This is a genomic window from Desulfovibrio litoralis DSM 11393, assembly GCF_900143255.1.
GTDB lineage: Bacteria > Desulfobacterota > Desulfovibrionia > Desulfovibrionales > Desulfovibrionaceae > Frigididesulfovibrio_A > Frigididesulfovibrio_A litoralis.
Genome location: NZ_FRDI01000003.1, coordinates 457,190 through 504,654, shown reverse-complemented (window position 1 = coordinate 504,654; position 47,465 = coordinate 457,190). Strand labels below are relative to the sequence as shown.

Sequence of the window (47,465 nt, the reverse complement as noted above, 5' to 3'; positions counted from 1 at the left end):
CCAAATTCCGGAATTGTCGGGCCGAATATCCCAAACGTTGGGGTTCCAAGGCTCCATGATATGTGCATTGTTCCTGAATCATTACAGACATAAGCGTCTAATAAATTTATACATTCTGTGAGTTCGGTTAACGACAACTTTCCGGCTAAGTTGAGTATATTCTTAGTTAAGTCGTATTTTTTTTCCGCATTTAGCTGAGTTAAGATTAAGCTATTTACTTGATTGGCTATTACTTCTTCGCCCGGTCCGGCAAAAATTACTGTTTTTGACCCTTTATTTAAAGCAAAAATAGCTAACTTTGCAAAGTATTCCGGCAACCATTGTTTGGTTTTCCAAGTTGAGCCGGGGTGAAGCCCCAAAACAGTCTGTTTACTCGTTGATTCAGAAAGAAAAACGTTGTGCCTGTTAAGGCTTTTTGTGCTTGGAATAAAGCCAAAGCCTTCGCTGAATTTTGCTAGGCTTTCCGCATTTGGTGTTGCTAGGTAAAAATTGGGGTTGAGTTCGCTCGGTTCAATATTTAAAGGGCGTAATAAGTTGTTTAAGCGTTCTATTTCGGGTACTTCCGGAAATTGCCTTTCGACATAATCCGTATATGCCAAGTTATGAATAAAATGTGTCTTAGCCTGTTTATATCCGATACGTTTGGGAACTTTTGAAAGCAGGGCGACCAAGCCACTGCGTAAGCTGGTATGAGCAGAAATCCAACAATCATAGTTTTGTTTTTTTATTTCCCTGCTAAGAGGAATAACCGAAAACAGAGCTTTTTGTTTGCCCCTTTTATCAAATTCATAAACCTTGTTAATATATGGGATTTTTGAAAAGAGCGGGCTTAAACCTTTTCTGACCCAAAAATCTATTTTTGCCTCAGGATAGGCTTTGTGTAAGTTTTCTAAAAGAGGTAAAGTTAAAACGGCATCACCTAAAAAGGCAGTATTCCAAACAGCGATTTTTTGCATCTTTAATGAGTTTTCCGGTCAGTTTTTTCTAAAATGTGAGTTTATGGTTTTAATGATGTGTGAAAAAACTTTTTAAGATCCGACTATACTTTTTATTTTTTCGATAATTTGCTGAACTCTGTGTTCATAAGTATGTTCTGCCAAAATACGTTTTCGGGCGGCGAGGGCAATTTTTTTACGTTCGTTTGGTTTGTTTAGGTAATACTTGATAAGTTCTTTTATTTCGCCTTGTTCATTATAACAAATAATTTCTTTTTTAGGTTCAAATAACTTGTCTACCTGTTCTCGCCAATCTGTGATTAAAAAGGCACCTGTAGCAGGCACGTCAAAAACACGTTGGTTGACAGCCCCCTTCATTTGGGCACTTGTACAGTTAAAGTTAATATCAATTAAAGGGTAAAAGAGCGGAAGGTCGGTATAATAGGTCATTTCTGAATGATAACGCCAAGACGGAGCGTCTTTCGGAATTAGCTCAAACCAACCTTTATCTCCCGCAATCAGTGGGTTAAAAGGTAAGATCTCTTTAACGCAAGAAAAGCGGTATTGTTTGGTTGCTTCGTAAGTTAAAAAAACTTCATAGTTTAACAGATTGATTTTTTTATCTTTAATTTTGTCATCAGTGAGACTTTTATAGATCTTGGGGTAATGTTCTTGGATAAATTTTGTAACCGAACGTTCGCTGTGTTTGGCGAAATCTGCGGCGATGGCTTCATAGTTTTCAATAGTTTCCGGCAAGCCTTCCAACCTGTCTTTAACCTTTGTAACTTTAGAAACCATAGAGTTTCCCAAAAAAGCGACTTTTGAACGTAAATTTTTTGTATCCTTAAGATTTTCTTGTAGAGAAAAGCGAAAGACATCAGTCCCAAGAGGCAAGTAATGCACCTCATTAAAGCCATATTTTTTCAGAGAATCTACATTGTCTGAATCCCATGTTAAGATAATTGTTTCGGGAGAAATTACCTTTTCAAAGGCATCTAAGACTAAGTGGGGGTTATCTACAAACCAGGAGCAAAGAGGAAGAGAGAGTTTTTTTAACAAATCAAGCAAAACCCCTTCACGGTCAACTCCCAAATGATTGATTGTAAAAATGAAATCAGGTTTAAATTGGTTTACAACTGACAAAATATCTTTAATAAATTCTTCTTGTAAGACTTCTTCGGGTATTTGAACTAAACGAAAGTCTATATTTAACCGTTCGCAAGCACTAACGATTTCTCCAATCAGAAAATAACGACTGGTTAAGAGTAAGAGTTTTGGTTTGTCTTTAAACTTCGGATATTTTACTTTTTCCCAAATATTTGCTTTTAGACTTATTTGGCAAGCTTGATTAAGATATGCATAATAATCACGGTCAAGACGCTGATAAAAAGGTAGGGCAATAGGATAAAGAGATAAATTATTGTTTTTAGCCTGCCACTTTGTAATTTCGTTTAACGCCTGATCTTTGTCTTCGGTTTCGATCCAAAAAATATTACTTTCTTTTAGTAAGGGGTTGTTTTTTATCTCAGTATATTTTTTTATTTCTTCTTCTTTGTCTATAATGGCGAGGTGAGGTTTTGGTAGGTCGGGCAAACTTTTACAAAGTTCATTCCACTGAGATATAAACTCGTTTATGGTTATTCCAAACCCGGAACCCAAAAAAACAGGAATATGTTTATAAGGATTAAAAGGCGGGGTATTGTTTTGTTCTAAATTTTCTTTGGAACAAACAATTTTTGGCACTATATTCAGTTCTCTAACTATTCCGGCATTGCCGAGCATTTCAATAGTTCTTTCTTCTTTTTTGATATGAAGATCGCTTAATTGATCGTTTTGATAGATAGGAGTAACAGTATATTTTTTTTGCATTATGTTATTTTTTTATTATTGAGTTTAATGGAAGTTAATTTATTTTTGTTTTTAACGGGCTATTGGAATTACTTCTTTTCTTCCTCATCTCTTAAAATACGTCTTAACATTTTTCCCAAATAGTTTTGTGGAAGTTCTGTTCTAAATTCTACTTGGCGAGGAATTTTATAGTTTGCCAAATTTTCTCGGCAATAACTAAGAAGGTCTTCTCTGGTCAACTCTTGTTCGGGTTTTAAGACTACAAAGGCTTTTAAAATTTCGCCTCTGGTGGGGTGAGATATTCCGACACAAATAGCCGAAGCGACTTTAGGGTGGGTCATAATAACTTTATCGACCTCAGCCGGATATACATTATAGCCACCAACAATCACCATATCTTTTTTACGGTCTACTATGGTAAAAAAACCGTCTTCGCTCATAACGGCGATATCTCCGGTATAAAGCCAACCGTTTTTCAAAGCTTCGGAACTCTCTTCGGGTTTTTCCCAATAACCCTTCATGACCTGAGGTCCTTTAATAATAAGTTCACCTTCGGTGTTTGGCGCTAAAGATTCTGTTGAGTCGTTTTCAAGGCTGACTATGCGTGCCTCTGTTCCCAAAATCGGAATTCCGATTGAGCCTGATCTATGGTGTTCAAAGGGGTTTAAGTGTGTTATTGGTGAAGCTTCGCTTAGCCCATAGCCTTCTATAATATCAACCCCAAAGTGTTTTTTAAACTTTTGCATGTTTTCAACAGAGATGGGGGCTGACCCTGAAATACAAAATTTAAGGCTTGAGACATCATGTTTTTTTAAGTCTTTATGTTGCAATAATGCGATATAAAGAGCTGGGGCACCGGGAAATAAGGTAATTTTAAACTTTTCAATGGTGTTTAAAGTTTCGGTTGGGTTAAAACGGGGCATTGGGAAAATTGTTGCCTGAATCAAAGTAGGGATCAATAAACCTAAATTTAGCCCGTAAACATGAAAAAAAGGAATGATACAGAGGCAATTTTGTTTGTTTATATCAATAGAATCCACCATGTTCTTGGTGAGTATTGCGTCTGAGCTCAGGTTAGAGTGGGTCAGCATAACGCCTTTGGGCGATCCGGTTGTTCCGCTTGAATATTGAATTAAGGCAAGTTCATCTTTAGGGTCGTTGATAACAGCAGAGTAGCGTTTTGAACCTTTTAGGAGAACGCTAAACTTAAGAGTTTTATTATTATATTCTACTTTGTTCTTTTTTTCAAAAAAATCTTTAAATATTTGAATATAGTTTAAAGGAAAGCCTAAGGCATCAGAAGCTTGAGTTAAAAAATATTTTTCTATGCTTTTCGCTTGAGGAATCAGAGCTTTGATTTTTTCATAACAGTCAGTAATACTGATAAAAAAGCGAGCCTTAGAGTCTTGGCAAAAATAAAGTATTTCTTGGCTTGTATAAATTGGATTGACAAATACAACAACTCCGCCTGCCTTTATAATTCCCCAAAAGGCAATTAGAGTTTGAGGCAAGTTAGGCAACATTAAAATTACTCGATCGCCTTTTTGTAAACCTTGTTGTTTTAGGTTATTGGCGAAGATTTCTGCTTTTTCTTGAAGTTGTTTATATGTTATTTTATAGTTATGAAATACACACGCCAAAAGCTCCGGGTGGGCTTTTGCGGCATTATCCAAAAGAGCGTATAAGGGGTCGTTAAAGTCTGTGCGAATATTGTTCGAGTTATTGTGATAAAAAGCTTGCCAAGGGTTATTCATTTCTAGCACAGACCTCTTTTATTATAACGATTAGGTTATCAAAACACATTTTCAAAGACAAAAGACTATTTTGCAAAGATATTTTAAGTCTTTTATCTTTTTGGAATATACAAACAATCTTTTGATTTTTTTTACCTGAAATTAGCTAGAAATTCCGGACGTTCACCGTTTCCGTCGAGAAAGTCCATAAGTTCTTTGGCTTCGGTAAGGCTTGAATCTTTGGCGTAAGCTCGTCTGGCGGCTTCAAAAGATTTTTCTTTTTTGTTCATAAAAGCGTATAACTTAGCTAAATTATATAAGGTTCTTTGGTGAGCTCCAAATTGTTTGATAACCTTCATATAAACTACTTCGGCCTTTTCAAACTCACGCATAACGAGATAAGCCGTTACGGCATCGGCATAAGCTTTACTGTCTTTTGGGTGTTTTTCTATTGAAAGCTCTAAAATCTCGGCGGCTTCTTTATACATTTTAGCTTGAAGCAGTCTTTTGCCTATATCGCCATAAACGCCCGGTTCAGAACCGTAAGTTTCGGCATAGCGTCTTAAAACCGCTCTTGCCATTGCGTTATCACCGCTATCGATAAGACTTTGCCCTTTTGTGAGCATGGCTTGACGTTCGTCTTCTTGTTTTTCCAGTCTGTCTCTTTCGTTTTTGGCTTGGCTTTCTGTAAGAAATTTGAGTAATATTCTGAAAATATTTACCAATTCTTTTTCTTTGTTGACTTGATAAACAATACTGGCTTTAGGAGAACGACTTAAAGTTTCTATAAGTTTTTTAACCTGAGGACAACGATTAAACTCGGCGACGGCTTCATGGTAAAAAGAAGCCGCTTCAAAGCGAGCTTTACCCATTACTTGGGCCTCGTTATATTCGGTTAATGATGCAACAATAGCCGTTAAAGCACGCTCAACTTCTTGTCTTTTGATGTATGCTTTAGCCCTGGCTATATTTTCTGTTACTGTTTTGGGTATTGTAATTTGTGCCATTTTTATTTGTCCTGTGTTCAGGCCCGCCAATAATGATAATATCGTAGAGTAACTATTTAAGTTTAATCTTTTATCCCGAGATTAAACTCTTGTAAAGTTAAATTATAGGCTTTATAGTATAAAAAGTAAAACAAAGAAATGCAGTTTTGATTTTTATCTGATTAAGCTTGATTTTTAACCGTTGAGCGACCGGAACAGAACAAAAATATTTTCCTGGATATCTTGTTTCTTTGATAAAATTTGTTTTTTTGTGTAAAACTTTAGGGTCTAGATAATTTTATTGTTAACTTACTCTGTTAAAATATTCAAAGCGTTCGCCGTGTTCTCCTTGACAGCTTAACAAAAGAAAGTCATTTAAAACAGTATTGACTATGAATTAAAATCTTAATTTTTATATATGAGGTTGATCCCTTGAACGATTTTGGTTTGACAGAAACGAATATTAAAATTCCTAAACACCTTGCTGTTATCATGGACGGAAACGGGCGTTGGGCAACTCAAAAAGGGCTTAGTCGCAGTGAAGGACATAGGGGAGGGGCGGTTGCGAGTAAAAAATTGATTACTCAATCCAGAAAGTTGGGAATAGAACACTTAACTCTTTATACTTTTTCCCATGAAAACTGGAATAGATCTGCCGACGAAGTCAGCACTCTCTTTAAGCTTTTGGTTGAGTTTTTAAACACTGAACTTAAAACGCTTGAGGAACAAGATATTAAACTTTCGGTTTTTGGTGAGCTTGAAAAATTGCCACTTGCGGCATCAAAAGCTCTACAGTATACTATTAAACGCACTCAAAATTGTAAAAGTATGTATTTGAACCTTGCTTTAAATTACTCCGGAAGGTATGAGATTGTTCAGGCATGTAAAAAACTGATAAGTGAAGGAATAAAGCCCCAAGAATTAACCGAAAAGTTATTTTCGGAAGCTTTATATTCACAAGGGCAGCCTGATCCTGATTTAATTATTCGTACTAGCGGAGAATATCGTATCAGCAATTTTTTACTTTTTCAAAGTGCTTATAGCGAATATTATTTTACTCCCGTGCTTTGGCCTGATTTTGATGAACAAGAACTTTTCAAAGCTCTAAGCGATTATTCTAAAAGACAACGACGTTTTGGAACAGCAACTTAAAAAAAACTAAAGGATATATTGATGACTCAAGACACTAATAATACTTCAGTAACTGCAAAAATTCCACCAAATCACAAAAAACGAGTAATAACTTCGCTTTTGTTGTTTTCCTTTGTGGGTTCCGCAATGTTTAGCAATGGTGGTTTTGATTTGCCATATCTGCTTGTCGGTTTGTTGATTCTTGTTTCCGCCGTTGCCCTTTGGGAATTTTACGGATTTTTTAAAACAGGTTTGATGCGTATTGTTTTAAGCGGGTTAGGTATTGTTTTAGGCTCAGGTATTATTTATGCGTCAATGGAAAACTCGCCTTGGTGGATCTTGGGTATTTTAAGTTTTGCGTTTTTTATTAGCTCTTTGTCTTTTCTCTTTACTTATGGCTGTAAAGACCAAACGCAAACTCCGCAACTACACTATATTCTTTTGATTGGTATAGTTTATATTCCCGTAACTTTACAAATTGCTTTACACCTGAATTTTTTTGAACAGGCGATCGTTTTATCGGCGACTTTTGTCTCTGATATTGCTGCTTATTATGCGGGTTGTTTATGGGGAGATAAAAAAATATGGGCAACAGTCAGCCCGAAAAAAACTTGGGTCGGAAGTATTGCGGCGTTGCTTTCTACTTTGCTTGTAGTTTTTTTATTGGGTTTAATTTTTAATGCAAGCGGTAGTCTTTCCAAACATATTTCTTATCTGTTGTCGGGTGTTTTTATCGCTGTTGCTTCTCAACTTGGTGATTTTTTTGAATCAGCTTTAAAAAGAGTTTTGAATATAAAAGATTCAAGCAATATCTTACCCGGACACGGCGGCTTGTTAGACCGCATAGACAGCCTATTATTCACATTGCCAATGGCATTTTTTTGTTTCAATGTCTTGCCTTTTGTTGTGGAAAAAGTGCAAAGCTGGTTTGCTTAATATAATCTCAAGCTAGTTGTTGTAACTGTTTGCTTTTAAAGGATAAAAATGCCTGATTATATAACAAAAATGCCTATGCCTTATAGCGAATTAAGCCCTTTAACGCCTCGCAAACTTATTATCTTTGGTTCTACAGGCTCAATTGGTAGGAATACGTTGAATGTTTTACGTCAACTAACGCCGGAAAAACGTTCATGTTTTGAAGTCGTCGGTTTAGTTGGTGGTAAAAATATAGAATTATTAGCCGAACAGGCGGCGGAGTTTCGCCCAAAATATTTGGGTATTCAAGATGTAAGTTTGATTGATCGATTAAAAGCCTTATTGCCGAGTGGTTATAAGCCCGAGTTAGTGAGTGGAAGCCAAGGGTTTAGCGAACTTGCCTCTTTAGCCGAAGTCGATATGCTAATGCTTGCCCAATCTGGTGCGGCGGGAATTAACGCCACTATTGCCGGGGCGAAAGCGGGAAAAGTGCTTGCCTTGGCAAATAAAGAGGCGTTGGTGCTTGCGGGTTCTTTGGTGAAAAAGCTGTGTGCTGAAAGTGGAGCAATTATTTTACCCGTAGATTCGGAACATAATGCAATTTTTCAAGTGAGCCACTCCGAAAACAGCAAAGCCCTTAAAAAAATTTGGCTGACTGCCTCAGGTGGACCTTTTAGGTCTTTTTCTTATGAACAATTGAAAACAGTCAGTCTGGAACAGGCGTTAAAACACCCTAAATGGAACATGGGGGCGAAAATTACTATTGATTCCGCAACTATGATGAATAAAGGCTTGGAAATTATAGAAGCCATTCATTTATTTGGTGCAAAAACTGATGAAATTAAAGTAGTTATTCACCCGGAATCTATAGTACATTCTTTGGTTGAGTTTGTTGATGGTTCTGTTTTGGCTCAATTGGGTTGCCCTGATATGCAAATCCCTATTTCGTATTGTCTTGGATTTAACGAGCGTTTAAACGCTCAACAACCCGCTTTAAATCTGATTGAACAAAAAAGTTTAACCTTTGAAGACCCAAACAATAAGCTTTTTCCCGCTCTTGACCTTGCTCTTTTAGCGTATAACTCGGGGCAATGGTCGCCAATAGTTTTAAATGCGGCAAATGAAGTGGCTGTTGCGGCTTTTTTAAATAAACAAATTTCTTTTTTAGATATCTGCAACCTAGTCGAACGAGCTTTAAACAGTAACTTGGCTCAAGCTTTTAACGCTCAGGCGTTTGATTTTGAAACGATTTTAGCCCTTGATCAAGAAACAAGAAATAAAGTATTGTCTTGGGTGTAACAGAATATTTATATTCTTTTGATCTGTCTTACTTTTATTGATATTTTTATGTCTTGATCTTTTAAAAACATAAAATTTTAATATACATTTAACATTATAATATATAAGGATATTCTTTAAATATGTTAGGAACTTTAGCGGTTGTTTTAGTTTTTGGTGGTCTTATTTTTGTGCATGAACTGGGGCATTTCTTTTTTGCTCGTCTTTTCGGTATGGGAGTCAAGACTTTTTCTTTAGGTTTTGGCCCTGTTTTATTTTCTTTTAAACGTGGTAAAACTGTATATCAGCTTGCCGCCTTACCTTTTGGTGGTTTTTGTAGCCTTGTGGGTGAAGAAAAGGTCGAAGATCTTCCCGAACCTTTTACTTTAGAAGAAAGTTTTTCCCTGCGTCCGGCTTGGCAACGTTTTTTTGTTGTGCTTGGTGGGGCTTTATTTAACCTGATTTTAGCGTGGTTAATTTGTTGGAGTATCGCCTATACTAGCGGTCGCCCCGTGATGTTGCCTGAAGTCGGAAGAACTATGGAAAATAGTGCGGCTCAGGTTGCGGGTTTAAAAAGTGGCGATAAAATCATAAATATTGATGGAATTGTTATAGAACGTTGGGAACAAATTCCCGAACTTATTCAAAACGGTGGTGGAAAAGAAGTTAAAGTTGAAGTAAAACGCCCTGATATGAGCGAATCTTTGTTTTTTCAGCTTACTCCGACTCGTAAAACGGTTAAAGATATTTTTGGCGATGATAAAGAGCTTTGGCTTTTAGGCATAGAACCCAGTCAAAATCGTATTTATATTCCTTTAGGATTTATTGATTCTGCTAAAGAAGGAATTATTCAAGCCTATAAAATGATTGATATTACCATTCAATTTTTACAACGTTTATTTAGCGGGCGTGGTAATGTTGAAGAAGTCGGAAGCGTTGTTTCTATAGCCAGAGTGATTCATGCTCAAACAGAATATGGAATAACCAATGTGTTGTTTATTGCGGCTTTAATTAGCGTTAACCTTGGGGTTATTAACCTCTTGCCTATTCCTGTTTTAGACGGCGGAACTTTAGTCTTTTTAACTATTGAGATGATTTTTAGAAAGCCCTTGCCGGAAAGTTTTCGCTATAGAGCGAGTGTCGTTGGTATGGCGATATTGATTTCGTTGACAATAATATTAATGGTCAAAGATATTTTTGTTTGGGTGCGAGATGTTTGGTTTTAGTCATCAGTAAAAAAGAAGTGTATTAGCTTGGCGTTGGCTACAGGTATTGCTTTGATTTTGTGTATCTAAAGGGAATTATTATGTTTAATATTTATAACGTACAAAAAACTGTTGATATTAAATTTAGTGGTCTTTCTTGGGAAAGTGATACCTTAATAACCACTATTGCCGATCAAGGTGTAGATTTAACTATTGAATTTACCCTTGATGAGACAGGTGAAGTTCCTATAGCTGATGAAACATTAAAAGCAAAATATCTTTTGGCAAAAAACATTATTGATCAGAATTCAAGTATTTTTTTTGATAAAAGAGACGAGGCGTTTTATAAAACTGATGAATTTATGAGTAATAGACATAAATATGCAGCGGTTGTAAACAATTCTCAAAAACTAATTTCTGAAAAAATAGAAGAAGCTCTACCCTTAGTAAAAGCTTTGTATTTACACATGAAAAATGTAAATATCCCTGAAGATATTTTATCTGAAGAAGGCAACTATATTACGTATGTTGAGCTAATGTATGTTTTGTCAGACAGGTTAAAAGGTTATTACGATCAAGCACTTGAGCATGCTCAAATTGCAAAAAATGTTGAATTTTATGATTTGTTAAAAGAGTTTATTAAGTTTTTGGAAAAATATGAAAAAAACTTTAATAACTTAATGCGAGAAAGGAAAAAAGCAAAACAACAAGCGAGTATTTCTAAAGATAAAACAAAAGAACTCACAAATAACCTTAAAGACAAAACCATAATAATTGAAGAAAAAATTAATATCTTGGCTCAGTTATGTGATTCTGCATATATAACAAAAGATACACAAACAAAATATGCCGAAACTTTAATTGAACTAATAAATCAAAAGCAAGCTAAGCTTTTTGTTGATGAAGCAAACAGGATTCTTCAAGATATTGATAAAAACAGTTATACTACTTTTATCAATCAAGTAGGAGATGGCTTTTATGGTGGTCTTAGTGAATGGCGTTCTGATGATTTACCGCCCATTACAAAAGAACAATTTATTAAAAATCTCTCTCTTTATGAGATCCAAATGTCTATTTCCAGTTCCAATAATAGGTTTGAACATCTTTTATTTTTATATGTGAAAGAAAAAGACGATTCTTTTGCCGGGCATTTTATGTGTGCAAGAGTTGAAGACGCTAAAATCACTGAACTTAGTTTAATGGGTTGATATATTAGCCTAAACCTGTGTAGTAAAAGAATAGTTTAAAATTTTTTAACCTTTTAACCTTAAATAAAAACAATGCTAAACTTATCTTTAAAACCCCAAGGGTTAAAAAAATCACTTCGCTTGATGGCAGTTATTGTGTCAATTCTTATGCTCTCCGCTTGTGGCTCAAAAAACATGAGCGGTGATGCGAACTACAAGAAAAAACAAGCGAGCATTAATTTGTTTACGCCTGTTACTACTGAAAGTGCTGTGGCATTATCTGAAACTGAGGCAAAGGCTTTAATTAAAAAGTATATGGCTTATTCGGGCGGCGAATATCTAAAAAAACTAGATTTTGCTTTGTCCCAGAGTGCGGCTTATGCGGCTAAACGTCCTAGCGACGAAATGGCGTTTATGCGTGGTAATTTAAGGGTGAAATGGTCTGATTTAAAGCGTACTAATCAGGTTTTACGAGATAATATGTCTGCCATTCAAAAATCGCCTGAATTATTGGCGAAAAAATTTACTTGGTGGCGTTTAGGTCCTGATGCGTCTTTTACGGGTTATTATGAGCCGACTTTAAATGCGAGCCGTACAAAAACAAAAAAATATTATTATCCTATCTATAAAATGCCGTCTGATGTCAGAAAAGGACAAGGCTATCACGATAGAAACGCTATTGACCGCAAGGGCGTTTTAAAAAATCGTGGGCTTGAAATAGCGTATGTGGATAGTGAAGTTGACGCTTTCTTTTTACAGGTACAAGGTTCGGGGCGTTTGCTTTTCCCTGATGGTTCTTATGTGCATGCTCTTTATGCGGGTAAAAACAACCGTAAGTATGTTTCGCTGGGGCGTATTATGAAAGAGCGTGGTTTGATTCCGCCTGATCAGGTTAATATGAAGACTATTAAGGCTTATCTCGCCAAACACCCTGATGAAGTCGCTGAATTGTTAGATACTAACCCAAGTTATGTGTTTTTTAGAGAGGCAAGTTCCGGCCCTGTTGGGGCGATTGGCAGGCCTTTAACTCCAATGATGAGCCTAGCGAGCAGTAAAGATAAGTATCCGTATGGTTCAGTGTTTTTTAGCATTGTGGCTTTGCCTGATGCGGACGGTAACCCGACTAAACCTTTTTATAATATCACTTTGCCCCAAGATGCTGGCGGTGCGATTAAAGGCTATCGACTTGATTTATTTTGCGGTGCCGGAGATAATGCCGCTCATAACGCAGGACATATCGACTGGACAGGAGCGACTTATTTATTGTTAGCGAAGTAGCGTGGTATTTATTGTTTAATCTATTTTTTATTAAACTTTCTAAGTAATAGTGTTAGTTTTTCCCCGACGCCACAAAACACACACTTTGGGTTCTCTGGTTGGTTCTCTAGTTCTGCGAGTATAGGGATAAGTTTAGAATCTTTGCCCAGTGCTATAGTGAGTGGCAGCTTTTTATTGGGTACTGCTGGATGCTCATAAAAAGGAGTAAAGTTTATTTCTTCACGAGCATAAGCGATTAGATCTGCCCGTGCGGTATCGACCACACCTCGTATAAGGTTTGCTTCCCGTATGCTTTGTGATAATTTTATATCGTTGACACTGCTATCATCTTCTAGATGCCTGATTCGGGATGCTGATCGTGCAATTTGAAAATATATATTATAGTGTTTTTGAAAATTAGCTCGCATTGCTTTTTTCATTTCACGTTTTTGTATAACCTTAATACTCGCTAAAATTAGTGAAAATAAAGTCAGCAATGAGGAAAATACATTTATATTTTGTGAGTACGTAAGAAAATCAATGAATTGATCCATATTCTATCCTTATGCATGTACAATTGTTTTTTACTTCAGTAACAATATTTTAACATTTTTTATTATTATGTAAAGTGATCTACACCAAATAGTGGAATTGATATTTCTCGAGAAGAATTTATCCGTTTAGCAGGCTAATTCCCCCCCCCTTACCCCTTCGCAATATAATCTTCTTTTAAAGACTTAATTAAACCCGCATTGCGAATTATATCAGAATTTTTCTCCATAAGTTCAGGGTGGTTGATCAGAAAATTACGAATATCTTCAAAGCTAAACGGAGTTGCGTCTTTTTTATACAAGGCTTTAATAATCGCTTCGACCAACTCAAAATCCGCTTGTTCATCAACGGTAATTCTAATTTTTCCATCATCACGAGTTTGATCATATTTAGCTAAGTTAAATAATTCCGGGTGATTGCGAATAAATAAAGTTACATGCTCACGCTCGGAGGCGAGTTTTGCCTCTGTCCAAGCTTTAATTAAGGCTTGTTTGGTAAATACTTCACAGTCTAGCCCTTCGGCAAAGCGTTCGGAGCTAATGCAATAATCGGCTTTTTGCTTTTGAACTTCTTGAATAACAGCATCGCAAATTGTCGGATCAATTAAAGGACAATCGCCGGTAATCCGCATGATATATTGGATATTTTGGTCTTTTAATAAAGACAAAGCCGAATAATAACGGTCTAAGACATCATTAATACTACCACGGAAAATAGGCAGTTTATTTTCTTGTGCAAAGGCGACCAAAGGCTCATCGCTAGGGTCATTAGTCGTTGCAAGTATAAGCTCGCTTACAAGTTTACAATAGCGTAAACGCTCGACAGTATAAGCGAGTAAAGGTTTGTCTAAAACAGTTTTTAAAACCTTTCCGGGTAGTCTGGTTGACCCCATGCGTGCTTGTAAAATAATTGCCGCTTTATACATTTTGCTTCCTGATTTATTAGCTGTTTTTTATAACACTTTTTTATTGTTTAATAAAATCGGGTTGTAAATTTTATAATATATTGTTAAGCTTAATTTTGCAATATACTTGCATAAATCTTAACTTGTATATAAAATAACGTATAATATTTCATGTCTTATGTGTTGAGCGGCGAAACTGTTTTATAAAATCGCTGTGCAGCTGTCAAAATAACTTACAGTAACGAAATTATCGTGTTGATTCAGGAGAAACTCATGAAACGTATAGTTGTATTGCCTTCAGGTATGGCAGGAATCAGAACCGCTACCAGATTAAAAAAGCAAGCCCCTTCAAGTGAGATAAACGTTATTTTACCCGGAAGTTTTAAAAATTATCCGGTTAAAGGGGTGTTTACAAATTATTTTTCCAAAAGAGTAACCGATAATTTAATTGAAAAATTAGAGGGTCGTGGACTGGGCGTTGTGAGCGTTGATGAGCTTGGGCTAGATATGTCGGGCAGAGAATTGACGATAAAATCGAAACGAGGCGAATTACCCGTGCGTTTTAGCGATTTGGTGATGGAACTTGAATCGTTGCCACGTATTCCACGCAATTTAAGGGCTGCAACAAATATTTTTCCTTGGCCTTGTCCTTATTTTTATTTTGATTTTGAAAAGCTTGATACTGCCGTACATGGCAAAAATATAGAAAACATAGCTGTGATCGGTGGGGGGCTTGATACCTTGGAAGCTCTCGGCTTGGCGTTGGAAGCTACTGTTAATACGGATAAAAAAGTTTATTGGATACGCACACAAAACAGCGGGCCGTCTCCTTATAACCCTTTTTCACCTGATATTTGGTTTTATTTGTTAAATCAACTTAACGAATTCAAACAATTGACAATAGTTGATTGGAGCGACATTTTACCGGAAAAAATCTTGTTTGAGCTTGACGGAGATAAAATAACCAAACTTATTCACCCAAGCGGTGCATCGGGTAGCGTTCAAGCCTCAAGCTTTATTTGGGCAGAATCTTTGTATGTTCAACACCCTCTAATCGGACGAGCCGGACTTAAAATTAACGAACAAGGTTTGGTAATTGCCAGTCCACACGGTGAAATTGAAAACGAAAACATCTTTTTACTCGGTTCGGGGGTTGATTGGCGACGTCTTGCCCTGCCTTTATCGAGCGTTAGAGGCGGCGGAAAGGGGGTTAGTTGCCCGATATTTACGGAAGATTCCTCTTCTGAGGTTCAGGGACGTTATCTTTGTGATTGTATTGTATCAAGCCAAAACTCAAGCCATCTGCCTTATTGGAAGAGTGCGGGGGTAAAAAGCGTTGAAATTTCTTCAAATCTACATGTTGGGCGTATTGGTTTGGGCGAAGAAGAAATGAAAGCCGCCAATATCGAATATGAATATGCTGTGGCGTTAATTCCCGTTGCTTCTTCTTATAGTTTCCAAAAGCGAGTTGAGAATGGAGAGTTGCAACATAAAATTCCTCGTGGTTTAATGATCCGTTTATTCTGTTTGAAACATAGCGGAGAAATTTTAGGAGCCCAATTTGTTAGTCATAACGTCGGGCTTGAATCTGAAGCCGTTTTAGCACTTTTATTGCCTATGATTCATAGCGGCGGAACGGTAAAAACTTTGATGAATTTAGAAGTTCCGGGGCGTGCCGGGGGGGCTTTGCGTTCTGTTGCCAGTATGCTTGACAACAAACTTCAAGGACATTTTTACAGTATTTCTCCCGATGAGTTTATTGCCTCTAAAGAATCAGGGGCAGAGTTTTTTACTATTGACCTTAGAACTCAGCACCAGTGGCAACAAAAAAATATCCCCGAAGCCGTGAATATCCCTTTGTCTGATTTAAAAAAACGTTTAATGACCGATGTGCCTCGCATGATGCCTATTGTTTTGATTTGTGAACATTCCAATGACGCTTATGCAACTTCTTGTATGTTGCATGATCTTGGTGCAAGCGATTTATATGTTTTAGACGGCGGAATGGCGTTATGGCCTTATGATGATAAACCAGAAAAGAAATAAGTTTAGAAAAGAAATAAGTTTAGAAAAGAAATAAGTTTAGAAAAGAAATAAATTAAGCCTGTTAAAATAAAAATAAGTTTAAAAGAGAAAAATTCATGTCAGAGAACAATAAAGAACAAAAGGCGGTTCAAAAAATACTGCCTGATGAATGTATCATTTTTATTGGCATGGCCGCCTCAGGGAAAAGCACTATCGGACGAGAGTTTGCCAATCTTTTGGGTTGGCCTCATGTGGATACCGATTATATTATAGAATCGGTCTATGCCGCCCCCCTACAAGCTATCGCCGACAGTGTTGATAAAGAGAGCTTTTTGGATATTGAAGCGGGGGTTTTATCAAGGCTTAATCTTAAAAAGGTTGTTATTTCAACGGGTGGAAGTGCCGTTTATCGTGAATATGCTATGGAACACTTAAAAACAATAGGTAAAATTATTCATATTGATGTACCGCTTCCGATTATTTTAGAGCGTATAGCGAGAAAGCCTGAGCGAGGTTTAGCGATTAACCCGGGGCAAACGATTGAAGATTTATATAACGAACGCAGGGCGTTATATGAAAAACATAGTCATTATACCGTTCAAGGCGGTGAAGATTCGGCTTTGAATTATGCTCAAAAAATTGTTGATTTGTTGCAGATAAAATCATGACTCAATTTAAAAACAACAATGCTGATTTGTTTGAACAATTAAGTTCAGTTCAGGCAAAAAAACAGGGTAACAGCTTGAAACAAAATAATAAAGTTAAGGGAGCGTCAAAAGAAAAAATAGGTTTGTTCCAACGCTTGGCTTTACTTTATGACAATATGCAAACAGCTTATAACCTTGTAGCAAAAGAAGCGGGCTTAGATTGCCGTGGTTGTAAAGATAATTGTTGTTACAGCTATTTTCGGCATCATACTTTTGTTGAGTGGGCTTATTTGTGGCGTGGTTTACAAGCTTTACCAAAAGATGTTTACCAAAAAATTTATGAACGTGCCAAAAAATATGTAATTGAAACTCACTTAGCCGAAAGCAACAATACCATTCCACGCTTGGCTTGTCCGCTTTTGGACGAAACAAGCGGGCGTTGTGAGTTATATGAATATCGTTTGATGATTTGTCGCTTACACGGCACAAAAAATATTATGCACCTTGAAAATAGTCAAAAATCTGAAAGCGAGATTTTAACCGAGAGCTCGTCGAAAATTCAAACTTTTCCGGGTTGTGTGCGTTATGTTGAACTTATGCATAATTTTGAAAACCCGCCAAGCTTGGATAGAACAGAATTTTATCAGGAACTGGCAAAGCTGGAGTTTGAGTTTCGAGTGAAAAAAAATATGTTAAATAGTCGTATTGATTTAACTATTGCGGAAATGATCGTTAGCGGAATTCCTAAAAATAAATAGAAAATTTAGTGTGTTAATAAGCTTGAGCTTTGTTAGAGAGCTTGTTTGTTGTAAAATTTAAAATAAATACTTTACTTTTATTGCAAAATACGCTAATAATAATTATTACTATGTAAAAATGACGAAATTATGAATCTCTCTTTTTTATAATATAACATTTAACTTTAATATAAGGAGTTTGTTATGGAACGTTCAGGTCTTATTACTTTTCAAGGAAATCCCCTTACTCTCGTTGGAAACAGCGTTAAACTCGGCGAAAAAGCCCCTGATTTTACTGTGCTTGCTAACGATCTTAGCCCTCGCACTTTAGATAGCTATAAAGGTAAGGTTTTAATTATTAGTTCTGTACCGTCTTTGGATACATCTGTTTGTGATACCGCCACACGTCAGTTTAATAAAGATGCCGCTTGTTTAAGCGATGATATTAAAATTCTTACGATTAGTGTTGATTTACCTTTTGCCCAAGCTCGTTGGTGTGGTGCGGCGGGAATAGATAAGGTTGTTACTCTTTCTGACCACAAAGATTTATCTTTTGGAACAAATTATGGTATGGCTATTAAAGAATTACGCTTGCTTGCACGTGGCGTCTTTGTTGTTGATCGCAATCAAAAGCTTGTTTATACCGAACTTGTTAACGAAGTAACCGATCAGGTTAACTTTAATGCCGCTCTTGAGGCTGCTAAAAAAGCTTTAGCTTAACTCGTCTTTGAATAAGAAAAAAAGCTCTATTGTATATAAATATTTTTTTATACAATAGGGCTTTTGTCATTTTGATTTGTATCTTGATAAAGACCATTGCAAAACTCCGTTTTGCGTGCTTTTATCATCGTTCTATGCTCTGTATGAACATGGCATAAAATGTCTTAAGTGACCAAAACAACTCATTTTACAGGAAAATTAAAATTTCCTTATTCGTAGTTTTTGGAGTGTCTTTCTAACAAAAGCCACTTAGAGGCTATTGTGTAATAGTCTCAATTAAGTATATTTCGGTTCTTCTTCTCGAATAATTTGTATAGCTTTGTTGCCTTTTACCGTTCCGGAGATTGCCTGATATTTTAAGACATTGGCAACAGTAACGTCAAAAAGAGAATCTGTGTCTGTGTCCAATAAAATGACATCGCCAACTTTAAGACGCATAAGTTGATTTCCGGTAATTTGGGTTTTTCCAAAATTTACTTTAAGCTCAACGCTTGTTTCCATAATACGTTCTCTTAAGCGAGAAACCCAAGTATGGTCAACTTCTAAGCGTTCGGTTTGGAAGCTGGCGTGGAGTTTTGAACGAATAGGTTCTATTGTTGCGTAAGGAAGGCAGATAATCAGAGAGCCGATAGCTGTTTCAAGTTCGACCTCAAAGGTAATAACAACAACAACATCACTCGGTGGAACAATCGCCGCAAACTGTGGGTTAATCTCAGAACGTACAAGTTCAAGATTGACATCATGCACAGGGCGCCAAGATTCTTCCATATTGTCCAAAGCGATTTTAACGACTTTATCAACTATGGCTTGTTCTATACGGGTAAATTCTCGTCCTTCTATTTTAGGTTGACTACCTTGACCGCCAAAAAAGTTTTCAACAAGGGCAAAGACGAGTCTGGCATCAACAACTATAATTGCGTTTCCACGAAGCGGTTCCATTTTAAAGATGTTAATACTGGTCGGAACAGGAAGGGAGCGCATAAATTCGCCAAATTTTGTCATATCGATAGAGATCGGGTTTAACTCGACTCTTTTTCTAACCGAGTTTGATAGGGCAGTAGTACAAAGGCGAGCGAAACGATCGTTGACAATTTCAAGAACGGGCATGCGTCCGCGGATTATTCGGTCTTGGTTGGCAAGGTCAAAAGAGACATAGCCCATATCGTCTGCCATTGCGGGATCGCCGTTTGTCTCGACCTCACCGCCGGAAAGCCCCCTTAAAAGAGCGTCTACTTCATCTTGTGCCAAAATCTTATTCATTGTTGCTTCCTGTGATTCATATAAGTCATATATTTAAGGGCATTATTTTCTTATAATATACTTTATCAGAATGCCATTATTTTGTCGCTTTTTTTATGCTTTTGTGTTTGATGCAATAAACAGACCAACTATCAAGAGCTTTGTTGTCGTTTTAGTAAAAATAAAGATAAAAGTAAATATTTTAATTGCTCTCATTCAAAAAAAATAAAAACTTGGCAAAATTTTAATAATAGTGTATACTTTTTATTTAAACCTGTTGCTGAAAAATTGCAATTCTAAGTGTTTTTAGTTTGTGTAAAAAAAGCTTGACAAAAGTCTTGGCTTTAGTTTATTTGTAATCCCCATTTTACTTATTATTATAAGTCGACAGGAATAATGTTTTATTGTTATGTCGGCTTTATAAATGGCTTTTGTACAAAGTATCTACTTAAAAATTAAGGAGTTTTATTATTCCTTTAGGTTTTTTTGTTTGTGCAAATTAATAATTCCTTAATCAACTCTTAATTCCTTAGGGTCATGGTTGAAAGGTTTATATTTATCTTAATAACATATATTTTGTGTTGTATATGTATAAATATTAACTGTTTAAGCGTTTTAGCTTAAATATTCGCCAAGTTCTCTCTAAGAGGTAGTAAAAAATGCCTACAATTAATCAGCTTATTCGTATTGAGCGCAAGAAAATTGAAAAGCGTAAGAAAACCCCTGCTCTTCAAGCTTGTCCTCAGCGTCGTGGAGTATGTACCCGTGTATATACAACTACTCCAAAAAAGCCTAACTCCGCTTTGCGTAAGGTTGCTCGTGTGCGCCTTAGTAACGGACTTGAAGTAACCGCTTATATTCCGGGCGAAGGTCATAACTTACAAGAACACTCCGTGGTTATTATCCGCGGTGGTCGTGTAAAAGACTTACCGGGTGTACGTTACCACATAGTACGCGGAACTTTAGATGCTTCTGGTGTTGCTGACCGTCGTAAGAGCCGTTCAAAATACGGTGCTAAACGTCCTAAGTCTTAATGCCTAAGTTTTGCCTAAGTTTTGTATGTTACGTTTTTCTTTTGCCTTAATTTCAAGGTAAAAGAAAGGTAGGTTATTGTTGTAACCTACCTTTTTGCGGTTAGTGTCTGGTTTATCTTAGATTAAAAATACTAAGTTTTAAACGGGCTCTATAAAATACAAATTTTTGAATGTATGTGTTCTTTAAGTTTTAGCTAAAAACTATTTTGTTCACATAAATTTATAACCCTAATAACTCACTCGGAGACCCTATTATGCCTCGTAAAGGATCTGTTCCCCGGCGGGAGGTGCTGCCTGATCCGGTCTATAACAGCCGTTTGGTAGCACGCTTTATTAACCGCCTTATGTATAATGGTAAGAAAGGTGTGGCTGAAAAAATTATGTACAGCGCACTCAAACAACTTGCTGAAAAAACAAATGAAGATGCAATCAAAGCTTTTGAAAAGGCTATGGATAACGTTAAGCCTCATTTAGAAGTAAAAGCACGTCGTGTTGGTGGTGCTACTTATCAAGTTCCTATGGAAGTTCGCCCTGATCGTCAGGGTGCTTTGTCTATTCGTTGGCTTATTAATTACGCTAGAGCCAGAGGCGAAAAAGGCATGATGAATAAATTGTCTGCTGAACTTTTGGATGCATTTAATAGTCGTGGCGGTGCTGTAAAAAAACGCGAAGACACTCATCGTATGGCTGAAGCTAACAAGGCTTTTGCTCATTACCGCTGGTAACAGGAGGAAAAACCGTGTCTAGAGAAATTCCTGTTTCCAAAATGCGTAACTTCGGTATTATGGCTCACATTGATGCCGGAAAAACTACGACAACTGAACGAATTTTATTTTTTACCGGTGTTTCACACAAAATTGGTGAAACACATGATGGCGAATCCACAATGGACTGGATGGAGCAAGAAAAAGAGCGTGGAATTACCATCACCTCTGCTGCAACCACCTGTTTTTGGAGAGAACATCAGCTAAATATTATTGATACACCGGGCCACGTTGACTTTACTATGGAAGTTGAACGTTCCCTTCGTGTTCTTGATGGTGCGATTGCTGTTTTTGATGCCGTTGCCGGTGTTGAACCTCAATCTGAAACCGTATGGCGTCAGGCTAACCGTTATAAAGTTCCTCGTATCTGTTTTATCAATAAAATGGACCGTATGGGTGCTAACTTTGAGCGTTGCGTTGATATGATTCGTGATCGCTTAAAGGCTACTCCCGTTGCTCTTCAAATTCCTATTGGTGCAGAAGATAAATTAGAAGGCGTTATCGACCTTATTAACAGTAAGGCGTTGGTTTTTGATAAAGCCAGCCACGGTAGCGAAATTGCCGTTACTGAAGTGCCTGATAACTTAAAAGACGAATACGAAATCAAGCGTGCTGAAATGATTGATGCTGTCGCTGAATATGACGAAGCAGTCATGGAAAAATATCTTTCTGGCGAAGAACTTAGTGTAGAAGAGATTGAACTTTGTATTCGTAAAGCAACTATAGCTCAAGATATAGTGCCAGTAATGTGTGGTTCTGCATTCCGTAACATGGGTGTTCAACCTTTACTTGATGCTGTTGTAAACTATTTGCCATCACCTCTTGAGATTGACCAAATGGTTGGTATTCATGTTGATACAAAAGCAGAAGTAATTTGTGAGAGTGATGACAAAGCCCCTATGGCTGGTCTGATCTTTAAATTATTTTCTGATCCATATATCGGACACTTGTCTTTTGTAAGAATTTATTCTGGCTTCTTAGAATCCGGAATGACTGTTCTTAACTCTGCTAGTGGCAAAAAAGAACGTGTTGGTCGTATTTTAAAGATGCACGCCAATAAAAGAGAAGAAATTAAGTGGGCTGGAGCTGGCGATATCGTAGCTATCGTTGGTTTAAAAATAGCTGGAACTGGTGATACTCTTTGTGATATAGATACTCCTATTGCTCTTGAATCTCTTGATGTTCCTGAGCCAGTTATTGAAGTAGCTATTGAGCCAAAAACTAAAGCGGACAGAGATGCTCTTTCTGCTGCTTTAAATAAGCTTGCTAAAGAAGACCCTTCTTTCCGTGTAAAAGGCGACGAAGAAACAGGTCAGACCCTTATCGCCGGTATGGGTGAATTACACTTAGAAATTATTGTTGACCGTTTAACTCGTGAGTTTAGCGTTAATGCTAACGTTGGTAAACCACAAGTTGCTTATCGTGAAACTATTTCTAAACCTGCCAAAGAAGATTGCAAGTATGCAAAACAATCTGGTGGTCGTGGTCAATATGGTCACGTTGTAATCGAAATCGAACCTAACCACGAAAAAGGTTATGAGTTTGTTAACTCTATTGTTGGTGGTGTTATTCCTAAAGAATACATTCCTGCGGTTGATAAAGGTATCAAAGACGCCCTTAAGAGCGGTGTTTTAGCAGGATTCCCAACTGTTGACATTAAAGTTAACTTGATTTTTGGTTCTTATCACGATGTTGACTCCTCTGAACAAGCGTTTTATATCGCTGGTTCTATGGCTGTTAAAGATGCGATCAGAAAAGCCGGTCCTATGATTCTTGAACCTATCATGGACGTTGAAGTTGTTACCCCAGAAGATTACGTTGGTGATGTTATGGGTGATTTAACTCGTCGTCGTGGTCGTGTTCAAAGTTCTGAAGTGCGTATTGGCTCTCAAGCTATTCGTGCTCAAGTTCCTCTTTCTGAAATGTTTGGTTATGCGACTGACTTGCGTTCACGCACTCAAGGTCGTGCTAACTTTACTATGCAGTTCCATCACTATGAAAAGGTTCCAAATAACATTTCTGAAGAAATTGCAAAGAAAAAAGCTTAAGCTTATTTTATTAAGTTTTAGCATTAAAAAAATCAAAAGCCTGAGTTTATCGCTCAGGCTTTTTTTGTTTGTATTTTTTTACGAAATTCATTTATATAAAAAGAAACCAAATACATAATGAGTAGGGATAGATGTTAAAACACTTAATAATATTTATACTAGTTTTATTTTTTCCTATGGCGGTGCGTGCCGAGTGGCAAAACGCCGTGCAAAACCCACAAATGCAAATTGTTCCACAAGATGCTTTTAAAATATTAGACGCTAACATTTCTATTTCTAATGATAAGTTGAGTGTAGCATATACAATGCAATCGTGGCTGAATGGTGATGTGTTGGTGCAATTTGACTTATTGCCTTACGCCTGGTTTGGAGATGTCGTAATATATCTTGATAGAAGTTTTTCTGAGTTAGATGTAAGCCTAAACGAAAAAAAGATTGAATATAACAAGCGATATAATGCACTTATTGGAAATAAAGATATTACAGATGACTTAGAAAAAAGTGGTATATCCCCAACTATTCTCAACGATTATTCAAAATGGATTCAAGATAGTGCTGACAATAGAAAGCAGTACGCTGATATGCTTGCTAAGAATTATATGATTAATGTGCCTGATCATCAATATATACCAAGGTGGTGGGTACACCCTTATTACTGGTTTTCGTTTTCTGGAAAGAGTGATGTTCCCTTTAAATTAGAATATCAACACACCATACTTTGGGGAGCAGATTCTTTCAAAGTGTCTGAGATGAAAAAAAATGAAAAATCAATTTTTGCCTCATTGTTGCAAATAAAGCCAGATGAATTTCAAAAGATTTTTTCAAAGCTTGGGCTGAAAGATGATGCATATTGCAAGCTAACCCAAACTCGTATCCCATGGGTAAATATTGCAAAATTATACCCGATAAAAAATATTTCCATTCAGCTTGTGAATGATTCTAAAAAACCACAAATAATTTTTTTGCGTATAAGCGACAAGTATATTTATTCTACGGAAAAAACCTTGTCTATAAATTTGACTGATATTGCACCCCAAGAAGATTTATGGGTAGTAATTTTTTCGCAATAAGTTTGTAAACAGAAAATTTAATCTTTACTTTTTTATTACCAAATTATTTTTCCTTCTAGTTCTTTGCGTAAAATCCAGCCGTTAGCAATGCTTTGAGTTACGCCAAGGTGGAGCCATTCGCCTTCTGCGTTTGTTTGGCTTTCGTCTATGTAAAAGTGATCCATCTGACAGGAAAATTCGGGTTGTGCTAGAGACGAAAGAACATTTTTTATTGTAACTGTAATTGGTTCTGAGTTAAGAAGGATATTTGAACAAGGAATCCAGCCACTTTGTTTTATGTTTTGTGTTGATTTTTGGTTTTTGTCTATATTATTTTTTTTGTTTGGCTCATTTGCTTGAGCTATGGGAAAAGATACTTTGCACCACATGCCTGATATGAGAGTATTATTTGTTTCGTTTTGCTCTTCGTCTTTTTCTTCAATCCAAGCGACATCTTCAAGCTGTACCCAAGTATTTGCCGGTATTGTACCGAGTTTTCCACCAAGGCTAAAAGGCACGTTGAGCAGGTCTTCATACTCTTTTACCCCATCGGGATAGACAGATATATCACCATTACGCAAGGCTATGCATTCTGGGTTGTTCCAGAGTGTGGCGTTGTTTTGTCCAAAATAATTAGTATTGCGTAAAAGCAACATGGGAGGAGCTTTTTCGTCTCCGGGAGTTGTAGCAGAGCGTTTGATAGCCTTGCCTTCTGTGTTTACTGTGTAGTCAACCGCAAGGGTCATGGTGTTGTCTTTTCCGCTTACCGCTCTACCTGCCGAAGAGAGAAAATATTTTCCGTCTTTAAATGTAAATTCACGATGGGTAAATGAATTAATTCCACCAGAGCCAAGGCGGATAACTCTTTTTTCTTTGTCAAAACTTAGACCGTCAAAAATCATATTCTGCTTGCTTATAAAAAAATCAAAATAATTAACTTCTTCTAAATATGGGGCAAAGAGGCGTTTAAGAGGAGCATCGCTTCCATTAGCATCAACAAGCCCATAAAACTCGCCGGCAGTACCAAAGCCAAGCATTAAGAAAAATTCAGGTTCACCGTCAAAATCTATGTCTGCCACAATTACCCGAGAAACCGACTCTCTGTTATTAAAAGTTGCCGGCCCTAGGCGTTTTGCTACCCCGTTGCGTACAATATAGATAGATTTTCCCCGCTTTGCCACGAAGATTTCACCTTTTGGGTCAAACCTTGGTGGCAGAGGGCAAAATGACATGCTAGGATCTAGTGCATATTCCCAAGTGTCGGCAGTCCAGCCGCCTTCTTCATCTTCGCAGTTCCATTTAGGGTCAGTCTCTAGCGTAAAATTGAGGCTTTCATAACCCAAGGCACTCGCCAAGCGTGAATATAGCCCTGGGTGTTTTTTTTGTTTTTCCGGCTCGCCGTTATAATATTCCAAAATAACGGCCTCAGAAAGTGCATCATAATCAATAAGCTCATCAACAACAGCATAAAAAACATCTTTATTAGCGACAACAGAAGAGTCGAGTGGGGTAGAGTTGATCAAAGAAAAAAGAGACAAAAAAATGAAAAAGCTTTGCATCTATAACCTGCGATTTTTTTTATTGTTTACTAAGACTTGTTGTAAAATATAGGCTGAAAAATAAAAAGTAATTGGGTACTTTGCGAAAACCGTTTAAAATCAGTCAACGTTTTCTTATTTTATGCCACAGCCAAGGCACTAAGACGAACCACTGAATATATCCGACAATAAAAAGAGCTAACCAAAAGCTCGATAAACCCACATAATTTGAATCAGTAAGGAACTGTATTCCGGTTTGTTCTTCAATCAAAATCAAACCAACCAATAGTCCTGCTACAAGAAAATTGCTTGGAAAAGTCAAAACGCCCATACCATACCAAAGGAAAATGAAAATATCGTTTGGTGTGTTTGGCGAGGCGTAAAAAAGAGTAACAGCAAGCACGATAAGAGAACAAAGAATCCAAATAACTTTCAAACTTTTGGCGAATAACTTCATTGATTTTGCTCCGTTTGACATTTTTTGCTTCATTTTACAAGGCTGTTATCAAGCTTTTATTACAGAAGCAAGGGGTATTCTTGAATTTTTATTGTTTGATTTTATCGGCACATCAAGATAGTTCTTAGATTATTGTAAGAGGTTAATCATGACACAATATCTACGCCTTATATTTTACTTTTTTATTATGATACTTTTTTCTTTGTCTTCTGCTTGTTCTGTTAAAAAAACTTTGTCTGAATCTGATAGGTTGAAATATAGTCAACATGAATTGGCTCTTAATGAAGTCTTGCAAAATGGCGACTGGCTTGTTGTAAGAGGAACTCATTTAAGCGATAATCTTGTGGCAAGTCTTACTGATATGCCTTTGTCTCATGCCGGAATTTATGATGCAGACAAGAAAGAAGTGATAGAGTCAACGGGGGTTGATGGCGTTAAGGCTGTTTCTTTAGAAAGTTTTATCAATAAAAGCACCAGAGTTATGGTTATTCGTCCAATGTTTGCGAGCGACCCGCAAAAAGCCCGAAAAGCCGTTGAAAAAGCTCAAAGTCTAATAGGAAAAAGTTATGATTTTAGTGGGTTAGCTGGTTTAGGTAGTTCTGAACGCTATTATTGTACCGAGCTTGTAATAAAGGTTTATCAGCCCTTTGAAATAAAAATGCAAAATCCGATTCCTCCTATTATAAAACCCGGACAAATGTATCATTGGGGACGTATTGTCTTTGATTCAGGTGCGTTGTAATTTTTTGCCTTAAAAACTGTGGCTTAAATATTATAAAAAAATCCGTATCCTGAAAACAAGATACGGATAATATTTTACGTTTAATGAATTTACGCTGTTTTGCCGGTTTTTTTAATCATTATATCCAAAATTACCTTATTATTGTACCGAGCTTGTAATAAAGGCTTATCAGCCCTTTGAAATAAAAATGCAAAACCCGATTCCTCCTATTATAAAACCCGGACAAATGTATCATTGGGGACGTATTGTCTTTGATTCAGGTGCGTTGTAATTTTTTGTCTTAAAAACTGTGGCTTAAATATTATAAAAAAATCCGTATCCTGAAAACAAGATACGGATAATAATTTACGTTTAATGAATTTACGCTGTTTTGCCGGTTTTTTTAATCATTATATCCAAAATTACCTTATCGGTTTCTGCCATACCTTCTTTGGTTAAACGTCCAAGGTTGCGGATAGATTCTTCCACATCGTCATTAACAATGCCTTCTTTACCGGTAACACCAAGCCCCGACATGGCAAGCATGGCAGCATAAATGGCGGCACCAACCGAAGAATTTGCTTTTAACGCACAGCTATTTTTGGCACCATCACAAATAATGCCTGTAACGTTTCCGATCATGCTGTTTACGGCACGAGCCATTTCTTGTTCTTTTCCGCCCATAAGTAAAACAATTCCGCAACAAGCACCAATGGCGGCAACAGTCGTTCCGCAAAGGGCAGAAAGACGCCCGATAAATTGTTTAACGTGTATGGCGGCAAGATTGCCCATAACCAAGGCTCTGGCGAGTTGTTCTCGATCGGCTTTTAAACGCTCGGCGAAAGCAACTATTGGCAAGGTACAAGTTAAACCCTGATCTCCACTGCCCGAATTACTCATAACAGGTAACATAGCCCCGTCCATGCGTGCATCAATCGCACCGGCAGTAAGCATTAAAGCATAATTGCAAGTATCGTCTGCTAAAAGTCCTTTACTGATATTTGTTTGTAAAGTTCTGCCGAGTTGCAGACCATAGGGTTTGCTTAACCCTTCTTTAGCAATCGCCATATTCAGGCGTTCTCCTTCAAGGATAAACTCAATATCTTTAAAAGGAACTGCTGTTGCAAAGGCGTAAATACTTTTAAGATTTAAAAAAGACTTATCTTGGGCGGAAGCTGTTGTACTCACTTCAGGTTTTTCCCAGACGACTTTATCGTCTTTAAGTACCTTTACCAAATTAGTATGAGAACCTTGAATAATCGCTGTTGCCGTGTGGTTTTTGCTTTTTACGCTAACTGCCACAAAAAGAGGGTCTTTATATTGACTGAGTTCTACTCTTATTTTTCCGTCTGTGAGCATTTTTTTTGCTTCTTCTACTTGAGACGGTGTAATATCTCTTAAGGCTTCAAGTCCAAGGTCGGGGTTACCGCCTATTGCACCAATGGCGGCGGCAATATCAAGACCTGTCATGCCTGTTCCGGGAACTCCGACGCTCATTCCGTTTTTAAGTACGTTTCCACTAAGCTCGACTTTAACTGATTCCGGCGTTCCACCTGCTTCTTTTGCGGCTCTGGCTGCGGCAAGGGCAACGGTAATTGGTTCGGTACAACCAAGGGCAGGTACGACTTCTTTTTGCAACAAGTTAAGCATTTGTTGCATGGTTTCGGCGTTCATATATATTTCTCCGATTAATTGTTGGTTAAATAATAATTGTTAAATGTTTTTAGATAGATATATGGTATTTCCATGGGGAAAATTTAAGTTTAGCAGGCGTGTTTAAAGTCTTTGCTCCACTTTCGCAGAGCAAAAAGGCTAAAATACTTTATTCTATATTTAAAATATAATGCTTTTTGTCGCTTTGTCCAAACTTAAGACTTAAAGCCAAGACCTCATCAGCCTGATGTGCCACAGTGCAACAAGTTAAGCATTTGTTGCATGTTTTTGGCATTCATATATATTTCTCCGATTAATTGTTGGTTAAATAATAATTGTTAAATGTTTTTAGATAGATATATAATATTTCTATAAGTAAAATTTAAGTTTAGCAGGCGTATTTAAAGTCTTTGCACCGCTGGTAAGCAGAGCAAAAACAATAAAAAAGTTTTATTTTATTTTTAACTTAATGCTTCATTATCAGTTTTTCCAAGCTTAAGACTTAAAGCCAAGACCTCATCAGCCTGATGTGCCACAGTGCAACAAGTTAAGCATTTGTTGCATGGTTTCGGCGTTCATATATATTTCTCCGATTAATTGTTGGTAAAATAATGGTTTTCAAGGTACCCTTTATCTTTTCAGCAAGAGCGATAAGATTTTGCGGGCGTGTTTAAAGTCTTTGCTCCACAGATAAGCAGAGCAAAAACAATAAAAAAGTTTTATTTTATTTTTAACTTAATGCTTCATTATCAGTTTTTCCAAGTTTAAGACTTAAAGCCAAGACCTCATCAACTTGATGTCCCGCTGTGCCGATATATTTTTTATAATCACAAAGTTCATCAAGTTCTTTGGGAGTAAAGCATGGACCCAATACAGGCGAGCTTAAGACCGCCTCTTTGTAGCTAATACCTTTTTCTCTTGAAACTGCGGCGGCTTCCATTGCGGCTTTGTGAGCCGTTTGTTTACCGATTTTTGCCCCTGCTTTAAGAAGAACGGCTTCGGCAAAAACCTGACCACCCAGTATATTTAAGTTGGCTTTTATATTGTCTTCGTAAACTTGTAAGCCGTCTAAAAGGCTGTTGATTGCACCTAAGGCTTTAGCCGTTAACATACTGCTTTCGGGTATTCCGTGCCAATCAAGTCGCCAAGAACGGGCATCACGTTCATGTTCGCTCATCATGCCTTGAAATCCTAATTGTGCATTGTTTATGACTATGCGACAAAGTGCCACGACAAACTCTGAAACCTCGGCATTGCGTTTATGTGGCATGGTAGAAGAACCAATATAGTTATCACCGAGAGGTTCGTGCAATTCCAATATTTCCGTACGAGAAAGTTGATAAAGCTCGTTACCCATGCGAGAAATAGTTCCACAGATAAAAGCTAAAAGAGCTTGATATTCAGCTATAATATCTCGTGAATTTGTCCAACTGGTAACAGGAACGGCAAGCCCAAGTTCTTTAGCAAATTCCTTTGCAACCTCCGTGGCTTTTTCACCAAGTCCAGCCTGAGTTCCCACACCGCCAAAACACATACAAACAAACATGCGTTTACGGGCTTCTTTCATGCGTTCGATATTGCGTCGCATTTCTGCCATGACTCCGGCAAGTTTAAGCCCGAGTGTTGTTGGTAGAGCGTGCTGATTATGCGTCCGACCCATCATTACGGTATCACGATATTTTTTTACAAGCACTGCCAGTAATTTTTCCATTTTCAGACATTCAGAAAAAATAATCTTGTAAGCTTCACGCATTTCAAGAATAAGGCCTGTATCTTCAATATCTTGAGTAGCAACGCCATAATGAATATATTCGCCGTGTTGATCGGCACAATTTTTTTGCATTGCTCTAATTAACGGAACAAGGGTGTGTCCTGTTTGATTAAGTTCAGCGGCGAGGGCTTCTAAATCTATTTTTGAAATATCAGCGGCTTCGCTGATAGCTTTTGCACTTTGTTCGGGAATAATACCGAGTTTTGCCTGAGCTTTTGCCAAGGCGGCTTCTATTTTAAGCCAACGCTCAAAGCGAGCTTCGGCGTTAAAAATAGTACGCATTTCCTCTGTACTCCAAGAATTTTGATAAAAATCCGAGTCCATAATATGTGCGGACATGATGTTCTCCTATATATGTAACGGCGTACTTATGCCGACAGTTCCTTGTCTGTTGTGGAAAGAGCCTTAGCAACATTTATAACATCTGTTACCTGGCGAACTGAAGTTCCGATATGTCTTGAATATTCCATAATGTGGTCTAGTTCGTCCGCTGTAACATGCCCTGAGATTTTCGGGTCTTGTAACAAGGCTTCTTTAAAATGTAGCCCTTCTTTTTGAGCACGCATGGCAGCACCATGCACCGCTTCATGAGCTGTTAGTTTACCAAGTTTTTCGGCAAGATAAAACATTACGGCTTCTGAAAAGAGTAGACCACGCAATTTTTCTAAATTAGCCACAATGGCGTTTTCGTTAATATCAAGCCCTGATACGATATTATTTAAGGTTTCAAGAGCTCTGGCGGTCATAACGCTTGATTCGGCAAGACTGTGCCAATCGATACGCCAAGCTCTGGTATCTCTTTCATGTTCGCTCATCATGCTTTGCATGCCTAAAGACGCGTTGTTGATGACAATGCGACAGACCGCCACGTTCATAGCACATTTTTCTGCATTACGCTTATGTGCCATTGTGGAACTTCCGACATATTCCGTTCCCAGAGGTTCGTGAAGCTCGTTTATTTCCGTGCGTGAAAGTTGATAAATTTCATTGCTGATACGGCTGACCGTTCCGCAAATTACTCCGAGTACGTTTTGATATTCGGCAAAGGAATCTCTTGAACTACCCCAACCAGTGGCGGGCATCTTGAGTTTAAGGGCGGCCGCCAAGGCTTCGACGGTTTCGTATGACTTATCGCCAAGTCCTGCCATTGTGCCTGTTCCGCCGTGTAACATAATTACGAAGAGACGCTTGCTCATATCTTTTAAGCGTTCAATATCTCTGCGTATTTCTGCTGCCCAACCCGCAAATTTAAGCCCCAAGGTAATCGGCAAACCGTGTTGGTTGTGTGTGCGTCCGACCATAGGAAAACTTGCGTATTTTTCTGCTAGAGGTAAGAGTAACTTTTCGGTTTCAATAAGCCCTTTGGCTATAATGTTGGTAGCGTCTCTAAGTTCGAGTACGGCGCTAGTATCTTGAATATCTTGAGTGGTTGGTCCGTAATGAATATATTCGCCAAGCCCCTTATCGCAAACCTTTTGCACAGCCTTTAAAAGAGGCATGAGTGAATGCCCTGTAAGAGCGAGTTGTTTTCTGATAAAGTCTTCGTCAAGTAGTTCAAGCTTGGCTTTTTTATTTATTTCCTCGGCCGCCTCACGGGGAATGATTCCCAAATCTGCTTGAACTTTGGCAAGGGTAGATTCAATATCAAGCCAACGTTGATAACGTCTGCGGCTATCGAAAACCTGACTCATTTCTTTTGAACCATAAATATGTTCATAATATGGCGAGTCAATTATATGAATAGTATTTTTACGCATAATTTCTCCTTGAAAATAAACTTTTTATAATTAGCACGTTAACTTGGTTAGAGAATAAAGAGCATCGAGATCTTTTTTTGTTATAAATGGTAAAGTTCGAGAGACTTGTATTATTTTTTCCGCAACAGGTGGGCTAAGAACAACTTGAGTCAAGTCTCGAAACTTGGCGGCTACTTGTTCAAAAGACATGGGACTTTCGGGGTCTCCCTTACGATAAAGATTACGACATGAAAGTAAGCGTTCGTCGTTACAAGTTATTTCCACAACACAAGGACGAGCAGCAGGGAAACCGGCACTCATTTCAGGGTCAACCACAATGGAAATCTTTTTCATTACGGCACGCACTTCGGCATCAGACACAGAATGTTCATCAAGCCCGCTAAAAGGTATAGCTCCGTGTACAAGCCTATAAGCCATACAAAAAGGAATACTGAATTTTGCTTCTTCTAAGCTTTTAGGGTCAAGGTTACCCGCAACTTGCATAGCCCTTTCGTATACCCTAGCCGAAATACTTTTTACTGATTTTGGGGTTAATTGATGCTCAAGGCATAAGCGGTCTAAAGCGTCGATCATGGAATGGGTTTGTCCGCAAGTCGGATATGCCTTAAAGTTGGCTTCCATGATCTTAAACCCTTCACCCAGCTTGGCTGTAAGGTATTCAGGAAGAGGCGGAGAGGCAAGGGCAGAGAGTAAACCTTTTTTACCTTCAAAAATCCGCCATGCCCCACTAAGCCCGTTTTTTGCGGCTATTGCTGACATATATCCGTCAAAACAGGCTTTTGCGGGGTGAAATGGTTTAGCATTTAAACAACCATCGTCCAAAAATTGCCAAAGACCGGCGGCTTGTGTGCCTGCTATCCCAAGAGCCGAAACCACTTGTTCTTTTGAAAGCTCAAGCATTTTTGCGGCTGTGGCTGCGGCTCCGAATACTCCCGCAGTGGCAGTGGTGTGCCACTTGGCGTAATGTCCCGGCCCAAGAGCCTCGCCCACGCGAATAGCCACTTCATAGCCGGCGATAACCCCTTCCATTAACGCTTTTCCTGGGTTTTTAGCCAAATGAGCCAAGCCAAGAGCAACAGGAACAACCACGGAACCGGGGTGCATAATTGAGGCTCTGTGGCCGTCGTCTGTTTCGCTGATATGACCAAAAGCTCCATTGACAAAGATACTCATAGGCAAAGAACAGGTTTCTTCTTTTCCGATAATGGCTTCTTTTCCCAATCCGCCCATATCTTTTGCCAAGTTTATATAAAGCTGTGCCGTTGGGTGAATGCTTCCTGAATAAGCCGAACCAAGCCAATCTAAAATACATGAGCGAGTTTTTTCCTCTACTTGTTCGGAAACATCGTCAAGCTTAAGATTACAGACCCATTCAGCCAAAGAAACGGCGGCACTGTGTTGAGTTTCCATTTTACTTGTCCAATTTGTTACGCATTTTTGCTATAATCGGTGTATAAAGCGGGGCTAACATAAACAGAGCGGCTATGCCGAGCATGGCAAGACTGATGGAACTTTGGAAAAAGATCATCATACTGCCCTTAGATTTGACAAGGCTTTGTTCAAAGCCGATTTCCATAACAGGTCCGAGTACCATTGCTAAAACAAGCGGAGCTTGAGGTAGATGGGTTTTATCCATAATATATCCCAAAGCACCAAAGATAACGGCAACCCAAATATAAGAAGGGTCAAGACCAACGGCGTATGCTCCGGTGATACAAAGAAGGATAATTGTTCCGCTTAACAAAACATGAGATATTTTAAAGATAATTTTGGCAATTATACGCCCAAACGCCAGACCCATAGGGAGCATAAGCAAGTTGGCGATAAGAAAAGCCACAACTATAAAATAAGCAACGTCAGGGTGTTCGGTAAATAGAGCAGGGCCGGGTCTAAGACCTTGAATCATTAACGCCCCGAGGAATAAAGCAGAGGTCGAGTTTCCGGGAATACCAAGAGCCAAAAGCGGAACCATAGAACCCGCAACCACGGCGTTATTGGCAGACTCGGGAGCAGCAACCCCGTGAGGTTCGCCTTTTCCAAATTCAAGTTTTGAATAACGTATTCTGGTAAGGTCATAAGCGAGATATATCGCCATCAGCATTCCTGCTCCGGGAATAATTCCGATAATTGTACCGATAGCACTTCCGAGCAGAATAGTCGGGGTTAAAGCCAATAACATTTTTAAACTAGGTAGGGTTTTTCCAATAGTGATAGGTAATACATGCTTGGCTTCCGTTGCCTCAGCACTCATTCTTTCGACCATGTGTAGTACGGAAGAGATCCCGAAAAGTCCTATTAACATCGGAACTAAAGGTATTCCGTCATAAAGCAACAGAAAATCCATGGTAAAACGGGGGAAGCCGGTTTGAGGACTCATTCCTATTGTTGAAATCAAAAGCCCGATAACACAAACAATCAGGTTTTTTAAAAGGTGTTTTCCCGACATACCGGCAACAGTAGAAAGACCTAAAACAGCTAAGGCGAAATATTCCGGAGGTCCAAAATGCAAGGCGTATTTTGCCAAAGTCGGAGCAAAAAAGACCAAAACAATAGCACTGATTACACCGCCGGCAACAGAGCTTATTGTCGAAATTCCAAGGGCAAGACCGGCCTCGCCTTTATTTGCCATGGCGTAACCGTCAATTGTTGTAACTACCGATGAGGCAGTTCCGGGAATTTTTAAAAGAATAGCCGGAATCGAACCTCCGTAACAGGCGGCGCAATATACTCCGACTAAAAGAGCAAAGGCATAAAGAGGGTTCATGCTAAAAGTAACGGGGACAAGAACGGCAAGAGTGATGGTATCGTTTAATCCCGGGATAGCTCCTACAATCAGTCCTAATAAGACACCGAGAGAAAGAACTAAGAGTACGTCGGGAGAAAATATAGAGCCAAGAGCCAAAAAAATTTGTTCCATAACGTTTTTCCTTATATACTTGGATACAGAAAAGAAATTTTATATTTATTCTGTTTCCCAAAGACTGCCGATAGGCAGGGACACTTCCAAGGCAATATGAAATATAGCGTATACAATTGCAGTAATTACAATCGCTAAGATTATTCCAAGGATCTTATTTTTAAATCCCATTCCGATATAAAAAGTTGCCAATAATAAACAGCCACTGGCAAGAAAGCCAATATAGTCCATTACGCCAATATAGGCGGCCATAAGGGCAACGACAAAAGCCGGGGCTTTATATTTGTGCCATTCAATTTTGCTTGAGCTTACGTCTTCTTTGCTTCGGCGTATGGCTGAAATTCCAAGAATTACCGATAAAATACACAAAGAAACTGTGAGGTAAGAAGGAAACAAGAACGGGGTTGCGGGGTATGCACTGCCTGTTATATAAAAAGCGAGTCCAATGGCGAAAAGAGATACGGCTAAAAGCAGGTCGTATTTCCAGTTTATCATAAAAACTCCTGGTGTTGGAACTCTGTAGCCGAGTAAATTCGGCTCGTTGTTGCATGTTAGTCTGTATTTAAGACAAAATGTTATAAGAGGTGTCTTAACAGTTTGAATAAGTTGAGAAGATATTTTTTGTTAACGATTCCACAGAGTTTTTTAAGATAACACGATGGAATCGTTAACTATTAATTTAATTATATATTATTTTGTTGTTAAGAGTTCTTTGTATACTTTAGCGACTTCTTCAAGATACGTTGAGAATTCTTTGCTGTTATATACTTGAATAGGGAAGCCTGATTCTTTCATTCTTTCAACAAAAACAGGGTCTTTTGCCATTTTTTCAAAGGCGTCGGAAAGAATTGTTACAGTAGCCGCAGGAGTCTTTTTAGGAACAGCCAAGCCACGGAAAGCACCCCACTCAAGGTCAAAACCAACACTTGAAAAACGAGGGATATTTTCAGCCCCAATAAATTGAGCATCGCTCATAAGACCAAGAATTCTTACTGAACCGTCTTTTACATAACTGGTTACTTCGCCATAAGCCATCATCGCACTTTCGACATGACCGCCCAAAAGTTGGGTAACTTGTTTAGAGGCTGAGTCGCTGTGGATATAACCAAACTTGCTGCCAAATTTCTTTTCAAGCAAAATGGCTGCTAGATGGTGAGAAGTTGAATGTCCCGGAGTTGCCATAGTGATTTCTTGTTTGGCGGAAGCGTCAATAAACTCTTTAAGAGTTTTGAAAGGGGAAGCAGCGGGAACAACCAAAACTTCAGGGTCAAAGCAATACATGTTTACAGGAGTAAAATCTTCGTGTGTATAGCTGGTTTGTTTTTGAAGCGGGTTTGAAACAACAGAAGAAGTGTAAGCGAGAACGGTATAGCCGTCAGGTTTGGCTTTAGCTCCGGCTGTTTGTCCGATAACCGCACCGCCACCGGGCATATTTTCTACGATAAGTTTTTTCCCGTTAAGGTATTTAGGGGCGACCTCTCCCAAAAATCTTACGGTAACGTCTACGCCGCCACCCGGTGCAAAAGGTACGATGACCTTAACATCTTTGTCGGGGTAAGCGAGAGCAGTGCTGGCAAAGCATAGTCCTGCAAGTAAAAGAGTTCCGAGAATCTTTTTCATAAAAGCCTCCAATCAAGGTTAAACGTTGAGTTATATTGCCTTAAAGGCACGCAAAATACTTTAGCCTTTTATAGTACGCGGGAGGAATATCGAAAAGCATTATTTTTTGGCAAAAAAGTTTCAAACAATTCTTTTCTTGAAAAAAAAGTATCAAAATGTGTTGAGTGGGTCAACTATTTTTTAAGTATTTCTTTTGAAAATGATTTATTTATTGTGGTATAAAGTTTTTTGCTTGCTTGGAATTTAAAAAAAATGTAGATTTTAAGAATGATAAAAAACATACAATCCAGTCTGTTATTGCAGAGAATATCACAACAACACAGTTTTACCGCCGGTGAAAAAAAACTGGTAGATTTTTTTGAACAAAGCTATTCTGATCTTGCTTTTTCTAATATAGAAGAAATAAGCTTAAAGGCGAATGTTGGAAAATCAACTGTTACAAGATTTGTGCGTAAGCTTGGCTATTCAAATTTTGCTGATTTTCTGAAAAATGTGCGAGCCGATGCACGTTTGGCTTTAAACTCTCCGCTTGGTTACGCTATTGCTAAAGAGAAGCAAGCCGATCAACCCGCTCATAATATTTATAATCATATGGAACAGGTGGGGCGTAATGTTAGACAGGCAATTAAAGATAACCAAATCGAACAGCTAAACCTTGCCGCTCAAATTCTTGGGAATAAAAAAACTCATCTTTATATCGTGGGTTGTGCGACTTCTTATGCCTTGGCATATACGGCGTTTTTGTTGTTGCGTTATATCAGGAGCAACGTTACCCTTTTAGACGGTGATATTAGCACCTTGCCACACCGCTTGGCAGGTATTGAAAAAAATTCGGCACTCTTTGCGATTTCTTTTTATCGCTTTTCTTCCGTAACACAAAAAGCGGTCTCGCTTTTTCATAAAACTAACAAACCCGTTGTGTTATTGACTGATAAGTTTAGCAACACAGAGCTATCTATGTCTTCGGCTCATATAATAGCACCCTCGGAAGGCGAACACACGGTTTTTTCAAGTAGGGCAGCCGGCATGGCGTTAATTGAGGGTATGATCGCCTCTATTGCTCCGGCGAGTGATAAACATATGCAAAGCAGACTTGAAGATATTGAAAACTTGTTTGATTTATTTGGTTCATTTTAGCGAGATAAGGTTCTGTTTTAGCTAGAATTTTTCTTTATAATGCTTTTTGAGCCGCAATTATTTTTTCATACAAGATGTTCATTTCTTCTTCTTGAGTATTCGAAATATATACTTCTTCGGAATTTTTGTCTTTATCAATATCAGTATTAACAGACAAAGTTATTGTCAATAGCATACATTGAGAGGATTGGTTGTAGTTGTCGTAATCAGCTCCCGCTCCGATTGCTGGAGAACAAGCTTCAAATAGCAAGAAGGTATAAAGCGCCAAAGGATAAATATCTTCTTTTCCATCTTTGTATCTTACCTGAAGCTCATCAGAAGTAAGATTTAACCGCGTAACTCTATGCAACGCTTGTTTAATAGTCGTATATGATGTAAAAATTGCCATCCCATAAAACAACAGTAAACCAGCCAAAAGCATATAAAATTCACGACCGCTTATATTTTGGGTTAATATTCCATAGGAAAACATTAATGACATTACCCATAAAGAGCCACACGCTATTGCACTAACTACATGATCATAGATACTGACTTCAAGTGTATATAATCTTTTTGACATTGTTTTCACCTCTTAGCAGGATAAATTTTTAGCTAGAATTATTTCGCTATAATAGTTGAAAATACTTGATGCAACTTTAGGCATTGCCGGGAGAGAAAAAAAGCATAGATAGGGCATGTTTTAGTTTAGTAATGTATTTCCGGGTTATTCGGATCTCGCCCTTCAATGAATGGTGCCAGCGTGCAGGGCCATATGGGCGTGATGTTTTCCTCTGTTTCGGCAAGTTTTTTTGCCATGGCACTAATTTCTTCTGGTGTCTTATCCCGCCAGTAACGTTCTGGTCGATTAGTTGTCTTATCATGTTCCACCGTGGTGGGGTCAAGGTGGCGAAATGATTCCAGATAAGGGATATCAGGCAGAGGCTGGCTAACATCCATAAAGCGTTGAAGAAATTGCCAGTGAAGGTATACAATGCCGGTATTCGCTGCCGGGCAGATAAAAGAAATAGTTAGAGATGGAGTTATATAACGACTTACGCAACCGCCATTGTAAAAAGAATGTTGTCTCGTTGGTTTTTTAAATAGAGCGTCAGTGTATATAAATATCGTGGTTTTGTCGGGTAGGAATGCTCTTTTAACTGTAATTGTACCATTTAATCGATTAAATATTACTCTGGAGGGGAATGATAAATACTTGTGCAAAACGTAGAAGACTAAACCCAAAAAACCGATGGTTAAAATTAGAGCTACGAATCCATTAGCAGTGAATGGAGACATACCCAGCCAGAAGATATAAATTATTGCCCCAATAGTTTGCAAAGAAAAAGCATAAAAAGCAAGCAACAAGGGATTCGGTAGCTTATAGTACAGTATCTCATTGTCAATATGCCACATGTGTACGGAAAAGCTTAGCTTATTGAGGCAAGAAAAAGGTTGCTCAAGGGGGCGGTACTCCAGCATTGAGGCAGGCTCCCGGTTCAGGTAGTGCCCCCATGGAAGAAAATTATGATCCTTAGTTGCCTCTTTGTAAGTATAAAACTTGTTTGTTGCACAAGGCATAGAATTTACATTGCCTGGATGATATGCAGTGGATGCATAGCAAACCGAATTTTTCTCAGAACTCATTTTTACTCCTAAGCATAGTAGATAGCATATAAAGCTCTCGACCGCTTATATTTTGGGTTAATATTACATAGGAAAACATTAATGACATTACCCATAAAGAGCCACACGCTATTGCCATAACTAAATAATTAACGAGGCTTACTTTAAGTGTATACAATCTTTTTGGCATTGTTTAGTTTTCTTGGTTTATTGTCTGTTATTATAAGCTTTTACGTTGCACATATTTTTTATGTTGCAAGATAGATGTTCGCCTACATAAAAAATATCTAGCTGTCTTTATTCTGTTTTTTATTGATATGTTTGTCTAATTGTAATTACGCATATAATGCTCAGTATTAATTTTTTATAATGATTTTTTTTTTATCATTGTATTTCATTTCATAAAAATGTGTTCCCTTTCCCAAAATGCTGTAGCCAGATAACAAAGTAAAAAATAACTAATCCTCTACCAATTCCCCCTTATACTTATCTGATATTTCATTTGGGTATCCATTGTGGGGCAAAATATCCACACCACACCATGTCCTGTAATCTAGCTTTTTGAAATTAGGGCAAGTATTTTCTCTTGAAATGGCAGCATAGTTCCCAAGTCCATAGTAGTAATAATAGTTCTTTTTGTCTTCGCCATATATCCACCAATCTCCAGAACCGGGATTCATAATTGTTACACGAAAACTTATAAAAGAGGATTCTTTTGGGACTATATACTCAGGATCCATTATGTAAAATGCAAAATTATTAATGAGATTGGTAAATCCTAATATATACAAAATAGCAACTATGAGTCCCCATTTTAAAATTCTTCTTTTATTCCATCTTTTCATAAACAGGGTACTCCCTTGACCAGAGCTAGCTGCATCACATTTATTTAAAACTCTTTCAGTATATATATCTAGCTGTCTTTATTCTTTTTTTTGTTTTTGTGTTTTTCTAACTGCTCACCAACAAGTCCGCCTACCCCTTGTGCAAACGATAGAACATTTTCTTTTTGTTCAGACTTTGTTCCTCCCAGTAGGTAGACCAGATAGTAACGCCAGTTTTTTTCAGTTGGTAATTCTCCCGAATACAGCACCAGTAATTCGCATAAACCGAGCATAAGCAAAAAGCTTATTAAAATAGGTACTGCGAACAAGGGGATAGTCATTACAAAAAGCCCTAAGCTGATAGCGGAAACTATAACAGGCAGAATAAGGCGTTTTGCATCGCCATTGAGCGTTAAGTTTTTGCATACTCGGTAATTACAATAGAAAGATGGGCAAAAAAGGATAGTCAGCAAGATCATAGCGAGAAAGACATCAAAATCCTCTTTTTGAATAACCGCAATCACCGCAAGCACCCACAAAGGCAACATAATAATACCTAACAGGAAAATCTGAGAAAAACAGATTACTTTTCTGCTTTTTTCAATGTTCGGCCAGCGGGGTATGCGAAAAAAAAGAACGATATTTAATAGAAAATAACTGGCAATAACAAAGTGGCTTGCGTTCAAGCCCATTTCGTCTTTTTGCATAAAAAACAGAATATAAAAGATAGCGAGCAAGTTAATTACAACACCCACCCAGCGTGTCCAACGCAAAAACCTGATACCACAGGCAATCGCACACAGTAAAGTGCCTAAAAATACCATACTGAACGGCAATATTACGGTAACAATAATAAACCCACTAAGTAAGAGTTGAATAAGCATAAATATAGGCACGGCCATAGCTGCTGGTCCTCCCGCTCCGCCTCCGCCTGCGAAAAAACCGCTTACTCCCTGTGTTAGTGTTATGAATATAATATAGGCAAGGCAAAGAGATATTACTTGAAGCATGATGAGTAATAGACGCATAGAAGTTCCTTTATTGATTAATTAAAATATTGGTCAATTATACAATTATTTAACTACACGGTGTTAGTTTAGTTTGTCGGCAGGAACGGAAATTCCGTAACTGACGGTAATTCCATCACCCCATAGGATAGGGAACATCGCATTCCCTCCATCCAAGTCGCTGGTGTACACGTACCGCTCCTGCTCATTGTTGTAAACCTTGATGAAAAATGCGTCTCGGTAAGCAAAGAATGCGTAAGGGCAATAGTGCGGTGTATAATATTCCACCCGGTACTTGCCTGACGGGCTGGTATTCACGTATTCTTTGGTAGGTATCCCATAATGGGCCAACGGAGAAAAAGCATAGACGGCGAGTAAAGCACACAAAAAGAGCCATGCGATACGCCTGTGTTGTATGCTGAGGTTACAATAAAAAAAGGTACAACAACCTATTATCAGCAAGCTTATAGCGAAAAAAATATATGAAAGAACCGCATTCGAACATAAGATCAAGATCATTAGTACATTGCCAATCATATATGCAATACAAATACCTATTACTTGAAGCATGATGAGTAATAGACGCACAAGCATCTCCTTTATTAATGGAGCCGAAGATGGGAGTTGAACCCACGACTTACTGATTACGAATCAGTTACTCTACCAACTGAGTTACTTCGGCAATTATTTCAAGTCATTATTTTTTATCAAATAAAACTATAAACGACTTTGGTTTTAGCGATCTGTGCTTGTCTTGTTTTATGTTTGAGAAAGTGTCTTATTAATTTCTTATTAGGCGACAAATATATTTTATGTTCGCAGGCTAATTATTTTCTTTATTTTTGTCAATAACTTTGCGTTATTACTTTAACTAACGCCCCTACCATGCCCTTGGCGGGTAAAAAAATGGCTGGCGGCTTTCTACTGTTTTGTTTGGAACTTGTATATTTAAAGTAAAAGACTCTGAATTTTTATAAACTCTTAGCTCTCCAAGATCCATAATTTCAGTCATCTTCCTATTCAAAGGACTAGGTGGCTGACAGTCCCAGCTAAGCGCTCCGAGTAACTCTATAGGTTGGCAAGACAAGGTTTCGCTAATGTTATTAGGGTCTTCTGAATCAAGTATGTCTGCGGCTTTAATACCTTTGGGGCTCCAATTGGCATATTTGTACAAACCCTCTTCAGGAAAACTTAAATAGAGCCTTGTGTATGAGTAATTTTTGCTTGCGATCAAAGGAAAAATATTTTTTTCTCGTAAAAACTCAACACGCAGTGAATATTTTCCGTTAGAATCGGGATAGGCTGAGCCAACCACTCTTTCTTCCTTGTCTGCACCTAAGCTGTCGCCTCTCGACGGAGAGATTACAGTAACAAAAGTGGTTTCTACTTCTATAAGCATGCCCGGCGGGGCAGTTCCTTCAATCGTTAAGTATTGACTTTTTTGTGGGAATCCAAAGAATAAAGCAATATATACAAGTACTATTGCTAAACCTATGAAAAATTTTTTATTAATATTTGGCATTTTAACGAAGCCCTAATTCTTCCATTTGTCTTAAAAGATATTGCTTACGTTCCTCAACTGTACGCTCTTTAATTTGTATGTCTAAGGTAAAAGGCTTAGACTTTGGATAGACCTCTATTTTGCCAATACGGGGCTCAATTTTTCCGTAAGCTTTGATTTTGAACCATTCTGTTTGAAACGGCTGACATTCCCATGCAGGATTTCCATCTTTATAGGAAGATGCACACGTTAAGACTCCGCTGACTTTATTATCATTTAATATAGGCATGATAATGGCTGCTTTACTCCCCCTGATTTTATCATCATTTTCGGCAGTGCATAAACCATTTTGAGGAAGACTTAAATAAAGTGTTGTCTCTGAGCTTCTTTTACTTTTGTTTATCCAGTAAGAAGAAAGCCATTGTTCTCGTAAAAACTCAATACGAAGTGAGTATTTTCCATTAGAGTCAACACAGGTGGAGGAAACAACCTTGTCTGTATTGTGTGAAGGCACAGAAGATCTTCCGGAACGATATGAATCTCTAAAAACAGTTTCTACTTCAATAAGCATTCCCGGTGGGGCGGTTCCTTCAATCGTTAAATATGTACTATGGGGTTGCATAAGGAAAAAAAGAATAATGCCAAATGCGACTGTTAGACCTATGAAAATAGAGTTTTTATTAATATTGGGCATTTTATTAAAGTTTGTCGGTTGTAACGTAATAATTGTTTTTGATCAGATTGTTTAAGGCCTCAGGCTCTTTTCTTAAACGCAACTCATAATAAACACAGGTGATGACAATTGGCGTTAGAAAAAAGCTTAGATAGCTTAGAATCTCGCCAATAAAATTGAAGATTATACCGATTGAGACAATAGTGGAAGTCGATAAATATAGCAAACCCAAATCTGTAAGCAGTACAGGAAATAAGCCAATAGCACTGCCAAGAAGGTCAATCAGCCCAAAAATAACAAGGATACCAAAAATATGTAAACGATATCCCTCGGTTAACTGTCTGCTACGACCAAAGGTATCCATAATTCTTTCATTGTCCAAGATGCAAACAGGAAAAGTAACGTACCACATAAGGTAAAGAATTAACATGGGAATAGCTAGGACTATTGCGAATAGATATAATAAATTTTCGTCCATTGCAAAATTAAACAATACGGCTGTAACAAGTGCCGGTATGGCTATAATAATAAAAAAAGCGAGTCCTGTCATAAGACCAAGCCCCAAAAAACTCCAGATATAACTGAGAGCATGCGAAAATGCCTCTCCAATATTCACTTTTTGGTCTAGTAATGTCAAAAATGAAGCATAAATAAACGCACCAAAAGACAGAAACACGAAAGAGAAAAAGACTATGATGAAGATAATAAATAATATAAGAAGAATAATGTTCATTCTGGACTCAGTCATGCTTTTTATTGCGTCCATAGCAATGCTCATTGCTGCAACACCAAGAGTAACTACTATAAAAAACATAAGCTTTTTTGATAAAACCGTTTTTACATTACTTAATACACTCAGAATAAAATTACGTGAATTGTTAGCCTGAACCCCTGTCATGCGTTTCTCCTGTGCTAAATAAATTTAAGCGGATCAATTTAAGTGGAAAATTCAAAATGTTTTTTAGTAACAACCCAGTTTAATGACTTAAAGCGATACTTACATAATCGCTGTTTTTTAATATAAAATCAAAGATAATGCAATTACTTGTAATAATAATTGCTTTTAATCAGAGCGTTAAGTTCGGCAGGCTCTTTTCTTAAACGCAATTCATAATAAACACAGGTGATGACAATTGGTGTTAGAAAAAAACTTAGATAGCTTAGCATGGTTACAATTGGGTCAAATATATTGTAGTAGAAGAATCTTATGTCGAATTCATCGAACGACATAAAATAATATTCAATCCACCAGTGCAAGGAACCAAGCAGCGTGATATGAATAAGAATCAAAATGACAATTATACCAAAAATATGTAAGCGATAATCTTTTGTTAGCTGCTTGCTGCGTTCAAGTGTATAAACACTGTCTATGTTTTCCACTATACAAGCAGGAAGCGTTACAAACTGTATACAACAAATACTCATTATCGGGATAAGAATTATAACAAACACGAACAAATTACTATCACCATAATCATAAGGGGTTGCTATATAGCGAACAGATAAAAATAAGAAAAACAAAAAAAAGTAAGCAAAACCAAAGGCGGGACTTCTCCATATGGTTCCCAATAAACTTCCTATATGGCTACGAGAATGATAAAATATATCTCTAAAATTAATTTTTTTGTTTATTAATGCCAAAAATGACGCATAAATAATGGCACCCCAAATAAGTATAGCACCAAGCACATATACTATAAGTCTGATAATATTTATTAAAGTGTTTACGTAAGACATAAACATTGGAAACATCATTTCCATTACAACTATTATAAATGCAATGCTAATGAGCGAAAAAAACATAGCTTTGTTTAATAAAACCGTTTTTATATGGCTAAATACACTAAGAATAAAATTACGTGAATTGTCTGTTTGAACACCTGTCATGCGTTTTTCCTGTGCTAGATCAATTTAAAATGACTTTAAATTATATTAAATAATCGCTGTTTTTTTAATATAAAATTAACGATAATGCAATTACTTGTAATAATAATTGTTTTTAATCAGAGCGTTAAGTTCCTCAGGTTCTTTTCTTAAACGCAATTCATAATAAACACAGGTGGTTATAAGAAGAATCAAGAAATAGCCTAGATTCCCTAAAATATTTACTAATAAAAATGACAAGTTTGAACTAATCTGGATATGCTGTAGAGCCATCACGACAATTGTCTGGATTATAAATAGAATCAAGATAATAGCAAAAATATATAAACGATACCCTTTGGTTAGCTGCCTGCTACGACCAAAGGTATCTATAGTTTTTTTATTTTCCAAGATGCAAACAGGAAAAATCACAAACCATCTACAGTAAATAATTATGATCGGGATAACCCATATAGCAATCCATATGAGTGTATTATTCATAATATGACTCGTCATCTTTAGTATGCCTTTAATAATAACAACAACAGGACGGAAAGAAAAACCTTGCATTTCCCTATAGTTAAACAATATGGATCCAATAATAACACAAGCAATACCAATTATTATAGCAAGCTTCAAAAGACTTCCTATATGACTAAGAGAGTGCGAAAATGCCTCACCCAAACTTGTGTTTTGGTCTATTAATGTCAAAAATGAAGCATAAATAATGGCACTTAAAGGGAGTAGTGCACCTATGAAAACCAGTATAGAGAATGTTATAAGCCTAGTAAGTTCATTGAATGGAATAATTGAGTGTTCAGATGTAAGTATTTGTAACATTATTCCTATAGCTGTAAAGACAATCGCCATGCCAAGAATGATTGCTATAAAAAACATAGCTTTGTTTAATAAAACCGTTTTTATATGGCTAAATACACTAAGAATAAAATTACGTGAATTGTCTGTTTGAACACCTGTCATGCGTTTTTCCTGTGGTGGCTACATTTAAGCGAATAAATAAAATCAGCAAAAAGGAACATACTGTCAGATCATGTCGGAACTACTATACACTCTTGTGAATTAGAGACTAATTCAAATCATTCACGCAAGGCATACTGATGATGCTTAATCACAATCATGAGGAAAAAATTTGTTTGAGTTAATCTCTTCTATAAGTACTCCAATCATAACCTCTTTTACTCCCATAGAGCGTTTATCTTCAATGCCCTTTGTTTCTTTGCCATTTTTGTCAATGAATATAGTCTCTGCATTAAACGTAACCCTAACAGGAAGATGTGAGCCGTATTTTTGTTTTGCACATACATAATATGGAGCAACACGCATTCCTGCAAATTTCTCGCTCAGATTAGACATAATCCGAAGTCCGATAACACATTGAGAAAATTCTAAAGTTTCCTCTAATGATTCAAACATGATATTATTATCAGGAAATTTTTCACGTAGTTCAGTGTAGCTAAGTGAACCTTCAGCCAATACACTGGATGAGAAAAATACCACACACAAAATACTGATTAACACACTAGTGCATATTTTCATATTTCTTCCTTTGCTAATTATTCTGTACGAGTCTAAATATAATGCAATTATATTCTATTTTGTATTCTCTACCCCAAGGCAACATCAAGCATCATCATAACGCTAAAACCGGCGATAAGGCTTAAAGTAGCGGCGTCTGCGTTATCGCCTGATTGTGATTCGGGAATAAGCTGTTCAACCACCACAAAAACCATTGCACCAGCGGCAAACGCCAAAGCATAAGGCAATAAAGGGTGCATCATAGAAACAGCATAAGCTCCGATAACGGCGGCGATAGGTTCGACAATCGCTGAAAGTTGCCCGGACATAAAAGCAGAAAAGCGAGATTTGCCTTCCATTCTTAAAGGTAATGAAACCGCCGCACCTTCCGGAAAGTTTTGTAGACCTATCCCTAAAGCTAAAGCAATCGCTCCGCTTAAAGTGGCGGAGGGAAGCCCTGCGTCCAACGCTCCGAAAGCTACGCCAATTGCGAGACCTTCGGGGATATTATGTAAGGTAATAGCTAATATTAATAAAGTGTTACGCTTCCAAGTTGTGGGAATTCCCTCAGCATCTTCTATCTCTTTACCAAAATGTAAGTGGGGTAAAATATAGTCTATTCCTCTTAAAAACAAAGCCCCTAAAATAAATCCAAGCATGGCGGGAAAAAAAGCAAAACGCCCTAAATCAG

Annotated in this window: 44 protein-coding genes and 1 tRNA gene (1 of these 45 cut by a window edge); 16 read left to right on the top strand and 29 right to left on the bottom strand. The window is 37.6% G+C overall.

Translation table 11 applies throughout. From position 1 onward, the window contains the following. The 4 genes from BT999_RS04865 to BT999_RS04850 form a co-directional block, all read right to left on the bottom strand. The coding region (locus tag BT999_RS04865; RefSeq protein WP_072696630.1) for a glycosyltransferase family 9 protein at positions 1–956 on the bottom strand (956 nt) is incomplete at its 3' end. A gap of 72 nt (positions 957–1,028) precedes the next feature. Further along, entirely contained in the window at positions 1,029–2,804 is a 1,776-nt protein-coding gene (locus BT999_RS04860; protein ID WP_072696629.1) for a CgeB family protein, read from the bottom strand. Between the two features lie 68 nt (positions 2,805–2,872). Then, a complete protein-coding gene (locus tag BT999_RS04855) occupies positions 2,873–4,537 on the bottom strand; it encodes a long-chain-fatty-acid--CoA ligase (protein ID WP_072696628.1) in 1,665 nt (554 codons plus the stop codon). A 131-nt stretch (positions 4,538–4,668) separates the two neighbouring features. After that, positions 4,669–5,523, bottom strand: coding sequence for a tetratricopeptide repeat protein (locus tag BT999_RS04850; RefSeq protein ID WP_072696627.1), 855 nt, complete (start codon positions 5,521–5,523; stop codon positions 4,669–4,671). 411 nt (positions 5,524–5,934) lie between these two features. Here BT999_RS04850 and uppS point away from each other — a divergent pair, with 411 nt between their 5' ends. From uppS to BT999_RS04820, 6 genes are all read left to right on the top strand, one after another. After that, positions 5,935–6,654, top strand: a complete 720-nt coding sequence (uppS, locus tag BT999_RS04845; RefSeq protein WP_072696626.1) for a polyprenyl diphosphate synthase — start codon at positions 5,935–5,937, stop codon at positions 6,652–6,654. A gap of 21 nt (positions 6,655–6,675) precedes the next feature. Then, a complete protein-coding gene (locus BT999_RS04840; protein WP_072696625.1) occupies positions 6,676–7,569 on the top strand; it encodes a phosphatidate cytidylyltransferase in 894 nt (297 codons plus the stop codon). A gap of 48 nt (positions 7,570–7,617) precedes the next feature. Then, positions 7,618–8,847: a 1-deoxy-D-xylulose-5-phosphate reductoisomerase gene (gene dxr, locus BT999_RS04835; RefSeq protein ID WP_072696624.1), complete on the top strand. Its 1,230-nt coding sequence runs from the start codon at positions 7,618–7,620 to the stop codon at positions 8,845–8,847. A gap of 122 nt (positions 8,848–8,969) precedes the next feature. Beyond that, positions 8,970–10,052: an RIP metalloprotease RseP gene (rseP, locus tag BT999_RS04830; protein ID WP_072696623.1), complete on the top strand. Its 1,083-nt coding sequence runs from the start codon at positions 8,970–8,972 to the stop codon at positions 10,050–10,052. Between the two features lie 80 nt (positions 10,053–10,132). Further along, positions 10,133–11,239 (top strand): hypothetical protein, encoded by a 1,107-nt coding sequence (locus BT999_RS04825; RefSeq protein ID WP_072696622.1) that lies wholly within the window; start codon positions 10,133–10,135, stop codon positions 11,237–11,239. Positions 11,240–11,311: 72 nt separating this feature from the next. Beyond that, entirely contained in the window at positions 11,312–12,496 is a 1,185-nt protein-coding gene (locus BT999_RS04820; RefSeq protein ID WP_084650590.1) for an MltA domain-containing protein, read from the top strand. Positions 12,497–12,516: 20 nt separating this feature from the next. Here the strand turns inward: BT999_RS04820 and BT999_RS04815 are convergent, their stop codons facing one another. Both BT999_RS04815 and BT999_RS04810 read right to left on the bottom strand, forming a co-directional pair. Then, positions 12,517–13,029 carry a hypothetical protein gene (locus BT999_RS04815; protein ID WP_072696621.1) on the bottom strand — a complete coding sequence of 171 codons (513 nt, stop codon included), beginning with the start codon at positions 13,027–13,029 and terminating at the stop codon, positions 12,517–12,519. Between the two features lie 149 nt (positions 13,030–13,178). After that, entirely contained in the window at positions 13,179–13,952 is a 774-nt protein-coding gene (locus BT999_RS04810; RefSeq protein WP_072696620.1) for a cytidylyltransferase domain-containing protein, read from the bottom strand. Positions 13,953–14,204: 252 nt separating this feature from the next. Here BT999_RS04810 and BT999_RS04805 point away from each other — a divergent pair, with 252 nt between their 5' ends. From BT999_RS04805 to tpx, 4 genes are all read left to right on the top strand, one after another. Then, a complete protein-coding gene (locus tag BT999_RS04805; RefSeq protein ID WP_072696619.1) occupies positions 14,205–15,977 on the top strand; it encodes a rhodanese-like domain-containing protein in 1,773 nt (590 codons plus the stop codon). 95 nt (positions 15,978–16,072) lie between these two features. Further along, positions 16,073–16,624: a homoserine kinase gene (thrB, locus tag BT999_RS04800; protein WP_245790981.1), complete on the top strand. Its 552-nt coding sequence runs from the start codon at positions 16,073–16,075 to the stop codon at positions 16,622–16,624. Further along, positions 16,621–17,361, top strand: a complete 741-nt coding sequence (locus BT999_RS04795; protein ID WP_084650589.1) for a YkgJ family cysteine cluster protein — start codon at positions 16,621–16,623, stop codon at positions 17,359–17,361. Before thrB ends, BT999_RS04795 begins: the two co-directional genes overlap by 4 nt. A gap of 183 nt (positions 17,362–17,544) precedes the next feature. Next, positions 17,545–18,060 (top strand): thiol peroxidase, encoded by a 516-nt coding sequence (gene tpx / locus BT999_RS04790; RefSeq protein WP_072696618.1) that lies wholly within the window; start codon positions 17,545–17,547, stop codon positions 18,058–18,060. Positions 18,061–18,336: 276 nt separating this feature from the next. Here the strand turns inward: tpx and fliM are convergent, their stop codons facing one another. Then, positions 18,337–19,320, bottom strand: a complete 984-nt coding sequence (fliM, locus tag BT999_RS04785; protein WP_072696617.1) for a flagellar motor switch protein FliM — start codon at positions 19,318–19,320, stop codon at positions 18,337–18,339. 638 nt (positions 19,321–19,958) lie between these two features. Between fliM and rpsL the strand changes: the two genes are divergently transcribed. The 4 genes from rpsL to BT999_RS04765 all read left to right on the top strand — a co-directional run bounded on the left by rpsL (position 19,959) and on the right by BT999_RS04765 (position 24,215). After that, positions 19,959–20,333, top strand: a complete 375-nt coding sequence (rpsL, locus tag BT999_RS04780; RefSeq protein ID WP_072696616.1) for a 30S ribosomal protein S12 — start codon at positions 19,959–19,961, stop codon at positions 20,331–20,333. Between the two features lie 254 nt (positions 20,334–20,587). Then, positions 20,588–21,058 (top strand): 30S ribosomal protein S7, encoded by a 471-nt coding sequence (rpsG, locus tag BT999_RS04775; protein WP_072696615.1) that lies wholly within the window; start codon positions 20,588–20,590, stop codon positions 21,056–21,058. A 14-nt stretch (positions 21,059–21,072) separates the two neighbouring features. Then, positions 21,073–23,145: an elongation factor G gene (fusA, locus tag BT999_RS04770; protein ID WP_072696614.1), complete on the top strand. Its 2,073-nt coding sequence runs from the start codon at positions 21,073–21,075 to the stop codon at positions 23,143–23,145. Positions 23,146–23,276: 131 nt separating this feature from the next. After that, entirely contained in the window at positions 23,277–24,215 is a 939-nt protein-coding gene (locus tag BT999_RS04765) for a DUF4424 family protein (protein WP_072696613.1), read from the top strand. A gap of 35 nt (positions 24,216–24,250) precedes the next feature. Here the strand turns inward: BT999_RS04765 and BT999_RS04760 are convergent, their stop codons facing one another. Together BT999_RS04760 and BT999_RS04755 are read right to left on the bottom strand one after the other, a co-directional pair. Then, positions 24,251–25,753 (bottom strand): hypothetical protein, encoded by a 1,503-nt coding sequence (locus BT999_RS04760; protein ID WP_072696612.1) that lies wholly within the window; start codon positions 25,751–25,753, stop codon positions 24,251–24,253. 103 nt (positions 25,754–25,856) lie between these two features. Next, positions 25,857–26,189, bottom strand: a complete 333-nt coding sequence (locus tag BT999_RS04755) for a hypothetical protein (protein ID WP_072696611.1) — start codon at positions 26,187–26,189, stop codon at positions 25,857–25,859. Between the two features lie 148 nt (positions 26,190–26,337). On the opposite strand from BT999_RS04755, the gene BT999_RS04750 reads away from it, so the two are divergent. Beyond that, positions 26,338–26,931, top strand: a complete 594-nt coding sequence (locus tag BT999_RS04750) for a YiiX/YebB-like N1pC/P60 family cysteine hydrolase (protein WP_072696610.1) — start codon at positions 26,338–26,340, stop codon at positions 26,929–26,931. 360 nt (positions 26,932–27,291) lie between these two features. Here the strand turns inward: BT999_RS04750 and BT999_RS04745 are convergent, their stop codons facing one another. From BT999_RS04745 to BT999_RS04715, 8 genes are all read right to left on the bottom strand, one after another. Next, positions 27,292–28,584 carry an L-cysteine desulfidase family protein gene (locus tag BT999_RS04745; RefSeq protein WP_072696609.1) on the bottom strand — a complete coding sequence of 431 codons (1,293 nt, stop codon included), beginning with the start codon at positions 28,582–28,584 and terminating at the stop codon, positions 27,292–27,294. Between the two features lie 148 nt (positions 28,585–28,732). Further along, positions 28,733–28,858: a hypothetical protein gene (locus tag BT999_RS12700; RefSeq protein WP_281246532.1), complete on the bottom strand. Its 126-nt coding sequence runs from the start codon at positions 28,856–28,858 to the stop codon at positions 28,733–28,735. Positions 28,859–29,293: 435 nt separating this feature from the next. Further along, complete coding sequence (locus BT999_RS04740) at positions 29,294–30,673, bottom strand: class-II fumarase/aspartase family protein (RefSeq protein WP_072696608.1); 1,380 nt, start codon at positions 30,671–30,673, stop codon at positions 29,294–29,296. Between the two features lie 29 nt (positions 30,674–30,702). Continuing rightward, positions 30,703–32,091: a class-II fumarase/aspartase family protein gene (locus BT999_RS04735; protein WP_072696607.1), complete on the bottom strand. Its 1,389-nt coding sequence runs from the start codon at positions 32,089–32,091 to the stop codon at positions 30,703–30,705. A gap of 30 nt (positions 32,092–32,121) precedes the next feature. Then, entirely contained in the window at positions 32,122–33,501 is a 1,380-nt protein-coding gene (locus BT999_RS04730; RefSeq protein ID WP_072696606.1) for an MmgE/PrpD family protein, read from the bottom strand. Position 33,502: 1 nt separating this feature from the next. Beyond that, entirely contained in the window at positions 33,503–35,008 is a 1,506-nt protein-coding gene (locus BT999_RS04725; protein WP_072696605.1) for a tripartite tricarboxylate transporter permease, read from the bottom strand. Between the two features lie 45 nt (positions 35,009–35,053). Continuing rightward, positions 35,054–35,503, bottom strand: a complete 450-nt coding sequence (locus BT999_RS04720) for a tripartite tricarboxylate transporter TctB family protein (RefSeq protein WP_072696604.1) — start codon at positions 35,501–35,503, stop codon at positions 35,054–35,056. Between the two features lie 195 nt (positions 35,504–35,698). Continuing rightward, entirely contained in the window at positions 35,699–36,628 is a 930-nt protein-coding gene (locus tag BT999_RS04715; protein WP_072696603.1) for a tripartite tricarboxylate transporter substrate binding protein, read from the bottom strand. 267 nt (positions 36,629–36,895) lie between these two features. Between BT999_RS04715 and BT999_RS04710 the strand changes: the two genes are divergently transcribed. Further along, the gene (locus BT999_RS04710) at positions 36,896–37,765 is read left to right on the top strand and encodes a MurR/RpiR family transcriptional regulator (RefSeq protein ID WP_072696602.1); all 870 of its coding nucleotides are present in this window, start codon (positions 36,896–36,898) and stop codon (positions 37,763–37,765) included. Positions 37,766–37,799: 34 nt separating this feature from the next. On the opposite strand, the gene BT999_RS04705 is transcribed toward BT999_RS04710, so the two are convergent. The 12 genes from BT999_RS04705 to BT999_RS04645 form a co-directional block, all read right to left on the bottom strand. Next, positions 37,800–38,327 carry a hypothetical protein gene (locus BT999_RS04705; protein ID WP_072696601.1) on the bottom strand — a complete coding sequence of 176 codons (528 nt, stop codon included), beginning with the start codon at positions 38,325–38,327 and terminating at the stop codon, positions 37,800–37,802. A gap of 125 nt (positions 38,328–38,452) precedes the next feature. Next, on the bottom strand, positions 38,453–39,391 hold the full coding sequence (locus tag BT999_RS04700) for a hypothetical protein (protein WP_072696600.1): 939 nt from the start codon (positions 39,389–39,391) through the stop codon (positions 38,453–38,455). A 437-nt stretch (positions 39,392–39,828) separates the two neighbouring features. Next, positions 39,829–40,215 (bottom strand): hypothetical protein, encoded by a 387-nt coding sequence (locus BT999_RS04695; protein ID WP_072696599.1) that lies wholly within the window; start codon positions 40,213–40,215, stop codon positions 39,829–39,831. A 68-nt stretch (positions 40,216–40,283) separates the two neighbouring features. Then, on the bottom strand, positions 40,284–41,222 hold the full coding sequence (locus BT999_RS04690; RefSeq protein WP_072696598.1) for a hypothetical protein: 939 nt from the start codon (positions 41,220–41,222) through the stop codon (positions 40,284–40,286). A 585-nt stretch (positions 41,223–41,807) separates the two neighbouring features. Beyond that, positions 41,808–41,883: transfer RNA gene (locus BT999_RS04680), tRNA-Thr, on the bottom strand. Positions 41,884–42,081: 198 nt separating this feature from the next. Beyond that, entirely contained in the window at positions 42,082–42,723 is a 642-nt protein-coding gene (locus tag BT999_RS04675; protein WP_072696596.1) for a hypothetical protein, read from the bottom strand. A 1-nt stretch (position 42,724) separates the two neighbouring features. Next, complete coding sequence (locus BT999_RS04670) at positions 42,725–43,324, bottom strand: hypothetical protein (protein WP_143145493.1); 600 nt, start codon at positions 43,322–43,324, stop codon at positions 42,725–42,727. Between the two features lie 76 nt (positions 43,325–43,400). Then, the gene (locus tag BT999_RS04665) at positions 43,401–44,273 is read right to left on the bottom strand and encodes a hypothetical protein (RefSeq protein WP_072696594.1); all 873 of its coding nucleotides are present in this window, start codon (positions 44,271–44,273) and stop codon (positions 43,401–43,403) included. Between the two features lie 143 nt (positions 44,274–44,416). Continuing rightward, positions 44,417–45,262: a hypothetical protein gene (locus BT999_RS04660; RefSeq protein ID WP_072696593.1), complete on the bottom strand. Its 846-nt coding sequence runs from the start codon at positions 45,260–45,262 to the stop codon at positions 44,417–44,419. 90 nt (positions 45,263–45,352) lie between these two features. Next, positions 45,353–46,219 carry a hypothetical protein gene (locus BT999_RS04655; protein WP_072696592.1) on the bottom strand — a complete coding sequence of 289 codons (867 nt, stop codon included), beginning with the start codon at positions 46,217–46,219 and terminating at the stop codon, positions 45,353–45,355. Between the two features lie 144 nt (positions 46,220–46,363). Further along, positions 46,364–46,795, bottom strand: a complete 432-nt coding sequence (locus tag BT999_RS04650) for a hypothetical protein (RefSeq protein ID WP_072696591.1) — start codon at positions 46,793–46,795, stop codon at positions 46,364–46,366. A gap of 68 nt (positions 46,796–46,863) precedes the next feature. Then, positions 46,864–47,465, bottom strand: the 3' portion of a protein-coding gene (locus BT999_RS04645; RefSeq protein ID WP_072696590.1) for a ZIP family metal transporter. 196 nt of this gene lie beyond the right edge of the window; 602 of the gene's 798 nt are visible here — the last part of the coding sequence; its start codon lies off the right edge, out of view; its stop codon occupies positions 46,864–46,866.

Excerpts from the sequence above, each read along its gene's own strand:
- fliM (WP_072696617.1), bottom strand. The coding sequence starts at position 19,320 with ATGAATAAGATTTTGGCACAAGATGAAGTAGACGCTCTTTTAAGGGGG.
- BT999_RS04855 (WP_072696628.1), bottom strand. The coding sequence starts at position 4,537 with ATGAATAACCCTTGGCAAGCTTTTTATCACAATAACTCGAACAATATT.
- BT999_RS04725 (WP_072696605.1), bottom strand. The coding sequence starts at position 35,008 with ATGGAACAAATTTTTTTGGCTCTTGGCTCTATATTTTCTCCCGACGTA.
- BT999_RS04670 (WP_143145493.1), bottom strand. The coding sequence starts at position 43,324 with ATGCAACCCCATAGTACATATTTAACGATTGAAGGAACCGCCCCACCG.
- BT999_RS04740 (WP_072696608.1), bottom strand. The coding sequence starts at position 30,673 with ATGTCCGCACATATTATGGACTCGGATTTTTATCAAAATTCTTGGAGT.
- BT999_RS04715 (WP_072696603.1), bottom strand. The coding sequence starts at position 36,628 with ATGAAAAAGATTCTCGGAACTCTTTTACTTGCAGGACTATGCTTTGCC.
- BT999_RS04650 (WP_072696591.1), bottom strand. The coding sequence starts at position 46,795 with ATGAAAATATGCACTAGTGTGTTAATCAGTATTTTGTGTGTGGTATTT.
- BT999_RS04675 (WP_072696596.1), bottom strand. The coding sequence starts at position 42,723 with ATGCCAAATATTAATAAAAAATTTTTCATAGGTTTAGCAATAGTACTT.
- BT999_RS04735 (WP_072696607.1), bottom strand. The coding sequence starts at position 32,091 with ATGCGTAAAAATACTATTCATATAATTGACTCGCCATATTATGAACAT.
- BT999_RS04795 (WP_084650589.1), top strand. The coding sequence starts at position 16,621 with ATGACTCAATTTAAAAACAACAATGCTGATTTGTTTGAACAATTAAGT.
- BT999_RS04660 (WP_072696593.1), bottom strand. The coding sequence starts at position 45,262 with ATGACAGGTGTTCAAACAGACAATTCACGTAATTTTATTCTTAGTGTA.
- BT999_RS04820 (WP_084650590.1), top strand. The coding sequence starts at position 11,312 with ATGCTAAACTTATCTTTAAAACCCCAAGGGTTAAAAAAATCACTTCGC.
- BT999_RS04750 (WP_072696610.1), top strand. The coding sequence starts at position 26,338 with ATGACACAATATCTACGCCTTATATTTTACTTTTTTATTATGATACTT.
- tpx (WP_072696618.1), top strand. The coding sequence starts at position 17,545 with ATGGAACGTTCAGGTCTTATTACTTTTCAAGGAAATCCCCTTACTCTC.
- thrB (WP_245790981.1), top strand. The coding sequence starts at position 16,073 with ATGTCAGAGAACAATAAAGAACAAAAGGCGGTTCAAAAAATACTGCCT.
- rseP (WP_072696623.1), top strand. The coding sequence starts at position 8,970 with ATGTTAGGAACTTTAGCGGTTGTTTTAGTTTTTGGTGGTCTTATTTTT.
- BT999_RS04665 (WP_072696594.1), bottom strand. The coding sequence starts at position 44,273 with ATGACAGGGGTTCAGGCTAACAATTCACGTAATTTTATTCTGAGTGTA.
- BT999_RS04765 (WP_072696613.1), top strand. The coding sequence starts at position 23,277 with ATGTTAAAACACTTAATAATATTTATACTAGTTTTATTTTTTCCTATG.
- BT999_RS04840 (WP_072696625.1), top strand. The coding sequence starts at position 6,676 with ATGACTCAAGACACTAATAATACTTCAGTAACTGCAAAAATTCCACCA.
- dxr (WP_072696624.1), top strand. The coding sequence starts at position 7,618 with ATGCCTGATTATATAACAAAAATGCCTATGCCTTATAGCGAATTAAGC.
- BT999_RS04860 (WP_072696629.1), bottom strand. The coding sequence starts at position 2,804 with ATGCAAAAAAAATATACTGTTACTCCTATCTATCAAAACGATCAATTA.
- rpsG (WP_072696615.1), top strand. The coding sequence starts at position 20,588 with ATGCCTCGTAAAGGATCTGTTCCCCGGCGGGAGGTGCTGCCTGATCCG.
- BT999_RS04760 (WP_072696612.1), bottom strand. The coding sequence starts at position 25,753 with ATGCAAAGCTTTTTCATTTTTTTGTCTCTTTTTTCTTTGATCAACTCT.
- BT999_RS04700 (WP_072696600.1), bottom strand. The coding sequence starts at position 39,391 with ATGAGTTCTGAGAAAAATTCGGTTTGCTATGCATCCACTGCATATCAT.
- BT999_RS04705 (WP_072696601.1), bottom strand. The coding sequence starts at position 38,327 with ATGTCAAAAAGATTATATACACTTGAAGTCAGTATCTATGATCATGTA.
- BT999_RS04810 (WP_072696620.1), bottom strand. The coding sequence starts at position 13,952 with ATGTATAAAGCGGCAATTATTTTACAAGCACGCATGGGGTCAACCAGA.
- BT999_RS04730 (WP_072696606.1), bottom strand. The coding sequence starts at position 33,501 with ATGGAAACTCAACACAGTGCCGCCGTTTCTTTGGCTGAATGGGTCTGT.
- BT999_RS04825 (WP_072696622.1), top strand. The coding sequence starts at position 10,133 with ATGTTTAATATTTATAACGTACAAAAAACTGTTGATATTAAATTTAGT.
- BT999_RS04850 (WP_072696627.1), bottom strand. The coding sequence starts at position 5,523 with ATGGCACAAATTACAATACCCAAAACAGTAACAGAAAATATAGCCAGG.
- BT999_RS04745 (WP_072696609.1), bottom strand. The coding sequence starts at position 28,584 with ATGAACGCCGAAACCATGCAACAAATGCTTAACTTGTTGCAAAAAGAA.
- BT999_RS04690 (WP_072696598.1), bottom strand. The coding sequence starts at position 41,222 with ATGCGTCTATTACTCATCATGCTTCAAGTAATATCTCTTTGCCTTGCC.
- BT999_RS04805 (WP_072696619.1), top strand. The coding sequence starts at position 14,205 with ATGAAACGTATAGTTGTATTGCCTTCAGGTATGGCAGGAATCAGAACC.
- BT999_RS04755 (WP_072696611.1), bottom strand. The coding sequence starts at position 26,189 with ATGAAGTTATTCGCCAAAAGTTTGAAAGTTATTTGGATTCTTTGTTCT.
- BT999_RS04655 (WP_072696592.1), bottom strand. The coding sequence starts at position 46,219 with ATGACAGGTGTTCAAACAGACAATTCACGTAATTTTATTCTTAGTGTA.
- BT999_RS04815 (WP_072696621.1), bottom strand. The coding sequence starts at position 13,029 with ATGGATCAATTCATTGATTTTCTTACGTACTCACAAAATATAAATGTA.
- rpsL (WP_072696616.1), top strand. The coding sequence starts at position 19,959 with ATGCCTACAATTAATCAGCTTATTCGTATTGAGCGCAAGAAAATTGAA.
- BT999_RS12700 (WP_281246532.1), bottom strand. The coding sequence starts at position 28,858 with ATGCCAAAAACATGCAACAAATGCTTAACTTGTTGCACTGTGGCACAT.
- BT999_RS04710 (WP_072696602.1), top strand. The coding sequence starts at position 36,896 with ATGATAAAAAACATACAATCCAGTCTGTTATTGCAGAGAATATCACAA.
- BT999_RS04720 (WP_072696604.1), bottom strand. The coding sequence starts at position 35,503 with ATGATAAACTGGAAATACGACCTGCTTTTAGCCGTATCTCTTTTCGCC.
- BT999_RS04695 (WP_072696599.1), bottom strand. The coding sequence starts at position 40,215 with ATGAAAAGATGGAATAAAAGAAGAATTTTAAAATGGGGACTCATAGTT.